The organism is Psychrobacter sp. Ps7, from assembly GCF_022129225.1.
Classification (GTDB): domain Bacteria; phylum Pseudomonadota; class Gammaproteobacteria; order Pseudomonadales; family Moraxellaceae; genus Psychrobacter; species Psychrobacter immobilis_A.
Genome location: NZ_JADQAH010000007.1, coordinates 61,279 through 104,309 on the forward strand (window position 1 = coordinate 61,279; position 43,031 = coordinate 104,309).

41 protein-coding genes and 1 tRNA gene (1 of these 42 running past the window's edge) are annotated in these 43,031 nt (G+C 42.4%); 21 read left to right on the plus strand and 21 right to left on the minus strand.

All coding sequences use genetic code 11. The features are described 5' to 3' along the window. A protein-coding gene (locus tag I3257_RS04305) for a hypothetical protein (protein WP_087815527.1) crosses the window boundary here: on the minus strand, positions 1–86 show its start. 1,249 nt of this gene lie to the left of the window's left edge; the window shows 86 of its 1,335 coding nt (coding positions 1–86); it begins with the start codon at positions 84–86; its stop codon lies beyond the left edge, outside the window. A 478-nt stretch (positions 87–564) separates the two neighbouring features. On the opposite strand from I3257_RS04305, the gene mrdA reads away from it, so the two are divergent. The 9 genes from mrdA to scpB all read left to right on the plus strand — a co-directional run bounded on the left by mrdA (position 565) and on the right by scpB (position 9,039). Continuing rightward, entirely contained in the window at positions 565–2,550 is a 1,986-nt protein-coding gene (mrdA, locus tag I3257_RS04310) for a penicillin-binding protein 2 (RefSeq protein WP_238048919.1), read from the plus strand. 36 nt (positions 2,551–2,586) lie between these two features. Next, positions 2,587–3,273, plus strand: coding sequence for a 16S rRNA (guanine(966)-N(2))-methyltransferase RsmD (gene rsmD / locus I3257_RS04315; protein WP_238048920.1), 687 nt, complete (start codon positions 2,587–2,589; stop codon positions 3,271–3,273). Positions 3,274–3,483: 210 nt separating this feature from the next. Next, positions 3,484–3,912, plus strand: a complete 429-nt coding sequence (rplM, locus tag I3257_RS04320; RefSeq protein ID WP_045447009.1) for a 50S ribosomal protein L13 — start codon at positions 3,484–3,486, stop codon at positions 3,910–3,912. Positions 3,913–3,922: 10 nt separating this feature from the next. Then, positions 3,923–4,309, plus strand: a complete 387-nt coding sequence (gene rpsI / locus I3257_RS04325) for a 30S ribosomal protein S9 (RefSeq protein WP_045451158.1) — start codon at positions 3,923–3,925, stop codon at positions 4,307–4,309. Between the two features lie 231 nt (positions 4,310–4,540). Next, positions 4,541–5,632 carry a lipid A biosynthesis acyltransferase gene (locus tag I3257_RS04330; RefSeq protein WP_055123785.1) on the plus strand — a complete coding sequence of 364 codons (1,092 nt, stop codon included), beginning with the start codon at positions 4,541–4,543 and terminating at the stop codon, positions 5,630–5,632. A 155-nt stretch (positions 5,633–5,787) separates the two neighbouring features. Further along, positions 5,788–6,888, plus strand: coding sequence for a tryptophan--tRNA ligase (locus I3257_RS04335; RefSeq protein WP_238048921.1), 1,101 nt, complete (start codon positions 5,788–5,790; stop codon positions 6,886–6,888). Positions 6,889–6,915: 27 nt separating this feature from the next. Next, positions 6,916–7,527, plus strand: coding sequence for a class I SAM-dependent methyltransferase (locus tag I3257_RS04340; protein WP_238048922.1), 612 nt, complete (start codon positions 6,916–6,918; stop codon positions 7,525–7,527). A 2-nt stretch (positions 7,528–7,529) separates the two neighbouring features. After that, the gene (locus I3257_RS04345) at positions 7,530–8,357 is read left to right on the plus strand and encodes a segregation/condensation protein A (RefSeq protein WP_238048923.1); all 828 of its coding nucleotides are present in this window, start codon (positions 7,530–7,532) and stop codon (positions 8,355–8,357) included. A 136-nt stretch (positions 8,358–8,493) separates the two neighbouring features. Further along, entirely contained in the window at positions 8,494–9,039 is a 546-nt protein-coding gene (gene scpB / locus I3257_RS04350) for an SMC-Scp complex subunit ScpB (protein ID WP_227678880.1), read from the plus strand. 198 nt (positions 9,040–9,237) lie between these two features. On the opposite strand, the gene lolA is transcribed toward scpB, so the two are convergent. From lolA to rplU, 3 genes are all read right to left on the minus strand, one after another. Further along, a complete protein-coding gene (lolA, locus tag I3257_RS04355) occupies positions 9,238–9,924 on the minus strand; it encodes an outer membrane lipoprotein chaperone LolA (protein ID WP_201581828.1) in 687 nt (228 codons plus the stop codon). Positions 9,925–10,378: 454 nt separating this feature from the next. Next, on the minus strand, positions 10,379–10,636 hold the full coding sequence (gene rpmA / locus I3257_RS04360; RefSeq protein ID WP_055123782.1) for a 50S ribosomal protein L27: 258 nt from the start codon (positions 10,634–10,636) through the stop codon (positions 10,379–10,381). A gap of 91 nt (positions 10,637–10,727) precedes the next feature. Next, positions 10,728–11,039, minus strand: coding sequence for a 50S ribosomal protein L21 (rplU, locus tag I3257_RS04365; RefSeq protein WP_010199185.1), 312 nt, complete (start codon positions 11,037–11,039; stop codon positions 10,728–10,730). Positions 11,040–11,590: 551 nt separating this feature from the next. Here rplU and I3257_RS04370 point away from each other — a divergent pair. The 5 genes from I3257_RS04370 to hemB all read left to right on the plus strand — a co-directional run bounded on the left by I3257_RS04370 (position 11,591) and on the right by hemB (position 20,956). Next, positions 11,591–12,616 (plus strand): polyprenyl synthetase family protein, encoded by a 1,026-nt coding sequence (locus I3257_RS04370; RefSeq protein WP_045451146.1) that lies wholly within the window; start codon positions 11,591–11,593, stop codon positions 12,614–12,616. 620 nt (positions 12,617–13,236) lie between these two features. Further along, entirely contained in the window at positions 13,237–14,634 is a 1,398-nt protein-coding gene (locus I3257_RS04375; RefSeq protein ID WP_201605019.1) for an efflux RND transporter periplasmic adaptor subunit, read from the plus strand. A 34-nt stretch (positions 14,635–14,668) separates the two neighbouring features. Further along, positions 14,669–17,899, plus strand: a complete 3,231-nt coding sequence (locus tag I3257_RS04380) for an efflux RND transporter permease subunit (protein WP_238048924.1) — start codon at positions 14,669–14,671, stop codon at positions 17,897–17,899. Then, positions 17,896–19,707 carry an efflux transporter outer membrane subunit gene (locus I3257_RS04385; RefSeq protein ID WP_238048925.1) on the plus strand — a complete coding sequence of 604 codons (1,812 nt, stop codon included), beginning with the start codon at positions 17,896–17,898 and terminating at the stop codon, positions 19,705–19,707. The genes I3257_RS04380 and I3257_RS04385 overlap by 4 nt, the downstream gene beginning before the upstream one ends. 241 nt (positions 19,708–19,948) lie before the next feature. Then, the gene (gene hemB, locus I3257_RS04390) at positions 19,949–20,956 is read left to right on the plus strand and encodes a porphobilinogen synthase (protein WP_238048926.1); all 1,008 of its coding nucleotides are present in this window, start codon (positions 19,949–19,951) and stop codon (positions 20,954–20,956) included. Between the two features lie 104 nt (positions 20,957–21,060). Here hemB and I3257_RS04395 read toward each other — a convergent pair whose 3' ends face one another. Beyond that, on the minus strand, positions 21,061–22,038 hold the full coding sequence (locus I3257_RS04395; RefSeq protein WP_238048927.1) for a glutathione S-transferase family protein: 978 nt from the start codon (positions 22,036–22,038) through the stop codon (positions 21,061–21,063). Between the two features lie 306 nt (positions 22,039–22,344). Here I3257_RS04395 and I3257_RS04400 point away from each other — a divergent pair. Continuing rightward, positions 22,345–22,421: transfer RNA gene (locus I3257_RS04400), tRNA-Val, on the plus strand. A 242-nt stretch (positions 22,422–22,663) separates the two neighbouring features. Here I3257_RS04400 and I3257_RS04405 read toward each other — a convergent pair. After that, the gene (locus I3257_RS04405) at positions 22,664–22,888 is read right to left on the minus strand and encodes a helix-turn-helix transcriptional regulator (RefSeq protein WP_238048928.1); all 225 of its coding nucleotides are present in this window, start codon (positions 22,886–22,888) and stop codon (positions 22,664–22,666) included. 129 nt (positions 22,889–23,017) lie between these two features. Here I3257_RS04405 and I3257_RS04410 point away from each other — a divergent pair, with 129 nt between their 5' ends. The 5 genes from I3257_RS04410 (at position 23,018) to I3257_RS04430 (ending at position 26,149) form a co-directional block, all read left to right on the plus strand. After that, positions 23,018–23,233 (plus strand): hypothetical protein, encoded by a 216-nt coding sequence (locus tag I3257_RS04410; protein WP_058025596.1) that lies wholly within the window; start codon positions 23,018–23,020, stop codon positions 23,231–23,233. 11 nt (positions 23,234–23,244) lie between these two features. Beyond that, positions 23,245–24,447 (plus strand): DUF3596 domain-containing protein, encoded by a 1,203-nt coding sequence (locus I3257_RS04415; protein WP_238048929.1) that lies wholly within the window; start codon positions 23,245–23,247, stop codon positions 24,445–24,447. Beyond that, positions 24,444–24,734, plus strand: coding sequence for a hypothetical protein (locus I3257_RS04420; protein WP_238048930.1), 291 nt, complete (start codon positions 24,444–24,446; stop codon positions 24,732–24,734). The genes I3257_RS04415 and I3257_RS04420 overlap by 4 nt, the downstream gene beginning before the upstream one ends. Before the next feature lie 10 nt (positions 24,735–24,744). Then, entirely contained in the window at positions 24,745–25,062 is a 318-nt protein-coding gene (locus tag I3257_RS04425; RefSeq protein WP_238048931.1) for a hypothetical protein, read from the plus strand. A gap of 88 nt (positions 25,063–25,150) precedes the next feature. Next, positions 25,151–26,149, plus strand: a complete 999-nt coding sequence (locus I3257_RS04430) for an IS30 family transposase (protein ID WP_238048932.1) — start codon at positions 25,151–25,153, stop codon at positions 26,147–26,149. A 43-nt stretch (positions 26,150–26,192) separates the two neighbouring features. Here I3257_RS04430 and moaA read toward each other — a convergent pair whose 3' ends face one another. The 12 genes from moaA to I3257_RS04490 all read right to left on the minus strand — a co-directional run bounded on the left by moaA (position 26,193) and on the right by I3257_RS04490 (position 39,963). Continuing rightward, entirely contained in the window at positions 26,193–27,317 is a 1,125-nt protein-coding gene (moaA, locus tag I3257_RS04435) for a GTP 3',8-cyclase MoaA (protein ID WP_238048933.1), read from the minus strand. 287 nt (positions 27,318–27,604) lie between these two features. After that, complete coding sequence (glp, locus tag I3257_RS04440; protein ID WP_201547039.1) at positions 27,605–28,894, minus strand: gephyrin-like molybdotransferase Glp; 1,290 nt, start codon at positions 28,892–28,894, stop codon at positions 27,605–27,607. Positions 28,895–29,001: 107 nt separating this feature from the next. Next, positions 29,002–29,688 carry a molecular chaperone TorD gene (gene torD, locus I3257_RS04445; RefSeq protein WP_227679518.1) on the minus strand — a complete coding sequence of 229 codons (687 nt, stop codon included), beginning with the start codon at positions 29,686–29,688 and terminating at the stop codon, positions 29,002–29,004. Positions 29,689–29,912: 224 nt separating this feature from the next. Next, positions 29,913–32,435 (minus strand): trimethylamine-N-oxide reductase TorA, encoded by a 2,523-nt coding sequence (torA, locus tag I3257_RS04450; protein ID WP_201547011.1) that lies wholly within the window; start codon positions 32,433–32,435, stop codon positions 29,913–29,915. 28 nt (positions 32,436–32,463) lie between these two features. Then, entirely contained in the window at positions 32,464–33,711 is a 1,248-nt protein-coding gene (torC, locus tag I3257_RS04455) for a pentaheme c-type cytochrome TorC (RefSeq protein ID WP_238048934.1), read from the minus strand. 136 nt (positions 33,712–33,847) lie between these two features. Continuing rightward, on the minus strand, positions 33,848–34,018 hold the full coding sequence (locus I3257_RS14145; protein WP_201541825.1) for a hypothetical protein: 171 nt from the start codon (positions 34,016–34,018) through the stop codon (positions 33,848–33,850). Between the two features lie 259 nt (positions 34,019–34,277). Continuing rightward, complete coding sequence (locus tag I3257_RS04465) at positions 34,278–34,844, minus strand: IS630 family transposase (RefSeq protein WP_238048935.1); 567 nt, start codon at positions 34,842–34,844, stop codon at positions 34,278–34,280. Next, positions 34,771–35,121: an IS630 transposase-related protein gene (locus I3257_RS04470; RefSeq protein WP_238048936.1), complete on the minus strand. Its 351-nt coding sequence runs from the start codon at positions 35,119–35,121 to the stop codon at positions 34,771–34,773. Before I3257_RS04470 ends, I3257_RS04465 begins: the two co-directional genes overlap by 74 nt. 268 nt (positions 35,122–35,389) lie before the next feature. Next, entirely contained in the window at positions 35,390–36,670 is a 1,281-nt protein-coding gene (ccmI, locus tag I3257_RS04475) for a c-type cytochrome biogenesis protein CcmI (protein ID WP_238048937.1), read from the minus strand. After that, positions 36,667–37,308, minus strand: a complete 642-nt coding sequence (locus tag I3257_RS04480) for a cytochrome c-type biogenesis protein (protein WP_238048938.1) — start codon at positions 37,306–37,308, stop codon at positions 36,667–36,669. Before I3257_RS04480 ends, ccmI begins: the two co-directional genes overlap by 4 nt. Beyond that, a complete protein-coding gene (locus I3257_RS04485; RefSeq protein ID WP_238048939.1) occupies positions 37,305–37,895 on the minus strand; it encodes a DsbE family thiol:disulfide interchange protein in 591 nt (196 codons plus the stop codon). Before I3257_RS04485 ends, I3257_RS04480 begins: the two co-directional genes overlap by 4 nt. Positions 37,896–37,899: 4 nt before the next feature. Then, positions 37,900–39,963, minus strand: a complete 2,064-nt coding sequence (locus tag I3257_RS04490) for a heme lyase CcmF/NrfE family subunit (RefSeq protein ID WP_238048940.1) — start codon at positions 39,961–39,963, stop codon at positions 37,900–37,902. A gap of 532 nt (positions 39,964–40,495) precedes the next feature. Here I3257_RS04490 and I3257_RS04495 point away from each other — a divergent pair. After that, positions 40,496–40,915 (plus strand): hypothetical protein, encoded by a 420-nt coding sequence (locus I3257_RS04495; protein WP_238048941.1) that lies wholly within the window; start codon positions 40,496–40,498, stop codon positions 40,913–40,915. Positions 40,916–41,113: 198 nt separating this feature from the next. Here the strand turns inward: I3257_RS04495 and tatC are convergent, their stop codons facing one another. Genes tatC through tatA form a run of 3 tightly spaced genes read right to left on the minus strand, consistent with a single transcriptional unit; the run spans position 41,114 to position 42,706 of the window. Continuing rightward, complete coding sequence (gene tatC / locus I3257_RS04500) at positions 41,114–41,983, minus strand: twin-arginine translocase subunit TatC (protein ID WP_238048942.1); 870 nt, start codon at positions 41,981–41,983, stop codon at positions 41,114–41,116. Continuing rightward, positions 41,980–42,366, minus strand: a complete 387-nt coding sequence (gene tatB, locus I3257_RS04505; RefSeq protein ID WP_238048943.1) for a Sec-independent protein translocase protein TatB — start codon at positions 42,364–42,366, stop codon at positions 41,980–41,982. The genes tatC and tatB overlap by 4 nt, the downstream gene beginning before the upstream one ends. Positions 42,367–42,421: 55 nt before the next feature. Continuing rightward, positions 42,422–42,706: a Sec-independent protein translocase subunit TatA gene (tatA, locus tag I3257_RS04510; RefSeq protein WP_238048944.1), complete on the minus strand. Its 285-nt coding sequence runs from the start codon at positions 42,704–42,706 to the stop codon at positions 42,422–42,424. Between the last annotated feature and the right edge of the window lie 325 nt (positions 42,707–43,031).

Here is a 43,031-nt window from a genome sequence, read left to right on the forward strand (position 1 = left end):
ACAAATGCAGTCACAGGCGGAATAGTCAGCATGGCAAAAAACTCTGGGTGTTCAGCTATTGTCTGCCACAATGAAGTTGCATCCATGACTTATCTTGCCCCTGACAGGTTAATTGTCGTCGCTAATTAAAAAGGATTAGCAAATTAGAACGCTTAACAAAAAGCCGCTCTGCCCATGATAATTATTATCAAATAAATCGCCTGATTTTAGCATACTTGCCATTCATTAGCACACGTCGAGCCTAGGTAAGTTGTGACTAAGGATGACACGTTTTACTATTACTTTCGATAGTAACAATATTAATATCATCTACAGGCGCTTTAGATAATAACGACCACAAAATAAATGGGAGTGTACTGCGGCGGCTCATTTGTTCTGTTATAATTTGTGATTGTATGACCGCACATCGCTGTATATAGATTGAGGGATTATTATTTCAACTCATATCAGTCCATGTAATTGAAATTCTTATCATTATCCTTTATGCTCGCCGCACTTTGGTGAACGACCCTGCCCTTTTACTCTCTTTTATTGACTCACTGACCGTTTGGGCTCTTACTTTCTATGAATAAACCGCTAACCCCCAATACTGAACAGGTCAATCGTGTTTTCACCAGTCGTATTATTATCCTTGGAATTCTGATATTTATTGGATTGAGCGGCTTGATCGTGCGTTATGGTTACCTGCAAGTCTATGCGCACGATAAGTATACGACGCAAGCAGACAATAACCGTATTAAACTGATCTCTGCACCACCCAGCCGCGGCTATATTTATGATCGCAATGGGATCATATTGGCAGACAACCAGCCCGTATTTACGGCCATGTTAAGCCCTGATGAAGTCGAAAATCCAGAGCGTACGCTAAATTTGCTTGCGCCTATTTTTGAGCTAACAGATGAAAATATTACCGATATTTTAGCGCGACTGAGTAAAAGCAAAAACGATCCTGTGACCATAAAAATTGACTTAACCGATGCCCAATTGGCGCAGTTTAGTGAGCGTAAACCCTTTTTTCGCGGCGTGACCATTCAAAGCAAGCTGACACGTTCATACCCTTATGACGAGCTATTTGCACACGTCATCGGCTATGTTGGGCGTATCAATGATAAAGAAACCAAACGCATTGACAAAGATCGCTACGCTGGCACTGACCTTATCGGTAAAATCGGTATCGAAGATTATTACGAGGATATATTGCTAGGGCAACCGGGTTATCAGTCGGTAGAAACCGATGCTCTTGGCAATATTTTGCGTCAATTAGACACTAAACCACCAGTAGCTGGTAATGACATTACGCTAAGCTTAGATTATGGCTTACAGCAAGTCGCCCAGCAGCAGCTAGACGGTCGTCGCGGCGCTATCGTGGCAATCGATCCAAAAAATGGTGATGTCTTGGCGTTTGTCAGTAATCCAAGCTATGATCCCAACCCTTTTATCTCAGGCATCTCCTTTAAGGATTATGGCAATCTGCGTGAAGATCTGGATCAGCCGCTCTATAATCGTGCGCTACAAGGGACATACCCACCCGGCTCTACGATTAAACCTTTTGAAGGCTTAGGCGGCATTCATTATGGGCTGCGCAATTGGGAAACCACTATCTATGATCCCGGTTACTTTAGCTTACCAGGAGACTCACATCGATTCCGTGACTGGAAGCGTGGTGGTCACGGTACGGTAGATCTTAAAAAATCTATCGTGATGTCAGTGGATACCTATTATTATAAATTGGCTTATGAGATGGGTATTCAGCGCCTACATGATTGGATGGCACGTTTTGGGTTTGGTGAACCAACAGGTATTGATTTGCCCAATGAAAAATCAGGAATTATGCCGTCACCAAAATGGAAAAAAGACACCTATGATAAAGGCTGGTTGCCGGGCGAAACCATCTCAGTCAGTATCGGGCAGGGTTATTTCTTAGCCACACCATTACAGATTGCCAATGCAACCGCCATGACAGCGAACAAAGGCTATCACATTACTCCGCATCTCCTAAAAAGTAGCGATGGTGCAGCACAAGTTAACGTAATCACCAAACCTGATGGTAAAATCGAATATAACGGCAAACCGTCTGACTGGCTACGTATGCACGATGCAATGGAAGAAACCGTCAAGGCAGGTACCGGACGTGGGATTTATACGCCGCGCTATCGTATTGCGGGCAAAACAGGTACTGCGCAAGTCAAGTCCATTGCGCAAGGCAAACGCTATGATAAATCTGCCATAGACAAACGTCACTGGGATCACGCGTGGTTCAATGGTTTTGCACCCGTAGAAAATCCTGAGATTGCGCTTGCAGTACTGGTCGAAAATGGTGGCGGTGGTAGTGTGGTTGCAGCACCCATCGGTCGCGCACTATTTGACTACTGGATATTACAGCGCAAAAACGACCCTATCTTGCCACCAACGGCTGATCAACTAAAAGTCATCAAGCGCCAAAAAGCTTTTGAAAAATTGATGCGTGATGCCCAGCGTGAAAAAGAAGAAAAAGCGCTAGAAGAAAAGGCAGAGGTGGAAGCAGCCACAGCCGTCACGACCTCTGAGTAAAAATACGCTAAACGAGATACGGTACATATAAATATTATGAAAAAATCTATAAGCAGCCGCGAGCATAGGAACAATCATAAGAACAAAAATATAGCTGCGGGCGATGTGCGGATCATTGGTGGTCAGTTTAAACGCCGTGTTGTACGTTTTATCGACGCAGAGGGTCTACGTCCGACCCCAGATCGCTTGCGAGAGACGCTGTTTAGCTGGCTACTTCCTGATATTCATGGCGCTTATGTGCTTGATAGCTGTGCTGGTAGCGGTGCCTTAGGTTTTGAAGCATTGTCTCGTGGTGCCGCGCACGCAACCTTTATCGAAATAAATCCTGCGCAAAGTAATATGCTGCGTCACAGTGCTGAACAGTTACATCTGAGCGCTGATACCCATCAAATTATCCAAGGCACTGCAGAAAGAGTATTGATGCAAAAGCAGATTGTTCCGCGCCCTTTCAATATTGTATTCATCGATCCACCCTATGCTCAAGATCTGTGGCAACCTATTTTAATAGCACTGATTACCCAGTCGTTAATTGATAGTGAAACACTGATTTATCTAGAAGCGGATAAAGATTTAGAGAGCCAATTGAAGCAACTGGAAGAGACGCTTAATAAAAATCCAGATATCCAATCAGGTACTATTCAGCAAATAATCCGCTTTGAATGTGTGAAACAGACCAAAGTTGGACAAGTTGTTGCTGGACTTTATCGTTTATCATCGTCATAATTGTCGGGTTAATGCCTGCCATTAACAAATTTTACAAATGTTTAGAACCGCTAAAAACTGGCCAACGCTGCAGTTTAATGTATATAAGGCGAAAATAAACCCCAATGCAGCTTGCAAGCGTAGGCACTACTGCTTATAATGTGCAGTCTGTTTTTTGAGAGCCCCGTTCCCAGCTAAACTCTCAACGAATTCTAATTTTAAGGTTTTATCATGAAAACACTTAGTGCAAAACCAGCTGAAGTGACCCATGACTGGTATGTCGTAGATGCTGACGGCAAAACCCTTGGTCGCTTAGCCACTCAAATCGCTAGTCGCTTACGTGGCAAGCATAAGCCTTCTTTTACGCCGCACGTTGACACTGGTGACTTCATTGTTGTCATCAATGCTGATAAAATCACGGTAACGGGTAAAAAAGCGCAAGATAAAAAATACTATCGTCACAGTGGCTACCCAGGTGGTATCAAGGAAACCAACTTCAGTAAGTTGCTTGCACATAAGCCTGAAGATGTTCTACACAAAGCAGTTAAGGGTATGCTTCCAAAGGGCCCTCTTGGCTATGCGATGATCAAGAAGCTGAAGCTATATGCGGGTACTGAACATCCACATACTGCACAGCAACCTAAAGAACTAGACATCTAAGGATATACTTATGGAACGCAATTACGGAACTGGTCGCCGCAAGACGTCTACTGCTCGTGTCTTTTTAGCTAAAGGTACTGGTAGCATCGTTGTTAACGGTAAGCCACTTGATGAGTATTTTAGCCGTGAAACTTCACGTATGGTTGTTCGTCAGCCTCTAGAATTACTTGACTCACCTACTGCTTATGACCTTTACATCACTGTAAAAGGTGGCGGTATTAGTGGTCAAGCTGGCGCAATCCGTCACGGCATCACGCGTGCATTGATTGAGCTAAACGAAGCCAACAAGCCTGCACTAAAAGCAGCTGGCTTTGTTACTCGTGACTCACGTCAAGTTGAACGTAAGAAATTGGGTCTACGTAAAGCACGTAAACGTCCACAATTCTCGAAACGTTAATCAAAGCTATCTCTTATCTTTTTGCGGCTGTTGTCTTTATCTCAGAGCGACAGTCACAATATTAAAGAAAATAGTAGATTTGCAAAACCTTATAAGCTGTTCGCAGCTTATAAGGTTTTTTTATGGCTGATGACTTTTGCATTTGCTCGTGACTTTGTTCGTAACTCACCTTGCAAAGCAATGCTGACTACCCCATCATGATGATAACTTTTCATTATTAGTAACAATTTTATGAAAGCGCCTGAACAATACGACCCCAGCAAACCACCTGCCAAAAGCAGCCTACCACCGTCAAGTACGCAGCAGCCTGCTAAGTCCCCAGCGATACCTGCTGGCATGCCAACGATTACCCAAAATCATAAGCGCACAGCACCCATAGAAAAAAAGCCTTTTCAATGGCAGTTTTTGTTGCCTAAATATTGGGGCATTTGGCTATTGGCAGCAATGATCTTACCCATCATATATTTGCCGCTACGATGGCAGTTTTGGCTGGGACGTCAGCTGGGCATATTTATCTATAAAATAGCAGGCTCACGTCGGCGTGATACGCTTATCAACTTAAAACTGGCTTTTCCAGAGAAGCCAGACGTTGAGCGCGAATTGATGGCAAAACAAGTCTTTGTCAATCAGGGCATTGGTGTTTTTGAAACCTTATGCGCTTGGTATCGTCCAAATGTTTTTACTCGTACCGTTTCAATTTCGGGATTACAGCACGTTGTCAATGCACAGAATGAGGGTCGTCCTGTCATTTTACTGGGCGCTCATTATACGATGCTTGATTTGGGCGGCATGCTCTGTACGCAATTTTTTCCGATGGATGGGATGTATCGACCGCAGAATAACGCGCTACTTGATTGGTTTGTTTATAATGGCCGTGCCAGTATTCTTAGCAAGCAAATAGCCAGTCGTGACATGCGCAGTTTTGTTGAGTCAATTAAAGCTGGTCATGTGATTTGGTACTCACCTGACCAAGATTATGGTCTAAAACAAGGCGTCATGGCACCATTCTTTGGTGTGCCAGCAGCGACTATTACAGCATCACGGCGCATGGCAAAATTGGGCGACAAGGCACATCCACCCGCATTAATGGCGCTGCATACTTACCGGCAGACACCAGACAGTTTACCCAAAGGCAAACGCCCGCACTATCATCTAACGATTACCCCAGAAATTCAAAACTATCCAAGTAACGATGAATTGGCTGATGCGACGCGAGTCAATGAGTTGCTAGAGGGGTTGATTCGTATTGATCCCACTCAGTGGATGTGGTTCCATCGTCGTTTCAAAAATGGTCCTGATGGTCGTACTGATATCTACAAGTAAGCGTGTATTGCTACGAAAGATCGCCAGAAAATTTGCTATACTTTGCAGCTTATATTTTTTATATTACCTACGTATAAATAACAATGAATTTATAATAAATTGAAAAACAAAAATTTTATAAATAAAACCTTGATGAACCAAATAATGGATTTACCATGAATAACACTCATATTTCTGATAACCAAAGTTCTGACAACCAAGCTCCTGATCACTCAACGCAAGCCAAACGCATTTTGACGGGCATCAAACCGACAGGTACCTTGCATTTAGGAAATTACGTTGGCGCGATTCGTCCAGCCATTCAGTCTATCCAAAACAGTGATGACGAAGCATTCTTTTTTTTAGCAGATTACCATGGCATTATCGGCTGTTATGATCCTGCTATTATTTACGAATCGACCAAGGCCATTGCAGCGACTTGGCTTGCCTGTGGACTTGATCCTGAGCGCGTCACTTTTTACCGTCAATCAGATGTGCCGGAAATACCAGAGCTTGCTTGGATTTTGAACTGCTCATGTGCCAAAGGTTTAATGAATCGTGCTCATGCTTATAAAGCAGCTGTTGATATTAATATGAAAAAAGAAGATGTCGATCCTGACCAAGGTATCAACATGGGGTTATTTGGCTACCCTGTACTCATGGCAGCAGACATCTTGATGTTTAATGCCACACATGTACCTGTCGGTCGCGACCAAATTCAGCATGTTGAAATGGCACGTGATATTGCTGGTACCTTTAATCATCGCTATAAAACGCTCTTTACCTTACCATCTGCCGTTGTAGATGATGATATCCCATTACTAACGGGTTTGGATGGTCGCAAGATGAGTAAGAGCTATGGCAATACCATTCCGCTATTTGGTGATTCTAATCCACAAGTTAGCGCCGAAAAGCAGATGCATAAAGCCATCATGAAAATTGTGACCAACTCACAGTTACCTGCTGAGCCAAAAGACCCTGATGACTCTGCTATTTTTGAGATTTATAAAGCCTTTGCTACTCCTACAGAAATTGCTGATATGCGCGCGCAGTTCGCCGCTGGTATCGGCTGGGGCGATGCTAAACAAGCCCTGTTTGAGAAAATAAATACGGAAATAGCACCCTTCCGCGCGCGTTATGAGCATCTTATGGCTAACCCAAAAGAGCTAGAAGAAATCTTACAAATGGGTGCAGAAAAAGCCCGTCGTCATAGCCGTAAGCAACTAGATAAAGCGCGTCGTGCCATTGGTATCCGTCCACTTGCCAAACTTAAATAATAAACAAAGTATTGGTAGATATTATTAATGTCGATGCATGAAGGTTTTGAACGTACTTATTTTTTGTCTTATTGTCAGTCTGTATATGATACGGACAAAGCGTATGACTCTGAGCAAACGAATAGACTTAATCGTCATCGTCATGTAGAACTGGATTCTGCTCAATTTCTAGCCAATATTGCCATGATAAGAAAGCCCAATAAAGTACTGGAGATTGGTACTTCAACTGGGTTTTCTACATTATGGCTTGCTTATGGTTTACGTTGCCAGTCTAACATTGAGTTTATATCGTTAGATATAGATAAAAGCCGAAGCGATGCTGCTAGGAAACACTTACAGAATACTGGTTTATACCCTCTCGTCAGGTTAATAGTGCAAGACGCCTTTGTTTTTCTAAATGAGACTGATGACATTTTTGATTTGATATTTTTAGATGCGGAGCGTCAGTTTTATTCCAATTATACCGAACGTCTACATAAAGTATTAAGTGTTGGCAGTGTTCTTATTGTAGATAATGTCATCTCTCATGGTGGTGAGGTTTGTGAATTCTTAACAGAATTCATAAATAATTCTCGTTATATTTGTCATACTTTGGATATTGGTGCAGGATTATTTATGGCAGTATGTCAGGAACCTTAAGCATGATAGATATATTTGATACTACTGCTATTCGCATTTACCAGACATCCGTACAACATCTACCAGAAGATCTCTATGTGCCGCCGCAAGCCTTTGCCATTTGGCTTGAGCAGTTTGCCGGACCATTAGATTTCTTGCTATATTTGGTCAAAAAAAATAACGTTGATCTGACCCAAATGCCGATACTACCCATAACGGAGCAGTATTTGGCTTACATCAGCGAATTAGATACCGAGCATTTTGAATTGGCAGGCGATTATCTGTTGATGGCGTCCACGTTGATTGCCATTAAAACCGAGCTGTTGCTGCCCAAGCCTGAAACTCCTAGCGATGAGCGTGATCCAAAAGCAGAACTGATTGAGCGCCTTGAAGAATATGCGCAAATCAAAGTAGCCAGTCAACGCTTAGATAATCTGGTACGTCTTGAGCGTGATGTGTTTTTGGCCATGGTCAGTATGCCCGGTCAAGACGTCATGAATGCTGAACTACCTAGCTATTCGCCAAACCTTTTGATTGACAGCCTATTTAAAATGCAGCTGCAGCCCGATTATCAAATGCATACCATCAACGTCGATGCTGTTCCTCTTGCTGATCGTATTGCCAGTATTAGCCGACAGCTCAGTACGGATGGCGAGCGCTCTTTTTATGAGCTACTAGATAAAACACAAGGTAAAATAGGTGTGGTTGTCAGCTTCGTCGCTATATTAGAGCTGATAAAACGACAGTTGGTTGGTATTATAAATGCTGATTTAGAAAGTCACCCTACCACTGACAATAATGATGCCGAAGACCGTCATATTAAACCCTTAACGTTACAGTGGTTGGCATAGTTATTATTCACCTATCTATTCCTATAAATATCGATACACATTATCATTTAAAAAGAGTCGCTTTCTAATGACAGATACTGACAATACCAAGCAAGATCATGACAAACCATCCTCATTATCTACCGCTTTACTGTCATTGACCGAAGAGCAGCGACAGCATCTAGCAGACTTAAGCAAGCATATCGAAGTGCTATTACATGCGTCCGAAGCGCCCCTCACCGCCACTGTCTTAAGAAAACACCTATCTTTAACGGCTAAAGAGCTAACAGAGGCTTTGGCGCTACTAAGACAGCGCTTGGATATGGGCGTGCTAAGCTTGCACGAAACTGCCAGCGGTTATCGACTGCAAGTCGCGAATAACTATAGTGCTTTAATTCAACGCGTCTTCCCGCAGCGCCAAGAACGCCTGAGCCAAGCCTTACTTGAGACGCTTAGTGTGATTGCTTACAAGCAGCCAGTGACTCGTAGTGACATAGAACACGTGCGCGGTGTGACGCTATCAAGCAATATATTGCGTCAACTATTTGATAAAGGCTGGATTGAAGAGAAAGGTTACAAAGAAACCTTGGGTCGCCCAGCATTACTACAGACCACGCCACAATTTTTAGATGCCTTTGGACTGAGTGAGTTGAGCGAGTTACCACCGATGCCAGATATCAGCGCTATCAAAGCGATGTCTTAAGCCTTTAGAGCGTGAAGCCTTTAAAAATCATTAAGCATTTAAAACATGATATAGAAGAGATTTAGCATTATTTTCCAGAGAATCTTCATTCAAAAAAAAGACAGACCGCATAGGATCTGTCTTTTTTATTTAATCAAGAAAGTCTTTGACTGGCTCTCAAGAATTAACTTTTAAGCATTGGCTCTTGATAACGGCCTGTTATTGATTAATGACATCAACGCCTTTTGGTGGCGTAAACTTAAACTGACTGCTACTAATGCTTGGGTTCAGTTTGATACCACTAAATTTGATTGAAGTGGTTTGACCAAGGCTATCATTTAGCACCATCATTACGGGCTTCCCACCGCTAAAACTCATTGACAAGCTCTTAAAGCTGGCACTGTCTGATTTTGGATACAACACGTAGTAATTTTTATTATCATATGGCTGGGTAATTTTGAAATTCTTGTCAATTTGGCTTGGGTCGCCTGATAACAGCAGTGCTGGCGTATTACCAACTTGGCTGTCAACGTTTTGCTTGGTCGCTTGTTCTAAATCCTTGTCATAAACCCACATGGAGTTACCATTAGCGACGATCAGTTGCTGTGATGGCGACTTTGTTTCCCAGCGGAAATTATTTGGGCGTTGTACACTCATCGTACCCGTAAAAGTACCACTGTTGGCACCTTTGGTCGTTTGGCTAAAGTTAGCCGTCATGCTTTTGGTATTTGTCAGCAGCTTGTTTAAACGTTTGGCAGCGGTCAAATTATCAGCTGGTGCAGCAGTAGCTGATTGTGTCAATACCATCATTGGGGCTGCAACACCAAGCGATGTCATTAATACACCAGCTAGAGCACCGCTCATCATTTTTTGTTTTAAAGTTGTTTTGTTGGTTAATAAAGTCATCATAAATCCTCTCTAAAAATGCATAATCGCTTAAAAATTGTCGCTTAAAAATTGTCGCTTTAAAATAAGACATCTTATTAAAATTTTTGTTTTCCATAAATGTTTATCTAACAACCATAAAACGGGTGCTCATAAACAATGACAACAGTGTGCCAGTTTTTTTATTACACGCCTAGTCATGATTTGCAATCTTTACTACCGCTGCCATACACGCTTGTAACTACTCTTTTGACCATTTTTGTGATCATAAGCGGCTACACAATAATAAACCGCATGGATGGTGATTTTTTTGACTATTGATTATTTCCTAATATTGTTTAGCAGCATAAAGCCAATTTAGTATCCATAACCCCTACGAAAATAACTAAAAAAAGCCCCTACTACCAAACGGTAATAGAGGCTTTTTAGTCATCGGATTATTTTAGTCTTCGACTAAAACAACCTTGATGGGCAATTATGCGCTTTCAACCATTACATAACGACGGTTGAACTTACCTTTGGTCGCAAACTTTACCACACCGTCATTCAGTGCAAATAAAGTATGGTCACGACCCATGCCAACGCCTTCGCCTGCGTGGAATTCTGTACCACGTTGACGAACGATGATGTTACCAGCTGTGATAGCTTGGCCACCAAAGATTTTAACGCCTAGCATTTTTGGGTTTGAATCACGACCATTACGGCTTGAACCGGCAGCTTTCTTATGTGCCATGGGAAAATCTCCTTGTTAATTTGACTTATCGCTGATGCGATAACTCTTAAGCGTTTAGTGCACTATTTAGCAGTAATTGCTAAGTGGATAATTAGGCATTAATGGCTTTGATTTTTAACAAGGTATACCATTGGCGGTGACCTTGCTCTTTGTGATAATGCTTACGACGGTTGTGCTTAACGATACGGATTTTTTCGCCGCGACCATGTTCAACCACTTCAACTTCAACGCTAGCACCTTCAACGATAGGCTGACCGATTTTGACAGTTTCGCCGTCAACAATCATCAATACATCTTCGAATTTGATTGTTGCGCCAGTTTCTGCTTTTAGTAGTTCAACTTTAAGCAACTCATCGACAACTACACGGTGCTGTTTACCACCAGTTTTGATTACTGCGTACATTGTATGACTCCGTTTAACCCGTGTGCCGTGGCTGATGTTATACCAACGCTTTTACGACGAACACGACAGGGAAAAATTAAAGGCAAGATTTTACGGCTTTTTGCTCATAAAAGCAAGCCGTCTATCTCACTTGTTTGACTGGTTTTTGTAAGGCAGTTACACGAATAACCACCTCACTTTTTATTATATCTACTGCTGATTAGGAGCGCATCTAAGATGCTACTCCAACAAAAAAACACTATATAATAACAGCGGCTATTATAACTTATATAATCATCGACTTACAGCCTTTTATACATCTCTTAAAGGACCTTAAATGTCGCCGATAAATGACCATTAATTCTAGTGAAATTTTAGCCAATTTTTACAGTTTTTATGTCAATTTCTATATATAGTAAATCTTATATAAAAGATAGGTGCGATGTTTTAGGCACGTTTTAACCCACAATCTAAAGGCATAGCTATGCTATTATAGAAAATAATGCCTTACCTATCTATAAAACTAAGGCTATAAAAAATTCTCTTTATTCTTATTAATATGACTATTTATTATGACCAGCATCCCTTCACATAAAACAGATTCAATGACTCAATCAACGCCTAATTATGCTGATATTCAAAGTATCGTGGCGGATGATTTTGAGATTATGGACAAGCAAGTATTCGGTAGTCTTAATTCCAAAGTTCAGCTGGTAATGAGCGTCTCACAGCATGTAATCAATGCTGGTGGTAAGCGCATGCGCCCGCTGATTACCTTGTTATGTGCACGCATGTTTGAGGACAAGCCCTCAGAAAAAGCCATGCATCTAGCCGCTATTACTGAGATGCTGCATACAGCGACCTTGGTTCATGACGATGTGATTGATGAGTCAGGACAGCGCCGTGGTAAGCCGACGGCTAATGCTACATGGGATAATGCCACCGCGGTACTGGTCGGTGACTATCTGATTGCTCGCGCCTTTAATTTATTAGTTGGCTTCCAAAGCTTACCACTGCTGCAAGTATTCTCAGATGGCACCTGTGATATCGCTGAAGGCGAAGTATTACAGCTCCAGCATCAGCATAACCCTGCCGCGACAGAAGAGGACTACTTGCGCATTATTGACGGTAAAACCTCGCGGCTGTTTATGATGGCGACTCAAGGCGCTGCAATTTTACAAGACAGAATAGAGCATATGCAGGCTTTAGGCGATTTTGGTCAGCACTTTGGCAATGCTTTTCAAATTATCGATGATGTGCTCGACTATAGTGGTGATAGTGAGGTAATGGGCAAAAACCTAGGAGACGACCTCGCTGAAGGCAAGCCAACCCTGCCGACCATCAAAGCGCTTGAGCTGCTAAAAAACAGCGACATCGAAGGCTATGAGCAGTTGCGTGTCGCCGTACAAACTGGAAAGACACCGAACGCTGAACAACTTATTGAGTTAGTGCGCCGCTCAGGATCATTAGATTACTGTAAGCAGCGGGCTTGGGAAGAAACCAAGCTGGCGCAACAAGCATTGAGTACGCTACCTGACAATCGTTATCGCACAGGCTTATATCAATTGACTGAATTGGCTAGCGCACGCTTGCTGTAGTCAGTATCGTCATAACAGCTGTCAATACTTGCGGCTAGCAGCCATTAACTGTTGATAAAGACCCTTAATGAGTAATTGTGTTAATGGTCACAGTTAATAGTTGCTAAAGTTTTTGTTTTGTTGGCAAACCTTATTTATCATTCATTAAAGACCTTACAATCTATATGGTTATACTATTTTCACAAAAGTTTACAATTATTTCTCATTGACCGTTGTATGACTGTACATTAGCTGTTAATGAAGATGGCGCTTGCCATGACAGTATTTCATGCATTCACAAAAGCTGATATTACGGTTTCTAACCATAAATCCTGCGCTCAACTACTTGACTGTGGGGTTATCCCGATAGTTTATAATTACTCGTTAACTTTACTAATCAAGGTTGTGGTTTGGCTACAGCTTTGATGCTTAAGATTCTTACACCGATACTTGATACTTATATCGCTATTAGAGATTCTAATAGTGATGTTTGGCTAAATTCATATTATTAAGAACAAATTTAGCCGAGAAAGTAAAGCTCATTAGAATCAATACTCATTTTTATATTCAATACGCTTAGATTTATTGATAAACTTTTTATACTGTCATTACTTATTTTATACCTATTGCCGAGGACATTGATGAAGCACTCTACTCTTGCGCTTGTAATAGCATCTGTACTATCTGGAGCTGTACTGATTGGCTGTGACAAAAACGAGGACGCCGCTGGCGCAGATGCCGCACAGCAGCAGATGCCGCCTGCGGTTGTTAACGTCCAGACTGTCACGCTCGATACTGTACCCCAAGTACAGACTTTTTCTGGACGTACCACGGCTTATCAGACTGCCGACGTCCGCCCACAAGTTAATGGCGTTATTGACGAAGTATTGTTCCGTGAAGGCGGCAACGTCAAAAAAGGCCAGCCACTTTATCGTATCAATACTGATAACTACGCTTCTTCTGTCACCAGTGGTCAGGCAGCAGTGCAACAAGCACAAGCAAATTACCAGACTGCACAAGCAAATAATGCCAATGCAAAAGCCGAGCTAGCCAGCCGTCAGGCATCATTGGCACAAGCACAAAATGATTTACAGCGCTTACAAGGCTTGGTCAGCATCGACGCCATCTCAAAGCAGCAGTATGAGCAGGCACAAACACAAGTACGTACTGCACAAGCAGCGGTACAAAGTGCGGTCGCCGCTGTTGGACAGACACAAGCAGGCATCGAAAGTGCAAAAGCAGGCATTCAAACTGCTCAAGCGGGTTTAGATGCTAGTAACCTAGATCTTAACCGTACCATCGTACGTGCCCCGCTGTCAGGTCGTACTGACCGCTCTAGTGTCACCGCTGGTACTTTGGTCAGCGCAGGTCAAGCTGATCCGCTGGTGACTATCTCACGCTTAGATCCTATCTATGTTGATATCAGTCAATCATCCTCTGAGCTATTAAAACTGCGTCAGCAAATCGCTGAAGGCAAAGCACAGCCGGGCATGAATTCGGTTGAGTTGGTATTAGAAGATGGCTCAGTCTACCCAGTACGCGGCAAGCTTGCTTTATCTGAAGCAAAGGTTGACGAATCAACAGGCGCTGTGACCTTGCGTGCTATTTTCCCTAACAGCAATAACATCTTGCTGCCTGGTATGTATGTGACGGCACGTTTGACACAGAGCGTGATTACCAATGCTGCATTGGTACCGCAAAGCGCCGTAATGCGTACACCGAAAAGTGAGACGCAAGTTTACATCGTTGATGAAAATAATAAAATCCAAGTACGTCCTGTCACTATTAATGGCACTTATAAAGGCCAGTGGGTTGTCACTGACGGCTTACAAGCAGGGGACAAGATAGTTGTTATCGGCGGCTCAAAAGTTAAGCCTGAACAAGAGGTGGTCGTTAAGCCATTAGAGAATCCAAACCCAGCACCAGCTAAAGAAGGTGCCCCTAATGCCCAGACGCCGCCGCAAGCTGCTAAAGCGATGGATAAGCCAGCTAGCAAAGATGCCACTGCTCAGAAACCAGCAGAGTCTACCGCTAACTAATTCCATTCAAAGATAGGAAGACTAGGAATATACTATGTCACGTTTTTTTATTAATCGCCCTATTTTTGCATGGGTTATGGCTATTTTAGTCATGCTCATCGGGGTGATATCGGTCATTAACTTACCGATTGAGCAGTATCCACGTATTGCACCACCGACGATTTCAGTCAGCGCAAGCTATCCTGGTGCTAATGCTCAGACGGTTGAAGATTCAGTCGTGCAGATTATTGAGCAACGCATGAAGGGTCTTGATGGTCTGATGTATATGTCGTCATCGAGCTCCTCGAATGGTGCTGCATCCATTACGCTCACTTTCGAAAATGGTACAGACTCTGATACTGCACAGGTACAGGTACAGAACAAACTCCAAGCCGCCATGAGCTCACTACCCGAGTCGGTACAGCGTCAAGGCGTCAACGTTAATAAATCCTCTAGCAGCTTTTTAATGGTGCAAGGTTTTATTTCTGAAGATGGCAGTATGGATCGTGCGGATATCGCCGATTATGTCAACTCAAACGTTGTTGACCAGTTAAGCCGTGTGGAAGGTGTTGGTGAAGTACAAGTTTTCGGTTCTGCTTATGCCATGCGCATTTGGTTAGATCCGGCGCGCTTACGTAGCTATAACATGGTGCCAGCGGATGTGGTTGAGGCAGTACGTGCACAAAACGCCCAAGTATCTGCCGGTCAGCTAGGTCAAGCACCTGCTGATACCAGTCAACAGGTTATCAATGCGACTGTCACGGTTCAAAGCTATCTACAAACGCCTGATGAATTTAAAAATATTCTATTAAAAACCGATACCGCTGGCGCAAAAGTGCGTTTAGGTGATGTGGCAGAGGTTGAGATTGGTAGTGCAGACTACGGCGTAGTGTCGCTATACAATGGTAAAGAAGCAGCTGGTCTTGGTATTTCATTGGCGGGTGGTGCAAACGCACTGGAAACTCGTGAAGCCGTTGGGGCTCGTATGGCAGAGCTGGAAGCAAACTTCCCAGCAGGTCTAACATCCGTTATCCCTTATGACACCACACCATTTGTGCGCTTGTCTATCGAACAAGTGGTTATGACACTGCTTGAGGCAATTGTTCTCGTATTTATCGTTATGTTCGTTTTCTTACAGAACTGGCGTGCGACTATCATTCCTACTCTTGCCGTACCTGTCGTACTACTTGGCACCTTCGCTGTACTTTACATCGCTGGTTTTAGTATTAACGTCTTGACCATGTTTGCCATGGTACTATCCATCGGTCTGTTGGTCGATGATGCGATCGTCGTCGTCGAAAACGTTGAGCGTATCTTGGAAGAAGATCCTGATATCTCTATTAAAGATGCTACCGTACAATCGATGGGCGAGATTAGTAAAATCGTTATCGGTATTGCGCTGATTCTATCTGCCGTATTCGTACCGATGGCATTCTTCGGTGGCTCAACAGGTGTGATTTATCGTCAGTTCTCTATCACCTTGATTACCAGTATGGTGCTATCGGCCTTAGTAGCGCTTATCTTTACCCCTGCCCTTTGTGTGACCTTACTCAAGCGTAGCAAGAGCCATGATAAAGGTAATACAGAAGAGCAAAAAGGCTTCTTTGGTTGGTTTAACCGCTCGTTTTATAAAGTCAGTCGTAGTTACGAGAATTTAGTTGGCAAAAGTTTCCGCTTGAAGTGGCTATACTTAATTCTTTATGCTGCCATTATCGGTATTATGGCAGTGGTATTCTTACGTATTCCCGGCTCGTTCTTACCAGAAGAAGATCAAGGTATTATGTTTACCTTGGTTCAGTTACCTGCTGGCGCGACGCTTGATGAAACGCAAGAAGTGCTCGATAAAGTCAGTGATTATTACAGTACCCAAGAAGGCGATAATATCGCTTCAGTCTTTACGATCGCAGGTTTTAGTTTTGCAGGACAAGGGCAGAATATGGGACTGGCCTTTGTACGTTTATCGGATTGGGCTGATCGTCCCGGTGAAGAAAACACTGCACAGGCTGTCGCTGATCGCGCCATGGGTTACTTCTTTACCCAATTAAATGAAGCCCAAGTATTTGCGATTGTACCGCCAGCCATTACCGAACTTGGTAACGCCAGTGGTTTTGACTTAATGATTCAAGACACCGGTAACCTTGGTCATGAGGGTCTACTCGAAGCACGTAATATGCTGCTTGGCATGGCTGCGCAAAACGACAAAGTCGCAGGCGTTCGTCCAAATGGTCAAGAAGATGCACCGCAGTTAAAAGTGAATATTAATCAAGAGCAGGCCGCTGCTTATGGCTTGTCACTTGCTAGTATTAATAGCGTTATTTCTACCGCTTGGGGCTCAAGTTATATTAATGACTTCGTCGATCGCGGGCGTATTAAACGCGTCTTTGTTCAAGGTGAACCAAGCAGCCGTACCAATCCTGAAGATATTGCTAAATGGTATGTACGCAACGATGTAGGTGAAATGATTTCATTTGATGCGTTCTCTAGCAGCGAATGGCAATCTGGCTCACCGCGTCTGACCCGTTATAACAGCTTACCATCGATGAATATTCAAGGTAGTGCTGCACCTGGTCTAAGTACGGGTGAAGCGATGAGTTCGATGGAAGCAATGATGGAGAATCTGCCTGAAGGTGTGGGCTATGAGTGGACGGGTATGTCACTTGAAGAGCAAAAGTCAGGTGCACAAGCGCCGATGCTATACGCGCTTTCAATCTTGGTGGTGTTCTTATGTCTAGCAGCCTTGTATGAAAGCTGGTCTATCCCCTTCTCTGTGCTATTGGTCATTCCACTTGGGGTATTAGGTGCAGTCCTCTTTACTTGGCTACGTGGCTTTAATAACGATATTTATTTGCAGGTAGGTCTACTCACAGTCGTTGGTCTATCCGCTAAAAATGCTATCTTAATCATTGAGTTTGCAAAAGAGCACCAAGAGGAAGGCTATAGTCTGAGAGAAGCTGTCATGACAGCCGCGCGTCAACGTTTGCGCCCGATTATCATGACCTCGCTTGCCTTTGGACTGGGTGTTGTGCCATTATTTATCGCCACAGGTCCTGGTTCAGGCAGTCAAAATGCCATCGGTACCAGTGTACTAGGTGGCGTCGTGACCGCGACATTGTTAGGTATCTTCTTTATTCCCATGTTTTATATTTGGGTACGTAGTATGTTCCCGTACAAATACGAGAATAATAAACCAAACGATAAAGATGATGATAATAGTACGCCTGACCCGCAAAACCCAACGCCTTCTGAGAATTATCAGCCTGCAAGCTTTGGAGACAATACACAATGAGTGTTCAGAAAACATATAACACCAACTCAGCAGCGGTAGCAAATATTGCTATCACTGCCCAACCAGCGGGCTCACATATGCGCAGAAATGCTGGTCGCCTAATCGGCTTGACCGTTTTAGCGATGAGCATGGCTGCTTGTAACACGATTCCAAAAGCAGATATGCGCCCTGTGCTTGCTGAGCCAAATATCCCTATCGAACAAACCTATGGGGCATTCGATAAAGAAACAGTTAGTAACGCTGATCAAGCAAGTATTGCGGGTCAACGCTGGCAGAATTTTTATAGCGATGAGCGTTTAAAGGGCTTGATTGCTTTAGGGTTAGAGAACAATAAAGATTTTGAAAGTGCTCGTTTAGCAATCGAGAAAGCACGCGCACAGTATCAAATTACCGATCTTAATGATCTACCAGCGATTAATGGTAATGGTGGATACACGCGTCAAGCACAAAATAGAACTGACAAAAACCCCAATAGTAGCTATAACGTCAACCTAGGCTTGGCTAATTACGAGTTGGACTTTTGGGGCAAAATTGCTAGCTTAAAAGATCAAGCGCTACAGAATTTCTTAGCCACTACAGCGGCCAAAGATTCGACCCAAATCAGCTTGATTAGTAACATCGCTCAGAGCTATGCCAACTTGAGCTATAGCTTAGCGCAGTTAAAGCTGGCAGAAGCCACGGTTGAGAGTCGTGAAAAGTCTCTGTTTATCGCTGATAAACGCTTTGAAGCAGGCATTGATCCGAAGCTGCCATCTTTGCAAGCCAGTGCGTCATTAGAAAATGCCAAACTTGCTGTCCTACGGGCACAAAGCAGCATTTTAAAATCACGTAACGCCTTACAGTTCTTGGTGGGTGGACCGATTCCAACCAATCTAATTCCAACACCAGCAGTCAGCAACATCACTAGCCAGCAGATATTTAGTGCAGGCTTACCAAGTGAGTTGCTACGTTATCGCCCAGATGTACTGCAAGCAGAATACAACCTAAAAGCCGCTGGTGCCAATATCGAAGTGGCACGCGCGTCTTATTTCCCGTCTATCAGCTTAGCCAGTAGCATTGGGGTTAGTAGCGGCAGTTTAGATGACTTATTCAAAAGCGGCGCTGTCGGTTGGTCGTTTGGCCCAAGCATTAGCGTGCCTATCTTTGACGCTGGTCGCTTAGACGCCAATTACGATGTGGCTAAAATTGAGCGTGAACAAACGCTCTCAGGCTACGAGAAATCTATCCAAACCGCATTCCGTGAAGTGTCAGACGTACTCGCGACACGAGCCACACTGGGTGAGCAGCTCGAAGCACAATACCGTCTACAAGATAACTTTGAACAAACGTTCCAGATAGCAGATGCACGCTTTAAAGCAGGTATTGCCAACTATCTAGATGTGCTAGATGCACAGCGTTCATTGTTCTCAACGCAGCAAGGTATTTTGGATTTAGAGCTACAAAAAATTGTGAGCCAAGTCGAGCTATACCAAGTGCTGGGTGGCGGTGCTAATCTGGATGTACCAACGGCGATTCCTGTACCGCATAAAAACTTAGTGCAACTAGTGAATCTACCTGCCAATAGCAATAAAGCAAAAGCGGCAAATGCTATCGATGCGGCTAGCTCAGCGCGAGTTGCTTCTGCACAAGAAGCAAACGCCATTAAACAAGCGCAACCATCGGAAACGGCCACTTTTGAGCCAACCGCTGTCGTTGATGTCAATAATGATGGCAAAAAAGATGCTGCCATAGGAGTCGTTACCAAACAGACGACGTATAACGAAACCAGCATTGAGCAAGTACCGGTCACGCAGATCGTTGAGCCTTAAACACTCATAAATAGTGTGAGGTGATTTCCTTCACATTGATAGTCGATAAGTACAAAAAGCCCTACCGACTTGGTAGGGCTTTTTGCTTTTGTAAGGTGCTTTTAGTTATAGTAGGGAAATTAGCTTACACATACTTTTATCCACTTATTAATGTCCGTGATATAAAAAAACATATGCTTCAAAACAGCTTATTTAATCAAGCTGATAAATAACAATGACTAAAATCTAATGAGGACAAATCATGACTTATACCTTTAACCGTCAATTCCCTGAAACTCGTCTACGTCGATTACGCTACAACGATAACGTACGCGCGATGATTCGTGAAGTTGAGCTGCATCCTAAGCACTTTATCGCCCCTGTCTTCGTCTTAGAAGGCAAAAATAAGCGCGAAGCAATCGCTAGTATGCCAGGCGTTGAACGCTTATCGATTGACCTGCTGATCAACTATGCCAAAGAATTATTAAGCGAGGGCGTCACTACCATCGACATCTTCCCTGTTATTGATAATTCCTTAAAAACACCCGACGGTAAATCAGCTTATGACGAAAACGCCCTTACTGCTCGTACCGTAAAAGCGATCAAAGATGCTGTGCCTGAAATGGTGATAATGACCGATGTGGCGTTAGATCCTTATACCTCGCACGGTCAAGATGGACTGCTGGATGATTCAGGCTATGTCGTTAATGATGAAACGGTTGAAGTATTGGTCAAACAAGCATTGGTACATGCCCGCGCTGGTGCTGACATCATCTCGCCTAGTGATATGATGGATGGCCGTATCAAAGCCATGCGTGACGCCTTTGAAGCCGAAGGCTTTGTGAATACCGCTATCATGGCTTACTCTGCCAAATATGCTTCTGCATACTATGGTCCGTTTCGTGATGCAGTCGGCAGTGCTGGCAACCTAAAAGGCGGACACAAGAAACAGTACCAGATGGATTTCGGTAATCGTGCTGAAGCGCTGCATGAAGTGGCGATGGACATAGCCGAGGGTGCAGACATGGTCATGATTAAGCCGGGTCAGCCGTATCTAGACCTTATTCGTGAAGTTAAAAATACCTTTGGCGTACCGACCTTTGCTTATCAAGTGTCTGGCGAATATGCGATGCATATGGCTGCGATTCAAAATGGTTGGCTAACCGACGCGGTGATTTTAGAATCGTTGATTGGTTTCCGCCGTGCAGGCGCTGATGGGATTTTGACGTATTTTGCGCTAGAAGCCGCTCGTCAGTTGAATAATGCGTAATATAAATTAAGCAGCTTTTTATTTATACCGTCAATCTATCGCGCCAACTGTGATCAAGCAGCTGGCGCGATTTTTATTGCCTTATATTAAAACTTCACTAAAAATTATAAACGTGTACGCTCGTGTGGCTCATTAAAATCAAGCGCTGGACCAACAGGAATGATACGCGTGGGATTGATATTGGCATGACTAGTATAATAATGCTGCTTAATATGCCCGATGCTCACCGTCTCTGCAATACCTAACACTTGATATAAATCACGCAGATAACCCCAAAGATTGGGATAATCAACAATGCGGCGAATATTACATTTAAAGTGTCCGACATATACCGCATCAAAACGCACCAGCGTGGTAAATAAGCGCCAGTCCGCCTCAGTTATCGTATTACCTAGCAAATAACGCTGGTCTGTCAAACGTGCCTCTAGCGTCTCTAATACATCGAATAGCTCCGTCACCGCTTCTTCATAAGCCTCTTGTGTGGTCGAAAATCCTGCTTTATAAACGCCATTATTAACCGCAGAATAAACGAGCTCATTAACTGCATTGATTTCTGCTAATAACTCGGTTGGTAAAAAATTACCTGCTAGCGCCCCAACCTCATCAAAAGCTGAGTTAAACATACGAATGATCTCAGAGGACTCATTACTGACAATGGTATTGGTTTTTTTGTCCCATAATACTGGTACCGTCACCCGTCCTGTATAGTCAGGCTTTGCCGCCGTATAAATCTCATATAAGTAATTCGCATTTACAATAGGATCAGCAATCACGCCTGCGCCCTCTGCAAACGTCCAGCCCTTATCGCCCATAAATGGATGCACCACTGACAGCGAAATCAGGTCTTGCAAACCCTTTAGCTGACGGTAAATAATGGTACGATGTGCCCAAGGACATGCAAGCGAGATATATAAATGATAGCGATCAGCTTCGGCTTTAAAACCGCCAACACCTGACGAGCCTGCGCTGCCATCGACCGTGACCCAATTTCTAAAGCCGGCATCTTCTCGCTCAAAGCGTCCACTGCTCGCCTCCGTGTCATACCATTTGTCTTGCCATTGACCATCAACCAACAGCCCCATATCACTCTCCTCAACATTCTATTTTGATATAACTTTTGTGAAATATGCATACTGTGAAGTCATTATCACTATCCTCACTTTATTTTGAGAATGATACCAGTTATATACTGCCTAGCTATTAGGATTTGTAGTTCTACTGACAATAAAAAATAAACCAATTTCAATCACTATTTAATATAACTACATAAAAAAATATTAAAAGTCACTTAATATAAAGTGTGATACTCATTATTATGCTAATAAAAAAAATTATTAGAAATAAAGCTTGTAAAATCTCAAAAACTTGATAGAATACTCAACCTAAATAGGCGTATAGCTCAGTTGGTTAGAGCGCTACCTTGACATGGTAGAGGTCAGCAGTTCGAGTCTGCTTATGCCTACCAAATATTTAGAAAGCCCCAGTCTAACGACTGGGGCTTTTTTTGTCCGTAAAATATGGGCTGTAGCGGAAATACAAAGCTGATCTTCATCAAGATTTTCTTGTTTATAGCAGTGGCCAAACTACATCAAAAAATCTGTGTGCCTAAATTGTGCCTAAGTTGTGCCTTCTATCAGTTTTGCCTGTCTTTCAAAATAGCATTTTTGACCTCTACTCTAGTTTTCCTAAAACTACGAAATAATTAATTTATTGCTTTTCCTCTAGCGACTCGTTGGGTACATAAGTGAAAAGATCACCTACTCCAATATCTAATGCTTCACAAATCTTATCCATGGTCTCAAAATCTATTCTTGAAGTTTGTTCATTATAAATTTTGTGCATAGTCGATTTACTAATACCCGTCATTCTTATCAAATCTGCAACTTTCATTCTGCGCTCAGCCAGTAGCACTGGCAAATTACATAAAATCATAATAGAACCCTTTATCTACTAAAAAAGTACTTGCATACAACAACCTTTGCTAGTAAAGTACCTTTATCGAACAACAAAATAGTTCGATAGAATAATATAATTATTGAATTGACCTATAAGGAACTTATTATGTCACACACCTACCTAACTACCCAAGAGCTTTCTGAGCTTATCAAATATAACCCTCGTACGATCCGTAACGAGCTTAAAGATACCGTACTGATTGAAGGTATTCATTATATACGTCCCTTTGGTGGGCGTAAGATTTTATATGTTTGGGAGGAAATTGAAAAGGATATGCGTACTGGCGTTGCCGGTAGCATCAACGCCATGGCATTACAATAAGGGGAATTACGATGGCTAGCATAAGAACACGTAAAGGTAGCGACATGCTGTTTGTTGACTTTCACTACATGGGCAAACGCTGTCGGGAGACGACAAACTTAGTAGATACCCCAGCAAATCGCAAGAAGCTTGAAAACATCATTTTGAATATGGAAGCAGAAATTAGATTGGGCATTTTTAATTATGCTCAATACTTTCCTAAAAGTGATAAAGCAGCAGAGATGGTAGCGTTAAACGATCGTAAGGAGTGTATTAATAGTAATGTTCCTTCTTTTAAGCAGTTTGCCACCCTATGGTTTTCTGAGAAAGAAATTGAGTGGCGTGATACTTACAAACGTAAAATACAGGAGATTATTGATATGTATTTACTACCTGAGTTTGGGACTAGACCCATTCATCTCATAAAAAAGACAGATGTATTAGCCTTCCGTTCATCGCTCGCCAAAGTAACGTACGGAAAAGCTAACAAACATCTGTCAGCGGCACGCATCAATTCGATAATGGTACCTCTAGGTATGATACTAAAAGAAGCCGCTAAACGCTATAAGTTTGATAACCCTTATGATGACATTAAGTCTCTCAAAGAGCCTAAAACTGATATTCAGCCATTTACACTGGAGGAAGTCTGGAAGTTCATCAATGGTGTGAGAGCTGACTATCGTAATTATTATCTTGTGCGCTTCTTTACTGGTATGCGTACGAGTGAGATTGATGGATTGATGTGGGAAAATATTGACTTTAATCGTCGTGAGATTGTGATTAAGCAGGCGCTGGTTAAAGGCAAGATGGTTCCCCCTAAGACGCAAGAGTCTTATAGAGCGATTCAAATGTCACCTTGGGTTTTTGATGCTTTAAAAGATCAGCAAGCCATCACTTATAAGCGCTCAGAGTATGTGTTTTGTGCTCATACTGGTTCGCCACTTGATTACAACAATATCAATAAACAAGTATGGCATCCCACGCTTAGGCTTTTAGGACTCAAGACACGCAACGCTTATCAGACACGGCATACGGCAGCCACACTTTGGTTAGCAGCAGGTGAGAGTCCTGAGTGGATTGCCAGCCAAATGGGACACTCTACGACTAAGATGCTATTCAATACTTATAGCCGCTATGTACCAAATATGACCCGCCAAGATGGCAGTGCATTTGAGGCCTTAGTTATGCTTAGTCAGACTGTACAGACATCTACCGACAAGGAGACATCACAATGAAATTCATTAATTACGATAAATTGCATGCGGCCTTGAAACCTAGTGGCTATGTCAGTCAGGATGCCAATAGTATTGCCAATACTTTAATTTGTGAGCTCTATATTCAACCAGGTAATGGTTTGGCACGGTTCTTAAGTGTTAATAGTTGCTTTGATAATCATATGGCATTGCGTGTGTGGGTCCAGAAGCGTTTGGACGCGAGTATTGGGTATGTGGTTGATGATATGTATCAGCAGCTTCAGGGTGAGCTTTATGAGCTATTGCCGCAGCATGGCTATGCGTATTGAGGAGAATACTATGAGTGTGAAGCTTCAGCCTAGCATGACGCAGAATACACGAGAGTTAAATATCTGTGGCGATTACTGGGCATACAATAATCAAGGTGATTATATTGCACACGTAAAATCAGTTTGTCAGAAGTACGACATCAGCTCTCATATCTTGTTTCAAACTGTAGGTGAATGTTTTGCTTATTTAGATGATGTGCGATGCGAGTACTGTGGTTACGTTTGCCCTCTAGAAACACCTGCTGACATTCCTTTTATGCGCTCAAAAAAGAGTTGGTGTTGTGAGGTGTGTGAGTATGCCTTGTGGCGTAAAGATCAAAGTAAGTAACTCAACTAAAAGATTAAAGGCTAGAGGGCTCAAGCTGTCTAGTTTTTGCTATATATCTTAGATTAACACATGAAGTGCAATACCAAATGTGAGGTGGAAAAAAGACCTAGATGCGCTAGCATCAAAGTCTTTATCCACCGACCAAAGTGAGATTGCAACCATGAACTATACGCATCTAAGCCTAGGGGAACGATACCAGATTTATGCCCTAATAGGGGCAAAACATAGTATTAATTTCATAGCGCGGGCGTTAAACAGAAGTCCCAGTACCATATTAAGAGAAATCAGACGCAATAAAAGCCTGCGCGGTTACCGAGTCAATAACGCTCATAAGAAAGCTTGTGCAAGACGATCAAACAATGCGCTCAGCATCATCGCTGACGTATGGGACTGGGTCACAGACAAGCTTAAAGAGAACTGGAGTCCCCAGCAAATAGCAGGTGTTCATGGTGGACTCAGTCATATGAGCATTTATCGCTATATATGGACAAACAAGCGTAAGGGCGGCAGGTTATGGCAGTGTCTCAGACGTAAAGCCAAGCCTTATCGGCAGCGTTTAACTGCTGAGACTCGTGGTCGTATTAATGACAGAGTCTCTATCCATGAGCGCCCCTCCATCGTTGATGCGCGCTCACGTATTGGTGACTGGGAAGCGGATACCGTTATCGGTCAGCATCACAAGCAAGCGATTGTCACGCTCGTTGAACGTAAAACGGGGCTGCTGAAGATGAAGCGTGTGGATAATAAAACGGCACAGCAAGTATCAGAGGCAATGATAGAACTCTTAGCGCCAGTGAGGTTGCAGGTTAAGACCATTACCTCTGACAATGGTAAAGAGTTTGCTCAGCATAAGAAGGTGAAACAAAAGCTCTTTAGCTCTTTCTTCTTTGCCGATGCTTATGCGTCATGGCAGCGAGGAACCAACGAGAATACCAATGGCCTTATCAGAGAGTACTTGCCTAAGGGTTGTGACTTTAGACAAGTCTCTGATAATGAAATACAGGACATTGAGAACAAACTAAATAACAGACCAAGAAAACGCTTAGGGTTTAAAACGCCTATGCAGGCGTTCTATAATATTAATTAGCGTTGCACTTGGTGTGTTAATCTAAGTTAATATATGGTTGGTTCTATCCACCAATCATCGACAAGTTATTCATCATGCCGCTGTTAGACTCATGAAGGTGATGATGCTCAGGTTTAATTGGCATAAAGCTATGTAGGGTGTTCACAAGCCCTGCAACATCGTCTTGCTCTAGGTGCTGACGAATATCGTAGTTACCTTGGTCAAATAAGCACAGATGTACCTTGCCTTGACTGCTGACCCGCAAACGGTTGCAGCTATCACAAAAATGAGCAGCGTAAGGAGCAATCATACCGATACGGCCTTTATAATCTGGATGGCTGTATTCTATCGCTGGACCATCGTTGCTACCACGCACATGGGTTTGCCAGCCATTTTTTAATAAATAATTGGTAATAATATCGGACTGTGCATGCTGCGCAAAAAATAAGTCGCTGTTGTCGCTGGTCTGCATAAATTCAATAAATCTATAGGTAACGGCTCTGTCTTTGATGTATTCGATAGCATTCATCAGATTTTCAAAGGCAGTTTCTGCCATTAATATACTGTTTATCTTTAGCTTAATGTCTGTGGTCGCAAGTAAAGTATCCATATCCGCTAAGAGCTGCGGCAACATATCAAAACCGGTCATCTTATGGAAAGTCGCCGCATTAAAGCTGTCCATACTGATATTGAGTTGATTCAGTCCAGCTGCTTGCCAACTGGGCAAGTGCTTACCAAGTTTATAACCATTACTGGTCATGGCAACAGTTTCAATGCCTTTGGTATTTTTGATGGTTTTAATAATGTCTACCAAATCACGGCGTATTGAGGGTTCGCCGCCCGTAATCCTGACTTTTTTGGTGCCAACTTCAGCAAATCCACGGATCAACGTAGCAATTTCAGTGACACTCAGCTCATTTTGTGGTGGTTTGCCTTGATAGCCATCTGGCAGGCAATACTCACAGCGGAAATTACAGAAATCAGTAATGGATAGACGCAAGTAAGTCAGACGTCGTGCAAAACCATCTGTCAGTGGTTGATGGCTAGTATTAATAGGAAGGGACGAATCAAGGGGCAGATTATCAACAGTGGCATCGATGATAGAAAGTTTTTTACCGTCATGGATAACAGATATTGCCACAGGTGAATACAGTTGTGCATTCCCTATTGTGGGGGCGTGATAGGACATAATGTATTACCGTTAGTTTTGAATATGTTGTGGACTTTTAAGCGTTGCCTCAGGTTATGAATCAATATTTTTTATTATTTAAAACTTGTTATGATGAATAGTCATTGTAACAAACTAACGTTAGATAGCTAGTAACCCTACAAGTCTTATATCTAACACTAAAACAGTTGATATTAAAACTTATAGGGATAAGCAGCGGAAAGTTGATTTAACTGCTTTCTCTAGTTGACTGCGTTACTAGTTTCATATTTGACAAGCTATACTATAGACAAGGAAGAGAAGGAAAGTTATGACCAAGGAAATAACTGCACCTCTACCTTTTCCCCTGCTACGACATTGCCGGATTCTTGGGCTAGCACAATCAAACTATTAGCATTACTGAGCTGTTTAATACGATGAGACTGCTGGTTGGCAAAACTGGTCACTTGTAAGTTACCATTATCATCCTGCGACAAGACACCGCGTTGAAAATCTTTGCGACCTACTGACTTCTTAATATTACCTTGTAGAGTTGCTCGCACCTTTAAGGTCATCGGTAAATCATTAGTGCGTACGCCTGATAGACGCCATAGCGCCGGAATAACTAACTGTAAAGTGCCAACCACAGTAGATAAAGGATTACCCGGTAAGCCAAAATATAATACGGGCTTATCAAGGTCTTTACTTAACTCACCAAACACAAAAGGCTTGCCTGGTTTCATGGCTACTTTATAGTGGTTTATTTGCCCTAATTTTTCAATGACGGCGGTTAAAAAATCATAGTCGCCTACTGAAACCCCAGCGGTAGAAATCAGCACATCGCAGTCATGCATGGCTTCAGTAACGGCAGCAGTCGTCTTATCCAAATTATCAGGGATAATGCCATAGTCATGAATAATCACTGGCAAGCCAGACAACATACTTTTAAGTGTTGGCGTATTAGAATTATAAATCTGTGCCAAGTTATTGATTGGCTCACCTAAAGCAACCAACTCATCACCAGTAGCCAATAGCCCAACGACTAAGGGTTTATAGATGTCGACTTTATCAACGCCCAAATTGGCAAGCAAGCTAATATCAGCAGGGTTCAAACGTTTACCTGCAGTTAATACCACCTCACCTGACTCAATCTCTTCACCTTGTTTGCGAATATGCTCATCGACTACAACCGTTTGAGATAAGGTGATTGAATAGGTTTTTGATTTATCAAGTGACTCTCTAATATCTAAAAAATTGGTGTTTTCTTGCATGATGACCGTATCACAGCTGTCAGGAACTACCGCACCGGTAAAGATACGTACACCTTGTCCAGCTTGTAGATTGCCAGTGAACGGTTTACCTGCTTGCGACTCACCTATAATATCGATAGTTCCATTTTTGCTAAGGTCACTACCAGCAGCAACACTGTAGCCATCCATCGCCGATAGGTTGTTTCTAGGAATCGTAAAAGGCGATACTATCTCTTGCGCAAGTATATGATTTTGACTGTCTAGCAGGTCACACGTTTGCGTTGCTCTTTTTACTATAGGAAAGTCATCTTGATTATAGCTTTGAATACGCTGGGTTATATACTGCTGAAGTTGTTCAAGGGTAATCATTGGCTTTATACTCACTTATACTTAATGCTATACAAAATTAATGTTACGCAGGTTAAGACTGTCATGTATTTATTTAAGACACCCATTATGCACAAACTAGCTAATCACTAACTCACTATGCTCTCTAGTGCTGCTCTATCTTCTATAACAAACTGCTCTACTAAAGCAGCAAGTGCAGGATAAATATCTGTTTGCACATTAATCTTTTGACAGTATGCAGTGAACTGCGGTAGCCAATTAAGTAAAGCACTATCAAGAAAATCGATTTGTTCTTGTACCGTGTTGAGCATATCAAGCTGCTGCTCAATAGCTTTATTAATCCATAAGCTCATAACGATAAAATAGACACTTAAATGATCATTCGGTTCACGAAATTCAGGATGTAGGCTTAATTGCTGGCTATCAAGGAAGCGCATCATATGAGCAGCAGGTTTGCCATAAAGATGTTTATCGCTGCTCAGATAATAAGAAGCGTAAGGCGGTGCACTATCATCACCACTGAGTAAGAATATCTGCGCAAAATCTGCGGCAAGCTCAATGGCACGATGCTCTTGTGGGAATTGCTGCAAATTATCAATGGCAGCTTTGACGCGATTACTGTGTTGCTCAAGTCCGAGATTAACAAATACCTTGTGAATACTATCGTAAGCTTTATTCTGTTGCCATTCACCTAAGGTTGCTGAGGTAAGCTCACGCGCGAAAATATCTGCAAACCAACGATAAAGTGCAGAACGTGCCGGATTAGCAGCTTGCCATTCTTCAAAGAAGTTCATTTTATCTTCAGTTATGTTCATTTTATATCCAATTTAAAATATTTTTATGTGTTATTGGCAGTTGCTTCTATTAATTAACACATTTATTAAATAGCAGTTTTATTTTTATATGATAATGGCATTAAGCACCACATTAGAACAGATCATCTATATAAATAAATAAATGCCTTTGTAAGTTACACATGCTATTTACATCGCATACGGCTTACAAAGGCACTTTTTATCACTTACTATTCCAAACTAAACTAACCCATTTGGGATAATGCAGCAACACTACCATCTGGATTGACATACTTTGGACCACCGAAAGAAGTCACTGCTGGTGCTTTACCAACAAATTTCTCCATCTCGACGATACAAGTATTGGCACTAGGCGCTTGTGCAAGACTTGAGGTACCGATATCAATGGTTAACGTATTAGGGTCACCATACGTATCTAGCGCACCGATTTCAGGGCCAGTAGGTCCATACCATGCACCCTCTTGTATACGAATGATACCAGGTGGGAAGTTATCAGAAATTACCGCACCTGCTAACAACTGACCACGATCATTAAAAACGCGCACAATATCACCATCTTTGATACCACGAGCTTTTGCATCTTCAGGTCCCATATAGCAAGGTTCACGACCTTGCACAGTATAGGTTGCACGACGCTCTTCAGACTCACAAGTTTGTGAATGTAGACGGGTATCTGGATGCACTGATTGTAGCCATAGTGGATGCTTATCTGAACCAGGACCACCGTGTGAGCGTTCGATTTTCTCCATCCAAGTAGGATGGCCCTTGCAGTCATCATAACCATAACTGGCAATTTTTCGGCTGCTTATCTCAATAAAACCTGATGGTGTACCAAGTGCATTGACTTCAGGATCTTCAAGGAAATCAGCATGTCTTGTCCAGTTTTCACCCTCTGGGAATAGCACGTAGCCTTTTTTCCAAAATTCAGAAAATTCCGGCATAAAAAAGTCTTTTTTCAAGTTATCCGCACGGCACTCTTCGTAGATTTGCTCAATCCACTGCATCTCATTCATATTACGGCTATATTCGATTTCACGATTCATGCGCTTGGTTAGTTCATACCAAATATCAAAGTCTGACTTAGAATGATAAAGCGGGTCAATCAGCTTGTGCATGGCAATAACGCCACGATTACTATAGGTACCGTAAGCATCAATATCATTACGCTCATAAGGCGTACATGCTGGCAGTACAATGTCAGCAAAACGACAGGTAGCCGTCCAGTTATAGTCGACCGCAACGACTGTCTCAACTTTGCGGTACGCCTCCTTCATGCGATTGCGCTGCTGATGGCGATGCCATTGGTTACAGCCTGAAAAAATACCCATTTTATAAGGCGGAAGGGTAACTTTATGACCGTTAAAGTCAATCTCTTTACCCGGCTCAAGTAAGCAATCAATAGCGCGCGCGACTGGTATGACAGAGCTATAACCATTAAAGTCTTCGTTATCGTGCTTAGGTTTACGGCCCGTATCGAGGTTTAGTGGGAAAGCACCCGGCATAGAAGCACCTGAAGCTGGTACACCCGATGAGCTATAGTGGTGCGAATAACTAATACCACCACCCGGCTGACCAAACTGACCAAGCATAGCAGCGATAATCGCTCCCATCCAATAAGGTTGCTCACCATGTTGTTGACGCTGAATCGCCCATCCGAAAATAAGCTGGGTACGGTTCTTTGCCATTTTGCGGGTAAGCTCACGGATACGGTCCGCTTTGATACCACAAATCTTTTCTGCCCACTCTGGGGTTCTCTCAATTTTATCTTCAGTTTTCCCCATCACATAAGGAATAAACTCTTCGAAGCCGAGAGTATAGACATCAATGAATTTTTTATCATAAAGCTTTTCGGTATATAGCGTATGCGCAATAGCCAGCATAAACGCCACATCAGTATGTGGGTTAACATATTGATGATCACACTCTAGATAGTTCTGAGTTTTACTTTTGACCGGGTCAATACAGATAACCTCAATCTCTTTATTTCTAACTTTAGTACGTAATTTTTCTAAGTACTCATAAGATTCATGAGTTTCTGTATTCCAGCCAACTTGTAAGTTTTTGACGGGGTCATTCGCCCACATAACGATGACTTTTGAATTTTCTAAAATCAGCGGCCATGATGTACCTTGTGAATACACCTCAGTCGAACCTAACACGTAAGGCATAATAACTTGACCGGCACCCGTTGAATAATCCCCTGCTGTACCTACACTACGGCCGTGCATCGCCACAGCGCGTAGCATATGGTTACCACAACTGTGGATCTGTCCTACTGACCGCCAGCCGACGTTAGCCGTATGCAACGCCCAAGGACCATAGTCCTTTTGAATACGCTCAAGCTCTTCATAGACCATGTCTAAAGCAGCATCCCAACCGACGCGTACGAAACGGTTATCACCGCGCTGTGTAGTATCACTTTTATGACGGTTTTTATACCAGTCAACCCGAACCATAGGATAACGTACCCGTGATGGGCTATAAATAATCCCATGTACCCCCTGCAAAATATCGGTCGGGAACTGATCAAACTCAAAGGGCTGCACTTCAACGAGTTTGTCACCCTGAACATTGGCACGGAAGGCACCCCAGTGAGCACCGGACATTTTCCAGCCACTCAAATCAGGCTTTTTCCCAGTCTTACCAGTAACGATACTGTTATCGGCAAGTAGTGACGTCGGTAACAAGGCGGTACCCGTTAAAGCAGCTAGTGACTTGAGAAAGCGTCTGCGATTGATGTTTTTCATAATATGTCTCTCTAATTATTTTCTCTAGTTACGGTCTAGCACCTTGGAACGTATTTTCAGGCGAACCACTACCTTGAGGGTTCTTTCTAAAGTCTGATGAGTGCAGTTGTAGATATTTTAAGACCATAGCTGCACTATCATTGTCTAAGTTAGTAAACCCTACCATTCCACTAAATAGGCCTGGCCATTGGTTGGCATCGTGTCCACTTGGATCTGGTTGACGGTGGCAAGTACTACAGCTATCACTATACGTCTGGCTAGCAATGTCCCAAGCCGGCTCGATACTCTCCATGAGGCCTCCTTCGGCAACCCAGAACTGAGCCTTCACTTTTTGCCATTCAAGACCAGTGAGTGGATCTTCTTTCAGCTCGCCTTTTGTAATTAAACTCTCATCACTAGCTAAGTCTTTTTCGATAATGGCATCAGGAATATTTAGACCAAAGTTGGTATACCATACACGACCAAAGCCTTTGTTTTTGCGCCACATATCCAGCTCAATTTGTACTCCACCATCTTTGTGCGCCAATACTTTAACGGGTGCAGCAATTTCTATACTACCTGCTTTAGTCTTTCTATCATCTGAGGTATATAAATCTTGCGGTACAATGTTGTAATAGTTTTGACCATCTTTAATTTTGGTACTTCTTGCTTCAGACAATAGCGAATCAAATGCTGGATTGTGCATACCTTCAGTATTCGGTAACTCGTGCGCAATCCCTTTGTGACAATCAAGACAGCTAGCATCACGTTCAGCCGCACTACGCATAATCATTTGTGAGGTGACACGCATTTTATCAAAATCCATGCTGTCGTAATCATGGCAAGTGCGACACTCTTTAGAATCGTTGGCTTTGAAGCGGCCCCACTCACGTTGTGCTAATACCACACGATGATCAAGAAATTTTTCTCGAGTACCAATGTCACCCATTAGTTGTGACAGTACTTCACGTGAGGCTTGCATTTTACGCGCAACTTTAGCCGTAAAGTCATGGGGTACGTGACAATCTGAACACTCTGCCCTAACGCCAGTACGGTTCTTAAAATGCACAGTTTTCTTGAGCTCGGGTAACATGTTATCACCCATCGTATGGCAAGAAGTACAGAACTCTTCGGTGTTGGTTGCTTGCATACCAGCATTAAATCCTGCCCAGAACCAAACTCCACCCGCAAAGCCTATGATGACGAGAAGACCCAATCCGATTTTTGCAGAAGGTTTAAAAAGAAGACGACGCAGCCAGTTAAATAGGCTTTTGATTGCATTCATGATTGCTTTCATGATGATTCCTTACTGTATTTCATAGCCATTTAGATTTCATACAATTTGGGCGGTTATTTGTCCACTTTTTGCGTGAAAATAATAGAGATTAGCGATTGGACAATATTAGTTACTGACGGGACGCGAGTTAATAAACTTAAGAAGGGGGTCCCCAGAACAACATTTGACCGAACCAAATGATGAAACCATAAGCGCAAAGGAATAACAGGGCTATAAATGGCAAGGCAACAAAAGCCATAATTAGAGCGCTGAGCCACTCGCGTCTAACTGGTTGCTGTTGGGTTTGTAATGGTTGTTCAGGTTGCATAGGTCACCTCTAAATATATTCACGCTGGCTAACAAGTAGTAAAAAAGTAATATTCAAAGCAAGTTTCATAAGAATTATGAGACTAAATTAGCCGTTATTCTTATTTTTAAATGGGCGATAAGTTTTTTTTATAGGTGTATTGTCTATTAATTTTTAACCTAGATATTGCTTGATATAGATAAACTAAAACTGAAAGTTGTTTATATCCTTACTAAAGATAATGATAACATAAAAACCCTATTTTTAGTAAGGAATATAGTTAAGTCTTTATAAAATCGATACAGCCCATATCATGAAACAGTTTAGGTAGATTATTCTCCATCCATCCTTGGCGCAGAAACTTAGCCTGTGCCCATTTCTTTTCAATGGGGTTTAGATCAGGACTGTATGGTGGCAGCCAAAGAATACGATGACCATGTCTGTTGAGTAGTTTTTGGATACGCTTGCTCTTATGAAACCTGGCATTATCCATGACAATCACGCATTTAGTCTTGAGACTTGGAATTAGCGTGAACTTGCACCAGTCATAAAGTATATGGCTGTTGATATTCTGTTCAAAATAGTCCAGCGCAAACAGCATCTTTTCATACAGAGCACCGATAACATTAGTGCGCTTTTTTGCTTGCCAGTTGTAGCTGTCGATACAGGGTTTGCCTATTGGTGAGTATCCGTAAGGTCTTATAGTTTCCGACTCAAAGCCGCTTTCATCCATATACACAATGGGATAGCCTTGCTGCGTAAAGCTATCAAGCTTACTCTGATAAGCCGCCCTTTTTATCAGGCATGCTTTTGGATGTTCTAAGGTCTTTTTTTTGACTGATACCAATACGCTTTAAAGCATTGAAGATACCTGTTTTACTACAGTTCAAGCGACGAGCTCTTTCGTAGTTATAATCATCGAGATATCTTTTTACGTCTTCAATCAAGGCGTCATCAGGTATTTTAGTCGGTGCTTTATTTCTGGTGGTTTTAGGAGCTAAATTCTGCTGCCAACTATGAATGGTGCTGGTACTAAGTCCATAAAAAAGCGCAGCTTCTCGAATGGTCATGCCATCAGCGATGCTAGAAAGTACCTGTTTGCGATAGTCTATTGAATAAGTCATCGTTTATTTCATTAAATGCAATTGTTAAAAGTATTGTATCGATTTTATTTGGATTAGACTACAAGCTTAGTTCAGCCTAAAACTGTAGAACGAATCTTTAATTTCAATAAACCTTTAAACATAAGAGAAAAACGGGTGTTATAAGGCAGACCAAGCTTTATTATTTCCTGAATTTTCATACTATCTTACATACAGAAAAGCCCCGAGATTATCGGGGCTTTCAAAGATTAAAAAATCTCTAATTAACAATAGCAGTTAGCTTTAGAACTTAAGGTACTTGCTGATTGATTTCAATATTTACTTGTTGCTGGTCACTTTTTAGCAAAACTGGATTAGAGGATAAATCACCAGATGCGGAAATAGCATTACCAGAATGGCTAATGCGAGCAGTCACAACCAGCTGCTCACCTGATGCGCGAGCAGGTTGTAAAGTTCTATCAGCCATCATCGCGTCTAGATTACTTAGGCTTAAACTGATATTACCTTGCTTTAAATTGCTAATCGGTATTCGTTTTGCCGCATAGGGAGGCCCACCTGCAGCGGCGCGAATAGCGACAAACAACACATCATCAGCGGTTATCAAAGGTAGTAACTTAGCATTTACAGTGACTGATACATCGACACCTTCAGCAGCTTGCGCTTGTTGCCTGATAATATTGGCTGTTAACTCGTCCAAGCCAGTAAGCGCATGCATATCATCGCTCGGATTTTGCTCCATACGTTGACGCATTTTAGCTATCCAGCCTTGTGCCTGCTCATAGTTACCTGCTTTCGCCTCGCCCCTTGCCATCAACATCTGTGCTGCCTCGTTCTCAGGGTCGCCTTTCAAGATGTCCTCCAAGACTCGACGGGTCTCGATATCAAGACTGCCACCATTTGCTAAAAAATTTAACTGCGCATACTCTGCCGCAATATTCTTATCATCAGGAGACAGCCAATAAGCTCTCGATAATGCCTCTAAAGCCGATTCCGGCTCTTCAAAAGATAAAAATATTTCTGATAATACCATCCAACGATAAGAATCATCAGCATTACGATGGACATTGGTCTGGATAGTCGTGAACAGCCCTGCACCATCTTCAAAAGCCCATTCTGGCAGCACATCAATCTTGCCGGACAGCAGTTCCTCAGACACGTCGCCAACCTTATCTTGTGCGCGCCATAAGTCAAACACATCACTACGATCGCTGAAAAGTACATAAGCACATATCGCCAATACTGGCACAGAGACTATCAGTGCCAACTGTCCTTTTAGACTAGGTAGCTTCATGGGCATTGCGGTTTGTTCAGCATCTAATAGTTGACGCTCAAGTTCTGTTTTTTGAGTGATATATTGAACATCGTCTACAGTACCTGCTTCTTCATCAGCAGCAAGCTCACGCAATCTGGACTTATACACATCAATATTTAGATCAATGAGCCGATTATCTACAGGCTCAGACACCTCTTTGCTTGAGCGCAACCACGGTACGACAACCATCAGTGCGGCTAATAGAGCAACTAATAGGCTTAAAACAATAAATATGACAAGAGTAGAAAACACAGTCATAAGGAATCTCCTTTATCGCGTGTTTGCATATTAGATTTGGGTTTGGACGTTTTAAGATTGGAGGGTTTAGTCTCAGTTGGGTTAGCTTTGGCGGTCGTTGTCTTACCTGATGCTTCCCGACTGGCTAACAGTCTATCTAGCGCTGCCTGCTCTTTAGCCGTTAATGAACTATTTATATCTGCATTCGGCATAATGGGACGTTTATGAGGCGCTTTACTACGAGTATGATTGCGCCAAAACCAGCCACCCAGTATTAAGATTAATAACAGGGGTGGAAAGAACCAAAGTATCCATGTCGATGGACGTACTGGTGGACTATAGCTAATAAAGTCTCCATAGCGCTCTTGCATGTACTGACGAATCTCAGCATCCGAGCGACCATCTTTCACCATATCATAAGTTTTTTGCTTTAAATCTTGCGCGATAGGCGCATCAGAACTTGCTAAATTCTGATTTTGGCATTTTGGGCAACGAAACTCATCAATTAAGCCGCGGTACTGCGCTTCTTGCTGTTTTGAATCAAAGTCATAAACCTCGATAGCTGCATGACTCAGGTTTGTCGCTCCTATTAATAAGGTAAAAAGCACAAAAACTGGGATTAACACTAGTCTGTAAAATAATGAGGTGTTAGCGTTCATTGGCAAACCTCTTCAACTTGGGTAGATGCTATTTTTTCACCAGTAACCTCTTGTTGTAGAAACTTTAAACAAGGGTTAATCCGACTTTGCCAATTCTCTTCATTGACTTCACCAACGATATGCTGACGAATAATGCCCTTACTATCAACGACGAAAGTCTCAGGAGCGCCAGTCAAACCTAAATCCAAGGCAAACTGACCAGAATAGTCTTGCACAGACATCAAATACGGATCGCCAAGCTCATTAAGATAATTAAGCGCATCACCAATCTCGTCTTTATAGTTCACACCGACCGTATGGACGCCACGCTTCTTTAGCTCTAAAAAGAAAGGGTGTTCATACACACAAGTCGGACACCATGAGCCCCAAATATTGATTAAATAAGGAGATGTTGGCATTTGTGAGTCTGTCACCATGAGACTGGTATCAGACAATAGTGGCAACTCAAAAGTTGGTACTGGACGTTCGAGTGCTGTATTGGTCACGATTTCCGTCGGTTTACCCAGTCTAAAAAAAAGCATAATAATGAAACCAATAAACACGATAAGCGGAATCAAAAACCACAGTTTAAGTTGTTTACTTTCCATAATCTTAGCGCTCCTCTACTGACTGAGTAACTGAACTATTAACTGATTTTACCCCAGTCTTTATATCTATAGGCCTGTCTTCATAGATACCATAGTCAAGATCATCTTCTAAAATTTTGGAATACTTCCTAGGTTTGATGCGATAACGAGGATCTAACATCGATATCACTACACCGAGTACCATGATAATAGAACCCAGCCAAATCCAGCGAATAAGGGGTTTGACATAGATGCGGATGGCCCACTGATTACTGTCTTCAGCGATAGGTTCACCTAACGCAACATATAGATCTCGGCTTAGTCGGTCATCAATTGCAGCTTCGGTCATCGGCATCATACTCACCACGTAAGTACGTTTTTGTGGCCACAATGTCGTAACCGATTGACCATCTTTACTGACTAAGACTTCGGCTTCGGTCGCATCATAGTTACTGCCTTTGACCTCTGTAAAACTTTTAATCTCAAAATCATAACCTTGAACATGAACGCTGTCGCCGATACCCATAGCCACATCGGTTTCAATACTCATACTAGAGGTAAATGCCACACCTATCGCAGCGATTAATACGCCTACGTGGGCGGTCTGCATGCCCCAGTAACTACTTTTCAGACGTTTAATACCAGCCAGTCGAGTTTTAGCATTTTTGGTCTTATCTTTAATATCGACGAACATCCATGCCAATATCCATATACTCAACGCGACAGTCACCGCGATATTAAACATTGCTACTGGATAAACGAAATAGCTGATAATTGCACCCAGAATAGCACTACTAATACCAATAATCAGTGCCGGTCCAAGTAAAGGTCGACTGTCCTTCTTCCAACGAATATTCGAGCCCATGCCCATCGCGAGCATTAATAACCACGTTAGCGGTACAAATAAAGCATTAAAATAAGGCGCACCAACGGAGACTTGGCCTAAATTAAAGGCATCAGCAATGATAGGATACAAGGTACCAAGTAGGACGACTAAAGTCGCTATCAAGATAATGGCGTTATTGATGACTAAAAAAGACTCACGAGAGATCGCATGATATTGACTTTCAACAGTCAACTGCCAGCCACGCAGCGCAAACATAATTAATCCACCGCCGATGACTATCGCTAAAATAACTAAAATAACGAGACCTCGGGTTGGATCAGCTGCAAATGAATGCACAGAGGTAATAACGCCAGAGCGTACAAGGAAGGTACCTAGCAAACTCAGCGCAAAGGTAAAGATGGCCAGCATAATGGTCCATGCCTTAAAGACGCCACGCTTCTCAGTGACAGCCAATGAATGCAATAATGCCGTACCCGCCAGCCATGGCATCAAAGAAGCATTCTCCACTGGATCCCAAAACCACCAGCCACCCCAGCCAAGCTCATAATAAGCCCACCAAGAACCCAAAGCGATGCCTAGCGTTAAAAAACCCCAAGCCGCTTGAGTCCAAGGCCGCGACCAGCGTGCCCATACTGCATCCAGCCTCCCTGCCCACAATGCTGCCATACAAAAAGCAAAAGGCACGACCATGCCAACATAACCCATGTATAGCATTGGCGGGTGAATGATTAATCCAGGATCTTGTAGTACTGGATTTAAATCTACACCATCGACCATTAGATAAGGCAAGGTGCGATTAAACGGCGATGAGGTGAAAATAAGCATCGCTAACATCATCGTCTGCACGCCAGCCATAATAACCAACACCCGCGCACGCATAGATAATGGTAAACCGCGACTGAATAAGGAGACTAATGCCGCCCAAGTCGCCAGAATAGTCATCCATAACAATAACGAGCCTTCGTGACCACCCCAAGTCGCTGATACTCGGTAATACCACGGTAGCAAGCTGTTAGAATGTTGAGTTACATATTCTAGACTGAAGTCATTGTAATAAAACCCTGCCATCAATCCTACGAATGACAGCATCATCATAGAGAACTGTGCCCAAGCTAGACTCGGCGCTAACCGTTGCATAGCAACATTGTTATTTAATACACCCCATGTAGGTAATATCACTTGCAATATGGCGAGCACAAAGGCTACCAGCAAAGCAAAATATCCCAGCTCTGTGATTAGCATATATCTGACCTTATTTAATCGGCTTCGGTCATCATTAAGAGTGACCTAAAATTTAAAGTAGACTGATTGAAGTAGAGCTTAAAACCATTCTAACATTAATGATTTTTTTTTGATATTTACGTCTCAAGTCTTAGCCAAATTTATGCCGGTTTATCGAGACTAATAATGGCTTCAAGCCAGCATTTATGCGGAATGTTTGCATGTAAGCATCTTCTTATGAAGCAGTAGATTAAGACCTCAGAGTGCGTTAAGTGCGGAAGCCTACTCAATAAATTATCATTTGCGCTATTACTTTATTTATTTTAGGTAATCAGCGCTTACTTATATTCAGCCAACCATAAGACATGGCTCATTGACAGGTAGTTACGAATTTTTAACATAATTGTGCTGTAACTGATAAGGTAGCTACCCTTAATTGTTAGTATAGTTATATGATATTAATTAAACCTTATTGATTAGCATTTTATCTAACGGCATAACTTTAAAGGTTATTACCAACTAATTAGGCTAGAGAGCTGAGAGCATTATGAATATGATAAATAAAACTCTAAAAACTGCTACCATAATCCAACTATCCCCTGACAATAAGAAATCAAACACCACCCGTAGAAAATGGCTATTTGTCATACTAGCAACATCGGCATTAACATTAAGTGCTTGTGATAAAAAAGACGAATCAACGATGGAAGGTTCAGCTCTAGAGGTTGACTCACAAACATCAGAGCAAGAAGCAGCAGCTGAGATAGCTATGACCAATGAGCCCATGCATAGTAACCGAGAGGAAAGTGCTATTCTGCCAAGTAACGATATGCCTGAGAGTACTGGAGCAGTTTCCGAGGATGGTGCGATAGTCAGCGAAGATATGTCAAATGACGAGGTGGGTATTAACCGTAGTAATGATTCTGAAGTGTTAAATAGTGGTGAAACAGAAGAACCCGTCTCGACTTATTAAGATTGAAATTCTCAGGATATATCAGAGACCAATTTATTTGAATCAGAGAACTAGATAATAAAATCTAAGCCCCACTATCTACTGAAAGTCTAGAGTAAGCATCTAAAGGATAGTAAGTTTGGTGTCGTCCATTTAATTTGCTTATCTTAGCCAGTGAATCAGCTATCAAAGAGAGGTACTTGGCGTGTTTAAGTAGTGCTAGCTACTTTCTGATATCTCATTTCCTGAGACTAAATCGTTATTTCGTTCATTCTTAATTAATATTTTTGCTAAGAGTAAACCCAGCTCAAACAATAACCACATAGGAATCGCCAACAACAGCATTGATACGCCATCAGGCGGTGTCACTACCGCGGCGATCCCAAAACAGCCGACTATAATATAACGACGCTTATCTTCTAGACTCTGAGTAGAAACGATTCCGGCCATTATCAGTAGTAACGTGACCACTGGAATCTCAAAAGTCAGTCCAAACACCATAAACAATTTGAGCGCAAAGCTCAGATAACTGTCAATATCGGTCATTGGTATAACGTTCTGCGGAGCGAACATAATAAAAAATTTCAATACCCCTTTGAGTACGACAAAGTAGGAAAAAGCAACACCAGCATAAAATAGAAATATCGAAGATAGCAGTACAGGAATGGCAATTTTCTTCTCTTTTTTATATAAGCCGGAGGCTACAAATGACCAAATTTGATACAGGATATAAGGCATCGCTAAAAATGCGGCGACGAATATCGTTAAGCGAATGGGTGCCATAAAGTTTGACGTTATGTCGGTGGCAATCATGGTCGAATTGAGGGGTAGCTGCGCCACTAATGGGTCTGATAAAAGATTATAAAGCTCGCGTGAAAACCCTACCAATGCTAAAAATATAATTAAAACGGCAACGCATATTTTTATTAAGTGTGCGCGCAGCTCGATTAAGTGTTCAGTGATAGGCATATCGCCAAGCGTACCTAATGTATCTCCAGACCCATTATTCTGTGTTGTATCTGTTGTCGCTTCAAACTCTGAATCTGCTATCTTTTCTTGTCGACTTTTTTGCCGTTTAAATAGGCTCACTGATCCGCCTCCTGTTTAATTAGCGAGGAGGAAGTATTCGGTTGATGGTCTTTATCATAAGAGGTGATTGGCTCATGTGAAGCGTCTAAGCTTTGGTTCTGCGAATGCTCAAATTTTTGCATACTGCCGCGCATTTCCGCCATTTCACGCTTCATATCCGACTCAGTCTGACGGATTCTTGCAAGTTCATTTTGCATTTGTTGACGCGTTTCAGCTAGATCAAGCTCAGCCTCTATTTCAGACTGTAGTGTTGATACTATACGACGCATTTTGGCATACCATTGCCCAGCGGTACGTGCGGCCTGTGGCAGCTTCTCTGGGCCCAATACGATTAAAGCAATGACGCCAAACAAGAGTAGTTCGGAAAAACCAATATCAAACATAACAGTCACACATATTAATAAACTACTTAGTGCCGCTATTTATAAGCGGCGCGCTTCATACTTTAGGCTGATCATCAGTGATAATAGGGCTAATTTCCATATCATCAGCCTGATTACCTACACGCGTATTCAAGTCATTACTTGCAGCTGGCGCACTATTTTCATGGCTAAGCACACGATTTTTGCGAGCATTCTCGGTTTCTTCATCTTTGATCGCTTCTTTAAAGCCCTTCACCGCACCGCCTAAATCTTTACCTGCATTTTTAAGCTTGGCAGTACCAAATACGACTACCACTACGACCAATAAAATCAGCCAATGTGTAATAGAAAAACTGCCCATAACGGGATCCTTTCATTTTAAGATATTGATTAGACCAATATCTATAAGTGTGCTTTAGAAATCTCCTCCTCATACTAACATCACAGCTTCAAGCAGTACAATCACAGCGTCTCTTTCTTTAAACTCTAGTGGCATAATAAAATTGGATAGCTGCTAAGAGATAACGTCTGGGGATTGAAGCAGAATCAGCGGCAACTTAAAGTGGCTGAAGAGGAACGAGAGATATTAAAAAAAAGCCACAGCATACTTTGCAAAGCACAGCTAGTAAAGTATAGTCAGTTCAAAATAAAACTGTTATGGCCAGGGCAAATATCATAAAACAATT

Coding starts and splice junctions, on each gene's coding strand:
- I3257_RS04395 (WP_238048927.1), bottom strand. CDS start 22,038: ATGGGGCTGTTGGTTGATGGTCAATGGCAAGACAAATGGTATGACACG.
- I3257_RS04495 (WP_238048941.1), top strand. CDS start 40,496: ATGATAAATAAAACTCTAAAAACTGCTACCATAATCCAACTATCCCCT.
- I3257_RS14145 (WP_201541825.1), bottom strand. CDS start 34,018: ATGCAACCTGAACAACCATTACAAACCCAACAGCAACCAGTTAGACGC.
- I3257_RS04345 (WP_238048923.1), top strand. CDS start 7,530: ATGATAGATATATTTGATACTACTGCTATTCGCATTTACCAGACATCC.
- rsmD (WP_238048920.1), top strand. CDS start 2,587: ATGAAAAAATCTATAAGCAGCCGCGAGCATAGGAACAATCATAAGAAC.
- I3257_RS04480 (WP_238048938.1), bottom strand. CDS start 37,308: ATGAACGCTAACACCTCATTATTTTACAGACTAGTGTTAATCCCAGTT.
- I3257_RS04470 (WP_238048936.1), bottom strand. CDS start 35,121: ATGACTTATTCAATAGACTATCGCAAACAGGTACTTTCTAGCATCGCT.
- hemB (WP_238048926.1), top strand. CDS start 19,949: ATGACTTATACCTTTAACCGTCAATTCCCTGAAACTCGTCTACGTCGA.
- glp (WP_201547039.1), bottom strand. CDS start 28,894: ATGATTACCCTTGAACAACTTCAGCAGTATATAACCCAGCGTATTCAA.
- torC (WP_238048934.1), bottom strand. CDS start 33,711: ATGAAAGCAATCATGAATGCAATCAAAAGCCTATTTAACTGGCTGCGT.
- tatA (WP_238048944.1), bottom strand. CDS start 42,706: ATGGGCAGTTTTTCTATTACACATTGGCTGATTTTATTGGTCGTAGTG.
- rpmA (WP_055123782.1), bottom strand. CDS start 10,636: ATGGCACATAAGAAAGCTGCCGGTTCAAGCCGTAATGGTCGTGATTCA.
- tatB (WP_238048943.1), bottom strand. CDS start 42,366: ATGTTTGATATTGGTTTTTCCGAACTACTCTTGTTTGGCGTCATTGCT.
- I3257_RS04490 (WP_238048940.1), bottom strand. CDS start 39,963: ATGCTAATCACAGAGCTGGGATATTTTGCTTTGCTGGTAGCCTTTGTG.
- I3257_RS04405 (WP_238048928.1), bottom strand. CDS start 22,888: ATGATTTTATGTAATTTGCCAGTGCTACTGGCTGAGCGCAGAATGAAA.
- I3257_RS04330 (WP_055123785.1), top strand. CDS start 4,541: ATGAAAGCGCCTGAACAATACGACCCCAGCAAACCACCTGCCAAAAGC.
- I3257_RS04485 (WP_238048939.1), bottom strand. CDS start 37,895: ATGGAAAGTAAACAACTTAAACTGTGGTTTTTGATTCCGCTTATCGTG.
- rplM (WP_045447009.1), top strand. CDS start 3,484: ATGAAAACACTTAGTGCAAAACCAGCTGAAGTGACCCATGACTGGTAT.
- I3257_RS04340 (WP_238048922.1), top strand. CDS start 6,916: ATGTCGATGCATGAAGGTTTTGAACGTACTTATTTTTTGTCTTATTGT.
- torD (WP_227679518.1), bottom strand. CDS start 29,688: ATGAACATAACTGAAGATAAAATGAACTTCTTTGAAGAATGGCAAGCT.
- I3257_RS04410 (WP_058025596.1), top strand. CDS start 23,018: ATGTCACACACCTACCTAACTACCCAAGAGCTTTCTGAGCTTATCAAA.
- torA (WP_201547011.1), bottom strand. CDS start 32,435: ATGAAAAACATCAATCGCAGACGCTTTCTCAAGTCACTAGCTGCTTTA.
- I3257_RS04335 (WP_238048921.1), top strand. CDS start 5,788: ATGAATAACACTCATATTTCTGATAACCAAAGTTCTGACAACCAAGCT.
- rplU (WP_010199185.1), bottom strand. CDS start 11,039: ATGTACGCAGTAATCAAAACTGGTGGTAAACAGCACCGTGTAGTTGTC.
- rpsI (WP_045451158.1), top strand. CDS start 3,923: ATGGAACGCAATTACGGAACTGGTCGCCGCAAGACGTCTACTGCTCGT.
- moaA (WP_238048933.1), bottom strand. CDS start 27,317: ATGTCCTATCACGCCCCCACAATAGGGAATGCACAACTGTATTCACCT.
- I3257_RS04415 (WP_238048929.1), top strand. CDS start 23,245: ATGGCTAGCATAAGAACACGTAAAGGTAGCGACATGCTGTTTGTTGAC.
- I3257_RS04380 (WP_238048924.1), top strand. CDS start 14,669: ATGTCACGTTTTTTTATTAATCGCCCTATTTTTGCATGGGTTATGGCT.
- I3257_RS04425 (WP_238048931.1), top strand. CDS start 24,745: ATGAGTGTGAAGCTTCAGCCTAGCATGACGCAGAATACACGAGAGTTA.
- mrdA (WP_238048919.1), top strand. CDS start 565: ATGAATAAACCGCTAACCCCCAATACTGAACAGGTCAATCGTGTTTTC.
- I3257_RS04375 (WP_201605019.1), top strand. CDS start 13,237: ATGAAGCACTCTACTCTTGCGCTTGTAATAGCATCTGTACTATCTGGA.
- ccmI (WP_238048937.1), bottom strand. CDS start 36,670: ATGACTGTGTTTTCTACTCTTGTCATATTTATTGTTTTAAGCCTATTA.
- I3257_RS04420 (WP_238048930.1), top strand. CDS start 24,444: ATGAAATTCATTAATTACGATAAATTGCATGCGGCCTTGAAACCTAGT.
- lolA (WP_201581828.1), bottom strand. CDS start 9,924: ATGACTTTATTAACCAACAAAACAACTTTAAAACAAAAAATGATGAGC.
- I3257_RS04385 (WP_238048925.1), top strand. CDS start 17,896: ATGAGTGTTCAGAAAACATATAACACCAACTCAGCAGCGGTAGCAAAT.
- I3257_RS04370 (WP_045451146.1), top strand. CDS start 11,591: ATGACCAGCATCCCTTCACATAAAACAGATTCAATGACTCAATCAACG.